Genomic DNA, 57,671 nt, shown 5'->3' on the forward strand with positions numbered 1-57,671 from the left:
GATTGCCGTTCGCTTCGTTTCCGGCGTGGTCAGTGTTACACGCTCGGCCAACGATGCGATCGTCGCCGGCGATCCCCAGCAGATCGTTGAGGTGATCGATACGTGGACGTTCTCCTGCGACACCCCGTCAACAAAGCGCAATTGGATGTTGATCGCCACGGAAGGCGAGTAACGAGTGAATGAATGCTCATCCGATGCCTGCCTGACAGCCTTGTCACTATAGATGGGCGGTCAACCCGGAGCGCTCGAGCCGCGCGGAATTTTCAGCTTTTGACAATGTGCATCCACGACTTGTGTATCACGATCAAATCGGCATGACCGGTCAGTGATCATTCTCAAGCCGCGAGCGGGTAGCACCACCAAAGATCCACTCCCTGAACCTGCTGTGGCCGTAGGCGCCGGATATGGTCAGATCCGCATGCATCGCATCGGCCACATCAGCGGACGCTGTGACGATGCCGGCTTGGCCAAGAGGAAAACGTCCACAGACACCCTGCCGCGCAACGCGGCTTCACAACGCGACAACCCCCAAAGCCGGAGGTCTACCTGCACAGTTTCAAAAAAGTCGATGATGGACGAAGTTATTGTGAGAAGTACGCCGGCCGGCGTGATCGTGAATGTCCTCCCTACTCGAACATGATCCGAGCGGTGCCTCTTTTGGCAATCAACAGTCTCCGAGCCTCCTGGATCCGCTCAGCCTGTTGTTTGGAATAGGGACCCATTGGCCGAGTCTTTTCATCGCCGCGACGGACCCTGCAGTACCAGCGGCCCCTGTCCGAAAAAATTTCGACCGAGGTCGGCGCCTCATCGGACGCTTCCCTGGCCACACCTGTAGCGAACTTGACGATCTTTGAATGATGCTGAACCGCGTCCAATCCGCTGGTGGTGCTCGGTTCCTGTTGCATTGTGGACATTGGTCGAACTCCTTTCAGTCACAGCGACGCACCGCTGCGCCATACGGGTTGCGCTCTCTATGGATCGCGGTGCCCAAGAGCGCTTGCTAACTTGCCATTTGGCGCTCCATTTCCATCTCCGCCCCTAGACTTTCGATGTCACGGAAGATCGAAGCGACAGCCAGCGTGCGCCCTTCGCGCTTGAAGCGCAGCAGGCAGTCCCTGGCACCGATGTCTCCATCGACAGCAATCTCGTCCCATTGCCCGGCATGGCCGACATAGTTGATGGGAACGTCATAGTGCTGGCTCCAGAAGAACGGCACGGCCGCGAATTTCTCGCGATGCCCGAGCATGTTCAGGGCCGCGGTTTGCCCCTGCCTCTCTGCAACCACCCAATGCTCGACCCGAATGTTCTCGCCAGTGTGATGATCCGGCCACCGCGCAATGTCGCCGGCCGCGAATATGTCCGGTGCGCTCGTCTCCAGAAAGGCATTCACGACGATGCCGCGGTCAAGAGTGAGGCCCGCCTTTTCGGCAAGCCCGGTCCGCGGCCGCACGCCGATGCCGACGACGACGAAATCCGCCGCCAACGTATCGCCGCTGCTAAGTTTCACCTTCCTGCCATCGATGCTGGTCGGCGTGTTCTCAAGATGGAAGACGACGCCCTTCTCCTCATGGAGTGCGCGGATGAAGTCACCCATTTGGGGACCGAGGACCCGTTCCATGGGTCGTTTATCCGGCGCCACGACATGAACTTCGATATTGCGCGCGCGCAGCGCTGCGGCAACTTCCAAGCCAATGAAACTGGCGCCAAGCACGATGGCGCGGCGCGCAGTCGTGGCTCGCTCGATGATCGCCTTGCAATCTGCAAACGAGCGCAGCGTGTGAACGTGTGGCTGATCCGCGCCGGGGGTGGAGAGGCGCACTGGTTCGGCCCCCGTGGCAAGTAGCATCCTATCGTAAGGAATCCTGGTTCCATCAGCCAGAATGACCTCCCGAAAACGCAGGTCGATATCGACGACCTTCATATTAAGACGCAGGTCGATACTGTTTTTTGAATAGAATTTCTCGCCGCGCAGCGGGATCCAATCCTCCGGGGCCTTCCCTGCGAGGTAGTCCTTGGAGAGATTCGGCCGGTCGACGGGCGGCGCATGGTCGTCGCTGATCATGACGATGCTGCCCTGGTACTGCTCTCGCCGCAGCATTTCGGCCGCCGCGAAACCGGCCGCGCCGCCGCCGACGATGACGATTCTCTCGGGGGCCCGGCCAGCGCTTGCGCCGCGCGGCTTCGGCGCGGTCCGTTTGAGTTTCTCGCCCACGAATATCCGCCCATCGCGCTGTTTCACCGCCCAGCAAGCGAGTGGATTGAAGGCAGGCGCTCGCAAGGCTTCGCCTGTGCGCAAATCGAAGCAAGCATGATGCCACGGGCACCGAATGGTATCCGCCACCACAAGACCGTCACCGAGCGGTCCGCTATAATGTGTGCATGTCGCGCCGATGGCGAATATCTCGGCCCCGCGGCGCACCAGCAACACCTGCTCGTCGCCACAATGGCCGACAAGCTTTCCGCCATCGGGAAGGTCGGACAGCGCGATCCCCTGGACCAGATCCGGTCCGTTTAATTTAGTATCAGCTTCAGCCATATTCGCCTCCTTGGCGATCCGGGTCAAAACCACTCGTGCGGCGAAGCGGCACACTGCTTCAGGATACCTTCTGCCTGGCTAGTGCGCCTTCAGATTCTCAGCATTATCTGCGCCAACATTCCGACTGCGTCACGCACTGGTCTGAGTGGCTTCAGACCGCAGTCTCCCGCTCTGGCGCTCATCATGCAAACGAATTTAATCGGTATTTGAGTGCAGTTTTCATGATGGCTTCCCTCCGCGATTCCACTGCGCACAAGCCTAAGCGCTGTTGGAACAATCAACCCCGCAGGCCCTTGTTTGACGGTTTTTTGCGAGCCGGTCGGCCACCCCGTCGAGACAGAATGAGACGCCCTGCCCCCGCGTCCGGCCACGATCATCTTCTCCGCCATTGATAGCCGTGCTTCCTGCGAGCGCACCTCGAACTTCGGCCAGACCGAAGCACCAAAAAAACGCGCTCAAAGGGTTGCCCATTACGGATGCGGACGCATATTGGGACGCGGGTATGGAGTGCGGTTCGCTGGGCACGAGCCACAAACACGTGATTAAGGTGACGGAACATTGCGAGACTCCGAACTGCCCCAAATCGAACTTCGCTACAGCAGCCGCAGCGACTCCGAGGCTTTTGACTAGAGCATTCGGAGGACGTAGAGAATGCGCAGTCGAGACTGGATCCGGCAACAGCGGCTTGCTGACGCCCAACGACTCAGGGAACAGATCGCCCAGCTCGAAACGGACCTAGTTGCCGAAAGAGGCGCCTCGAAGCGAAGAAGGCTCATCGAGACCGGCTTTCACATCCATTCCTGCAAGTCGCGACTTGAACGGCTGGAGCGCTGCATCGCTGCCCTGCAATCGACCCAATCAGCATTGGGAAGACCGCCTGCAATCGGCCCGTCGTCCGCCCGCGAAAAAGTAGCGTGGGCGGTCCGGGGGCAGCACGATCCTGCAGCCGAGCTTGGATGCCAGGCTTTTTGCGGCATTCGCAAGTCGCTGCCCTGCAAATAGCCGAGTTGTGCGGGCGTCATCACCACAGTGCCGTCGGCGGCCGAGGGCCAGATGAAGCGGCCGAGCTCAAGCTTCTTCGTGAACAGGCAATCACCCGTCATGCCAGATCACCTTTTGATCAAGCACCCTGCCGCCCGCGGAAAGAGAACAAGTGGCCGCTGTGCGGATGCCACTTCAAGGTCTCATGCACCATCAATGCGAGGCCGGGGAAGCCCTGGCGCATGTCCGTATGTATAACCAGTGGTCAGCGACACCTTCGCATCGCGCGGGACCGGGATCATCGTCGCTCCAGCACATCCAGGACTCTGCCGAGCGCCTCACTGTCCGATGTCACTCTCGACCCGCAGGCGGCGGGCGCCGCCAAGCTCGATCGTCACCATGCTGCCCAGGCGGCTTTGGTTCAGAAACATTCACAGTGGGGCGGAGCGGTTCGGTCTGCGACATCAGGCGTCGGCCCGCGTACGCAGCGCCTGCATGACGCTTTCCTCAAAGGCCCCAGGCACCCTGCCCCCTTCGACCAGCTGGGTCGCGTCCCAGCTACGGCTCAGGCTTCCGTCGGCCATCAGAACGGCGCGGTTGCAGAGCGTCGGGACGGCCTCCACCACATGGGTCGAGACGATGGCGGCATGCCGCCCGCTCGCGCAGAGCGCGGTGATCACACGTTTCACCTCCCAGGCGGCGCATGGATCGAGGCCGTTCAGCGTCTCGTCGAAGATCAGAAGTGGCGGCCTGCCGAGAAGGGCGGCGAGAATCGCGAACTTGGCTCGCGTGCCAAGCGAGTATTCGGCGATCGGTAGGTCGATGCAGCGTCTGAGATCCAGCCGCTCCAGAAGGTCGCCGCAGGGCAGGTCGTCCGGCGCGCAGCCGCGGATCGAAGCGACGAGATCCATATATTGGCGCCCTGAAAGCGGCGCCGGCAATTCATGCGGCTCGATAGCAAGGCCGAAGCCAGCTTTGGCGCGCTCCGGCGCGCCGGCAAGCCCGATACCATCGATCGCCACCCTACCGCCGAGCAACGGGATCTGGCCAGTGATCGCCCTGATAAGCGTCGATTTGCCGGAGCCATTGGCGCCAAGCAGGCCGATTATGTCGCCCCGGCGGAGCGAAAGATCGATGCCGCGAACGATCATGCGCCCGCGATAGCCGGCGCTGAGCTCATTGACGGCGAGGACTTCATCCATTGCGATACCTCTGTCGGGTTCGGTGCCACAGGAAGAACACCAGCGCGGCCAGGCCGATCAGCACGGTGCGGCCATATTCTAGCGTCTCGTAGCTGCTATAGGTGAGCGCGCCGGCGAAACTCAGCATGGCGACGAAGGGCGCGTTTAGGAAATAGGCCCCGAACACCGCATAGGCGCCATTCAGCACCAGCAGCCAGAGGCCGCTTGCGACCGGCACCGGCCAAGCCGACGGCTCGGCCGCAAGCGCCGCGCCGGCCGGCAACAGGAAGAAGGCGAGCGACAATTGCAGCGGCAATCGCATCAGCCGCAACCAGACGCGGGTAAAGCCGATGGGCGCCGTGCGTAGCACCGGCGACCCGAGCGGCTGGCAATGCAGGCTAAGCATGAAGACAAGAATGCCGCCGGCCAGGCCCGCGGCCGCCGCTGGCTTGGCCGTGCCGCCGGCCAGGCTTGCCGATGCGCCGACGATGGCCGCGAGCGCAGGCAGCAGGCCGGCGGTCACCAGCTTCCAAGACGGCCGTATATTGCCGCCCGGCAGCTTCCAGGCCCAACTTGACAGCCAGCGCGGACGGGCCTGGTCGAGGCCGCGCAGCCAGGGCCTTCCAATCGGCGCCGTCTCGCTTCCCGCCTCTTCGAGGAGAAGACGTGGCCGTCGCAGGCGCCAAAGCGCTGCCGCGCCGAAGCTGATGGAAAACAGGATCGCAGCGCCCAGGCCCCAGGCAAGCGCCAACTGCTTTCCAATGACGATGCAGGCGCTTCCAATCAAAACGGCAACCAGAACGCCAAGCGGCGCCGCAAGCGCGAACATTGCCTCGCCCGCTATGCGGCGGCGCTGCCCGGGGGCAAACGGCAGCGCTTTGAGGAAGGGCGCGAAGGCGCGTTGAAGGCAGAGCTCAGACACCGCGTTGCCGGCGAGCATCCCGAGCACCGCCAAGGCAAGTGGCAGGCCGAGAGTCCACAGAAGCTCGTCGTGGCGGAGTTTTGGCGCGGCCGCGCGCAGCGCGATCACGATATCGGCGACCGCATAGGCCAGCAGCCCACCGCCGCCAAACCCAATCCAGAGAAGATCGTGGCGCCGCATCGCGCGCAGGCCGGCGACCAGCTCTCGCCAGAGCAATATCAGGACAAGCCCGTCGTTCCGCATTGGACCGTCATCATGTTTTTCGATGTTGAAATAGGTCACCGCAATTGTGCCGCGAGTGCGGCGACGGCTCATCCGCCGCCGGCCGGCTTTGCATTGACGTTCTTCATGGCGGCAAGCAGATAATCCTGCACCGTTGCCTGAAGATTGGTCGTGGCGGCGCGCACCGCGGCCATCGCCTGCCTGACCGCCGCCTCGTCGAAGGGTTGCGCCTTTTCGATCGCCGTCAGGTCGGCGCGCGCCGCGCGCAGCTGCCGCAGCGCTTCGAACGTGCGCGCACGGTTGTCGCGCATGACCGTGCGGAATGTCTTGCGCACCTCTGGCGAGTAGGCGCCAGCGACCTCCGCGAGCAACCCGCGCGCAACGGCCGCCTGGCGCAGGCCATGCGCGGCATAGCCAATCAAGAAGAAGTTGAGGGCAAGCGACAGCGCGAGCACAACCAGCACGGTCGCCCATATCCAACAGCGCCTGGTCATAGCGGATTCCCCTCGCCCGGATCGGCCGCGATCGCCGAGCCTCCATCATCTGCAAGCCCGGCGCCCGCGGCGAGCGCCAGAAGTTCGGAATCCTGCGGCTGGTCCTGAAGGCGCGCCACCTGGTAGCCGGCGAGCGTCGCGGCGACGAGGACGGCTGCGGTGCAAGCGGCGAGGCCCGCCGGCGTAACAAGGAAGCGCGGCAGCCGGAACGGCCGCGCCGCGCCGCGCTGGATCCGTGCCATCACCTCGCGCGCCAGGGCGCGATCGTCTCCATCGACCAGCGCTGCCTGCCGCACCAGCCTGTGGAGCGCGCCGGCATCGCCGTCAAGCGCCATGAACGCCAGGGCAGGCCCTCTCAAGGGCGCTGGCCAGGCGTCGATATCGTCGCCGAAACGGCGCCGGTTCTTCTCGAATTCCTCGCGTGTCATGAGGACTTCCTTTCGCGACCCGGGGCCGCATCTGCCAAAAGATCCCTGAGCGTACGGCGCCCTCGCACGAGCAACTGCTCGACCGAACCCGTGCTGGTGCCCATCACGTCGGCTATGCCGCCGATGTCAATCTCGGCGACGGTCCTTAGAAGCAGCGCCATCCGCTGACGCTCCGGCAGGCGGCACAGGCCATCGCGCACGATCGCCAGTTCCTGCCTGGCCGCCGTCACGGTCTCGGCATTTGCTTCCGGCGCCGCGGGCTCCTCGCCGATGTCCTCCAGGCCGAAGAAATTGCGCAACGCACGGCGCCGGCGCTGGTCGATGCAGCGGTTGGCCGCGATCCGGTAGAGCCACGTCGAGGCACGTCCCCTGCCGGGGTCGAATCGAGGGGCCTGCTTCCAGACGGTCACGAACACCTCCTGCACCACGTCCTCGGCGTCGGCGGCGTAGCCGAGATAACGCGTGGCGAAAGACCGCAGCCCACGGCCGTGGCGTGCCATGAACTCGGCCAAAGCCGCCTGGTTGCCCGCGGCGATGTGGGCCAAAAGCTCGTCGTCGCCGCAGGATGCTTCACCCGGCACGGCGGCCGGCACCGGTTGACGAAGCATCGACGGCGAGGACGACATCCGCGACGGTCCGGTTCGGCAGAAAAGCGAATTCCGACGTCAAGTCCCTCACCAGATGTCAGCGGCGCCAGCGGCGAAAGCCGTGAACCGTGTTGCCGTTCGGGCCTGTGAAGCTGCCGACCGAGCGGCCGCGAAACGGCCCGGCCGCGGAATAGCGTTGGCCCGAAACGGTCTTGCCGTTCGGCCCCGTGGCAGAATAGCTCCTGGAGCAGCGGTCAACAACGCCGGCCTTGCAGCTGGAACCGGACGTGTAAGTGCCGCCGTTCGGTCCGGTTCGCGTCGTCGAGCCGGTATAGATGTTGCCGTCCCGGCTGACGCTGCGGCTCAACTCGCCGCCCTGAGCGGTCTTGCGTGTCCAGTCCTCCGCCGAGGCAGGGGAAGCGGCCGACCAGACCACCGTTGCGCAGAGGCTTAGCAGTGCGAATTTGGCTTTGGAAATCATGTCATTTTTCCTTTCAGATCGCGCATCGGTCAGTTGGCGTGAGCGGAGACGACGTTGCGAATGGTTGCAATCTCGTCGGCCGAGAGCCTGCCGTCGCCGTTGCGGTCGGCGAGATCGAAGAGCGGCGTGCTCGCCTGAAACTCGTTCCCGGTGACCTCGCCATCGCCATTCCTGTCCAAGCGCCGCAAACGATTGCCGAGGCGGGCCTCGGCCGCCTCGGCGCGATCCTCGATGGCTTGCCTGGCGATTTCGATCTCCTTCTCGTCGATGACGCCGTCGCCGTTGCGGTCGAGCCTTTTGAAGATGCGTTCGCGGGCGGCGAGTATTTCGGCCTTCGAGATCGCACCGTCGCCGTTGATGTCGAGGCGCTGGAGGATGCGTTGGCCGGGCATGTCCTTGGCCGTGGCGGCGCAGATCGGCGTGAGGCCTAGAAACAGGCCCGCAAGGATCGCTGAGCGTTTCATGGATGGTTCCTTTCGATTGTGACGTCGCGAGGGAGCGACTATCGGCCAATACGCAGCCCGGTCCGTGCTCCTACGCCGTCGGCCGGATTTTTTTCGTTGGCCGCCACAGCGTCAGTCCCGCGCATCGAGCTCCCGAAAAAATTCGGGGCCGGCGCGTAGGAGCCGTCGAACTCCCGCGTAAGAGATGCTGCAGGGACGGTCCGCGGCGGGCTGTCGACTACAATGGAGACCCAGATGACCAAGATCTTGACCGCCCTTGCGGGGCTGCTTCTGTGCGGCTGCAGCGCATTCGCAGCCGAACAAGGGGCCAGGGAGGCGTTCCGGCGCATCGACACCAATGGCGACCGGAAGCTCGAGTTCAGCGAAATCCAGGCCGCGCGAGCGCGGATGTTCGACCGGCTAGATGCCAACCACAATGGCGTGCTCGATCCTGGCGAGGTGCAGGCGGCAATGGAAAAGGTCAAGTCGAGACGCGACGTCCAGGCCGCACGGTTCACCGGCCTGCAGGTCGAAGCAAGCCGCATGGACCGCAACGGCGACGGCAAAATCTCGCGCGACGAATTCACGGCCGCCATCCCCGACCGGCTGCTGCAGGCGGACACCGACGGCGACAAAGCATTGTCGATCACCGAGTTGCGGGCGTTGCGGCGCCAGTGACCACACCAGACCAGAGGAGACAATCGATGAAGAGAATGATCCCTGCTTTGTGCGGCGTGATGCTCAGCACTGCGACCCTTGCCTCGCCGGCCGATGCCATGCCGCTTGCCACGCCGGCGGCCCCGGTGGCCGTGACCAGCCAGGCGACGCCGGTCTGGTACCGGCAGGGCTTCTACGTCGTCGGCGGCGCCTACTACTACAATGGCCATCGAGGCTACTGGCGGGCGCGGCCCGGCTACCGTTACTACAATGGCTACTGGTTCCCGGCCGCCGCCTTCGCGGCCGGCGTGGCGGCCGCCACGGTTGCGCCACCTCCGCCCCCCGCGGCGCGCCTGGCGGCCGCCCATGTGCGTTGGTGCTATGACCGCTACCGCTCCTACCGCGCCTGGGACAACAGCTACCAGCCCTATGGCGGTCCTCGGCAGCAATGCCGGTCGCCCTATAATTGAAACCCGGCGCCCGCCCCTCATCGGCGCCGGAAGGAGGCTCGCCGATGCACAACCGGTCCATGCCAGCCAGTGCGGTCATACCCGTGCTTTCCTACCCCGACGTCGAAGCGGCCAGCCGTTGGCTTTGCGAGGCCTTCGGATTCGAATTGCGGTTGACGATCGCCAATCACCGCGCCCAACTCGGCTTCGGCGAAGGGGCTGTCGTCGTCATCGGTAGGGGCGGACGCTTGCCGCCGGACGGCGAAGCGATCTCAGCAATGGTGCGCGTCGCCGACGTCGACGCGCATTGTCGAGCCTTGCCATCGGCCTGGGCGGGTGGCTTGAGAGCGGGGCGCTCACGCCGATCCTGGCGGACTGGTCGACGAGCAGTTTCCGCTTTGCGCCTATCATCCGTCACGCCACATGCCGCCGGCAAAAGTGCGGGCTTTTCCGGGTTTTGTTCTACGGATCGCGGCGAAGAGATGACCACGCCCTTCTCAGTCGCGTCGACCATCCGGACCATCTCAGCGCACTGGAAAAAGTGCGGTGGCAGGTCAATTTCATCGGATGGCGTCCAATCAAAGCCGGCGCGCGCGGCTATGTCTGTTGGACCGTGGACGGGATACGCCCACCCTGGGCATTGAACAGATGGAGTTGGGTCAGGTCCGGCGCCAGGAAAACAAGCTGACCTGGCGCTACACGAATCCGTTCGCGCAGCAGTGCGCTTAGCGTGTTGTCGCCGGCCTTGGCCATGACAAGGGTTTCCGCACCTGTCGGTTCGACCACTTCGACCACGGCCGGCACACCGCTGTCGGCTAGCCTGAGATGTTCGGGCCGGATGCCCCAGGCGAGAGCACTTTCCGTCTTTCCCGATAGCGGTAAAGGAAAGACCGTGCCGTCGCTGGCGGTAAACCCATCGGCTGTGGTGCTGCCTTGCAGGATGTTCATCGACGGCGAGCCGATGAACTGTGCAACGAACAGATTGGCCGGCTGGTCGTAGAGGTCGAGCGGGGCGCCGACCTGTTCGACGACACCGCCATTCATGACAACGATCTTATCGGCCATGGTCATGGCCTCGACCTGGTCGTGGGTGACGTAGACGATGGTGGTTCCCAGGCGCTGGTGCAGCGCCTTGACCTCGGACCGCATCTGCACCCGTAGCTTGGCGTCGAGGTTGGAGAGGGGCTCGTCGAACAGGAAGACTTTCGGGTCGCGCACGATGGCGCGCCCCATGGCGACGCGCTGGCGCTGGCCGCCGGAAAGCTGGCGCGGATAGCGCTCCAGCAAATCTTGCAGTCCAAGGATCGTTGCGGCGCGCACGATCTTGGCGTCGATCTCGCCCTTGTCGGTCTTCTTCAGCGTCAGCGCGAAAGCCATGTTCTCGCGGACCGTCATATGCGGGTAGAGCGCATAGTTCTGGAATACCATGGCGATATCGCGGGATTTTGGGGCGACGTCGTTGATGACCTTGCCGTCGAGCGCGATCTCGCCGGTGCTGATGTCTTCGAGGCCGGCGATCATCCTTAGCAGGGTCGACTTGCCGCAACCGGACGGACCGACCAGGATGACGAATTCACCCGACGCGATATCCACTGACACGCCGTGGATGACCCGCGCCTTGCCATAGGCCTTCTCGACACCCAATATGGTGACCGCGCTCATTGGTGTTTTCCCCTAGAAAGAAACCGTGTCGCCGCCCTTGAGCTGCAAGATCTGCCGCGCCTCGTCAGGGGTGGCCACCGAGGCGCCGAACCCCTCGATGATCTGGCGCACCTTCTTCACCTGCTCGGCGTTGGATTTTGCCAGCTGGCCCTTGCCGATCCAGAGCGAGTCCTCCAGCCCGACGCGCACATTGCCGCCCAGCGCGATGGCCTGGGTGGCGATCGGCAACTGGCTGCGCCCGGCGCCCAGCACGGACCAATGATAGTCATTGCCGAACAAGCGGTCGGCGGTGCGCTTCATATGCGCGATGTCCTCCGGATGGGTGCCGATGCCGCCCAGGATGCCAAACACGCTCTGGACGAAGAACGGCGCCTTGACCAGGCCGCGTTCGACGAAATGGGCAAGCGTATAGAGATGGCCGATGTCGTAACACTCGATCTCGAAACGCGTGCCGTTTTCCGCACAGGTGCGCAGGATATGCTCGATGTCACCAAAGGTGTTGCGAAAGATACGGTCGCGGGAGCCTTCGAGATAGGGGCGCTCCCAATCATGCTCGAAGGTCTTGAAGCGCTCAAGCATCGGATAGAGCCCGAAATTCATCGAGCCCATGTTCAGCGAGGCGACTTCCGGCGCGAAGGTGGCTGCCGGCTTGACCCGCTCCTCGACGGTCATCGTCGCAGCTCCGCCGGTGGTGATGTTGATGACGCAGTTGGAGCGCTGCTTGATCACTTTCAGGAAGGGTGCAAAGGCTTCGGTCGACTGGTCGGGCCGGCCGTTGACGGGATTACGCGCATGCAGGTGGACGATGGCTGCACCAGCCTCCGCCGCCCCGATCGCGGCGTCGGCGATCTCTTGCGCGCTCACCGGCAGATACGGCGACATCGATGGCGTATGGATCGAGCCGGTGACCGCGCAGGTGATGATGATCTTGTTCTGGTTCGCCACTTGAAAATATCCTCGTCCTTTGATCGCGCCTTATTTCACCGCACCTTGCGTGATGCCTGAGATGAACTGCTTCGACAGCACGATATAGAGCAAGGTGATCGGCAGGGCCGCCAGCGTCAGCCCGGTGAACAGCACGCCCCAATCGGTGGTGAATTCGCCGACGAAGACCGTGAGGCCCTGCGGCAGCGTCTTGAGATTGTCCGACGTGATCAGCACCAGCGGAAAGAAGAAATCGTTCCAGATCGGCACCGCATTCTGGATTGCGACGATGACCAGCGCCGGGCGCGCCAGCGGCAGCATGATCGAGCGCATGATGCGAAATTCGCTGGCACCGTCCATGCGCGCCGACTCCTCCAGTTCGCGCGGCAAGGTTCTGAGAAAGCCGGTCATGATGAACACCGCGGAGGGAATACCCATGGCAACATAGACCAGCACCAGGCCGGCATAGCTGTCGACCAGGCCAAGCGAATCCAGCTGGATGAACAATGGAATGATCGCCAGTTTCAGCGGCACGGTCATGCCGCTGAGGAAGAACATCAGCGCCAGTGCGCTCAACCTGAATTGATAGCGGGCGATGGCATAGGCGGCCATGGTGCTGAACAGAAGGATCAGTGCTACCGCGGCCATGGTGATGCCGAGGGAATTGGCGAGGTAGCGGACGAAATTGGTTTCGCTCCACACACGCTCGGCATTGGCCAGCGAAAAGTGCGCCGGCAGGGCGAAGGGCGAGCTGAAGATCTCGGCATTGGTCTTGAAGGACGACATCACCATAACGAACAGCGGATAGATCATGATGACAGCGTTGATCGCCAGCATCAGCTGGATGCCGCCGTTCTTCAACAACTCGCCGGGTTCCCGGGTGCCGACCATTGCGCTCACAGTTCGATCTCGCGACGGCGCAGATAGCGAAGCGCGATTGCGGTGACGCCGGCAACGATGATGAACATCATCACCGCCAGCGCGCTGCCCTGGCCGAAATCCTGGATGCCTGTTGTCGTCGAGCCAAAGGCCGTGCGGTAGAAATAGAGGCCGAGGACATCCGTCGCGCCGCCGGGCGAACCGGTGAGGCCGGCCATCACATAGGGGATTTCGAACCAGTTGAAGCTGCCGATGAAGGTCAGGATGGTGACGATGGTGACGCTCGGCGCAATGAGCGGCCAAATGATGCGCGTCATCAGCACATAATCGCCTGCGCCGTCGAGGCGGGCGGCCTCGATCACCTCCCTGCCCACGCGCTGCATGCCGGCGAGCAACACCAGCGTCGGGAAGCCGAGCCAGTGCCAGACATTGGCGAACAGGATGCTGCCCAGCGCGGTGTTTTCATTACCGAGCCACGGGATGGCGCCGATGCCGACAAGCGCCAGTGTCTGGTTGACCAGACCAAACAGCGGATGCAGGAACAGTTTCCACAGGAAGCCGACGATGACGGCCGACAGCACGACAGGCAGAAAGACGATGACCTGGTGGATGCGGTGGCCGGGCAACGCCTTCAGCAATGCGTAGGCAAGCAGGAAGGCGGTGCCGTTCTCGAACACCATCAGGGCCACGAAGGCGATGATGTTGTGTTTCAGCGCATTGTAGGTCCAGCCGCTATAAGGCTGTTCGAACAGCACCTTGCGGAAGTTTTCGAAGCCGATGAATCCGGTCGGCTGCAGGCCGTTGAACTCATAAAAGGCAAGGCGGAAGGCTGAGAGCAGCGGCCACAGCACGAAGAGTACCATGACCACCAGGGCCGGTGTCAGCAGGGACGCGATCCAGAGTGACCGGCGCCAGGGAAAGGCTTTTGTGGTGTGGCGCCGGCCGCTGTTCATTTCACTTGCCCTGGAAAGGTTTGTACCATTTGGCAAGGCCGTCGGTCAGGTCGGCGGCCAGTTGGTCCGGGGTGATCGAACCCGACATCATCTTGGTGATGTCGCCCTGCAGCAGCTCCGATCCCGTCGGCTTCTCGAAACGGAAGTAGACGACATTGATATGCGGCATGGCGGTCTCGTTCAACTTGGCGACGTGGGCCAGCAGCTCGTCCTTGATGACCACGCCCTTGATCGGCGAGATGTTGCCGAGCAATGCCGAGAACTTGTCGCCGAACTCCTTGGTGCCCATCCAGGTGACCAGCTTGAGCGCGGCCTCCTTGTTGGCCGACTTGGCGTTGACGGCATAACCCCCGTCGAAGAATTTGGTCACCTCAGGCACGTCGCCGGCCTTGGCCATCGGCGGGGCGACGAAGTCCATGTTGATGGCCGGGTTCTGGGTCCGGTAGCTGGCGATGTCGAAGCTGCCGCCGGCCAGCATCGCCGCTTTACCGCTGATGAACAGCTGGCCAGCGGTGTCGTAATCGATGCCTTCGAATCCAGGAGGCATGTAGTCGCGCAATTCGAGCAGCTTGCCGAGTGCCGCGACGTAGCGTGGGTCCTTGAAAGTAGTCTTGCCCGACGTCAGGTCTGTGACAAAGTCCTGGCCGAGGAACGGGTTGGTGAAGATGGCGACGAACATCTCGTTGAACCAGCTTGTGCCCATGCCGTTGGCCAGGGGATAGATGCCCTTGTCCTTCAGCGCCTTGCTGACGGTTATGAACTCGTCCCATGTGGTCGGCGGGGTCAGCCCAGCCTTGGCAAAGACGTCCTTGTTGATGAACAGGCCAAGCGTCTGCGAAGCGAAGGGCAGGGAATAGACCTTCTTGTCGGCGCGGTAGGTGCCGGCCACCAGCGCATCGGCGGGCTGGTTGGCGAGTGAAGGAACTGTGGTCAGATCCTGCGGCTCGAAATAGCCTGCTTTCACGAACTGCTCGAGCCAGCCGTAGGCGTGGGTATGGATGACGTCGCCGCCCTTGCCGGCGGCCAGCGCCGTCGAGACGATGGTCGGATAGTTCTCATCCGGGAACGACTCGAACTTCACATGGATGTCCGGGTTCTCCTTGGTGAAATCGGCGAAAAGTTCGTTGTAGGCGGCCTTGTCTTCCTGGCGCCAGGTCCAGAACGAGATGTCGGTTGCATGCGCCACGCCGGCTGCCAATCCCCATGCGAAAGAAGCGGCCGCGAGGCCCAGACCAATCCTTCTCCTGCTCATGTTTGCAATCTCCCAATCGCGCTTGATGCGCTTTTTACGACGATTATCAAATCATAGTTCTTGCCGTCTGCAAAGATAGTTTGTAAAGTTTCCTAACTAATACGAAATCGGACGCGGCAGCCCGCTTCGTCCGGCATGCGCGGTGGATATCGGTGGCTGAGAAAATCATTGCAGGCGTGGATATAGGCGGCACCAAGACGCGCATCATGGCGTGCCTGGGTGAGCGCACGATCGCCGACGAGGTGCTGGTGACGGAGAGTTGGCGTATTCGCCAGATGGAGACCGATGCCACGAGGCTCGCCGACATCGTTGCCGGGTTGTGTGGTGGCGTCTCGCCCGCCGCGCTGGCGGTCGGCGCGCATGGCTGCGATACGGGTGAACAATGCCTGCGCTTCGAGGCGCTGCTGGCGAGCAGGACCGGCGGCGCGGTGCAGGTGGTCAACGATGCCGAACTGATGGTGCCCGCCGCCGGCCATGCCGACGGCATCGGCGTCGTCGCCGGCACAGGTTCCATCGCGGTGGCGCGCACGGCCCAAGGCAAGATGCTGGCGGCGGGCGGCTGGGGCTGGATCCTCGGCGATGAGGGCAGTGCGCCGGCCTTGGTACGCGAAGCCGCCAAGGCGATCCGCCACAGCCTCGACAGGGGCGAGGATGGTGACCCGCTGATTGCCGCACTGATGCGCGAACTCAATACCGACGACCAGACCAAGCTCGGCATCCTGCTCAACGAAACGCGCGGTGCCGCGGTCTGGGGGCGCTATGCCAATGCCGTGTTCGGCGCGGCCATCGCAGGATCGGCTCTGGCCATCCGCGTTATCAGGGAAGGTGGGGCAGGACTTGCCGCGCTGGTCGAACTGTTGATCGAACGCGGCGCCGATCCTGCCCTGGTCGTGGCCGGCGGCGGTGTCATCTCGGAGCAGCCGATGTTGATGACGGCATTCGTCGAGGCCATGGCGAAAGTGTCGCCGTCGAGCCAGATTTTGCTGCTGCGCGAGCCGCCGGTGCTCGGCGGCGTCGCCCTGGCCCGGCGGCTGCTCGTCGACCAAGGGCTATCCTCACACATTGGAGCTGTTTGAATGATGAAGCGTATTGGCTATCGCCAGGCGGTGGCGCGCCAGACGGAAAGCCTCGAGATCGGCAGGCGCTCAGTCGCCGCGGCTCTCGAAGGCCTCGACCTCCAAGCCTTTGCCGGCAAGACGATCGGGCTTGCCGGCATTGGCGCCAGCTACCAGGCGGCGCTGGCCGGCGCGCTTTATCTGCGCGCCTCCGGCATAAGGGCCTTCGCATATACGCCGACAGATCTCTATGGCTGCACGGATGTGGCCGCCGATGCCTTTATCGCGTTGTCGGCCTCCGGGCAGAGCCGTGAAATTTTCGATGTCATGCACGAGGCATCCGCGTCGCCACGCCTGGCAGTCTGCCGTGGCAGCGACAATCCGCTGGCTGATTTGATCGGTGCCGTTCTTGCCACGGATTCGGGCGACGACAATGGCGCCAGCTCGACCGGCTATACCGGAACCTTGCTTGGGCTTGGCATGTTGATCGACCGGCTTGCCGGCAACAGCTTCGACTGGTCGCGTTTGCCCGGCGCGGTCACCACCCTCCTCTCCGGTGCGGAACACGTTGCCGGCCAGGCGGCACGGCTGCTGCAGGGCAGAACGTCGATCGATATCGTCGGCGCCAACGTCGGCTTCGCCAATGCCGGCGAGGCGGCGATGCTGATCCGCGAGGCGGTCCGCGTGCCGGCATCCGGATGGGATACGCTTAACTATCTGCATGGACCGATGGAATCGCAGGATGCGGCGACGGGATTGATCGCCATCGGCGATGGCCGTGAGGTGAAGATCGCGCAGGATGTCGCCGGCTTCGGCTGCTCATCGGTGCTGATCACGCGGCGTATGGATGTCGTTTCGACCGGCAGGCTGGTGGTGATTTCCATCCCGGCCCTTGGCAATAACATCGCCGATGCCATTCTGGAGATCATCGCCATCCAGCTTGTCGTCGGCGACATGCAGGACGCTGCCGGCCTGACCGACATCGTTTTCCGTTACCGGCAGACCGATACCAAGCTGAAGCCATGGTCGCCGACGGAAGTCTGACATCCTTTGCGGACATCGGGGAAATTGCCAAACCGGTCGTCAATGGGGCATTGAGGACGGGATGCGACTTTGAGTCGTGGCGGCGTATTGGCTGCACCGACCCAAGACAGGATTCCAGGGCAAAGGTCGAACGGCTGAGATGGCGGCTGCGGAAATCCCCAATCTGACCGACAGCGCCCGAGCCGTGCTGCGCGTGCTCGCCGCGCATGGGCCGGTCACGCGGCCGAAGCTCGGCGCCATGCTCGACCTGTCGAAGCCGACCATGTCGGCCGCCGTGTCGGAACTGAGCGCGCTCGGCCTCGTTGCCTCGCGCGGTCTGGAACGCGGCGCCATTGGCCGCACGGCGACGATCTACGGCATCGGCCCGGGTGCGGGCTACGCGATCGGCGTCGATGTCGGCGCCGCCCAGGTGCGGGCGATTGCCTATTCGATGGACACACAGAAGCTGGCGTCGGCAGAAGAACCGATTCCAGAAGCCAAGGCCGGCGATGCCGACGAGGTCGGCGCCATCGTCCTGTCGGTGGCGCATGCCACAATGGCCAAGGTCGGCAAGAGTTTTCGCGCGCTGCGCGCCATTGCCGTGGCGGTGCCACGCATTGTCTCCAACGATCGTTTCGACCGCCCCGGTGGGCCGGCGGCCGTGCTTGGCCTGCTGCGCCGTAGCATCGAGGTGCCGATCATCCTGGAGAACAACGTTAATTGCGCGGCCATCGGCGAAATGCATTTTGGCGCCGCGCAAGGCCACCAGACCTTCGCCTTCCTGCAGGTTGGCGTGCGGGTCGGGCTCGGCTTCATCACCGAGGGACGCTTATTTCGCGGCGCCGGGGGTGCGGCCGGCGAAATTGGCCGCATGCCGTTTCCGTGGTCAGCCAACGAAACGCCCTATCGTGAGGGGCTCGAAAATTATCTCGGCTCGCGGGCGCTGATCGAGCGCTGCCGTGTCGACTGGCCCACAGGGGACGGTCCGCCGCCGGACTCGGCGAAGGGTCTGTTCGCGCGCGCGCTTGAAGGTTCACAGCCGGCTATGATGGCCGTCGAGCGTCATGCCGCCGATATCGGCAGGCTGGCGGCCGGCTGCATCGGCATGCTTGACCCCGGCTTGATCGTGCTTGGCGGCGGCGTCGGCAGAAACCCGCTGATGACGGAAAGCGTTAGAAACGTGGCAGCGGAACTTGCATGGCCCACACGGATCGCCGTCAGTTCGCTTGAAGATGGCGGCACGGCGCTGGGGGCGGTGAAACTGGCCGTCGACTACAGCCTCGGACTGATGCTACGCGAAGGCCGGCATCCGGCTGTCGTGCTGCCGCCGTTGTCCGGGTTGCAGGCGGACGCAAGGGATACTTGATGAAAAAAGGCAGGCGCGGAGCGCCTGCCTTTCGAGATCGGATGGTCGGTGGTTTACGCAGCCGCAGCAACCTGCTGGCTGGCCACCACTGCGTCGACCTTGGCGGTCGCTTGGCGAATGCTTCGGTGACCGCCTCAGGTTCCTGGGCGACGCCTTCGAGGTGGATGACGAGGCCTTGTGGCCGTCGTCGCCAACGCAAAACTTTTGCCGGAACGGGCGAAGTGATCGACCCAGAACTTCAGCGTCGAGGAGATGTTGAAGTTGATGAAGCCGGTGGCCAGGATCACTGTTTCGGCGGCAAACAACTCGTCCAGCACGGCGTTGGAAACGCCCATCGCTTCAGCCCGGCCCAGGATGCGGGGCATCGGCCGGCGTTTAGATGCCGGTCGCGGCGTTTACAAGCGCTATCGCTACGGAACCCACTCCTTCTTCGCTCCCTTCACGCTTGGTGGCGTAGCCTCCTCTCGAGTCATGTCCAGGAGCTTATCCGTCACTTTCTGCTCCACGTCCTAGCGAGTGGATTCCAATGATCCGTCACGCGGCCTGCCGCCGGGTCGGCCCGCAAAACTACATACGGCCACGGCCCGCCTGCCAGTGTGGCTAGGCCATCGGAGGGTCGCCGCGAGCAGCGAAACGCGGCAACGCTCAGCGCACGTGCAAATTATTTGGAGGTTCTACCGCTGATGTTGCAGAACTTGTCACGGCGATGCGATGGGCACCGTACGGTGCATCTCCAAACGCGATGACGTGCTGCCCATATGCGACTTCTCCCGTTGCTTCCGTTGCCGCTAGAAACTGGATGACAATAAGATGAGGTCACTGGAGTGGCTCACGGCTGGGGATGCCCATTTCCAAGGAGGAGGAGTTGAAATGCAGATAAAATCATTGGCCGCCGCTGGTCTTCTGGTGGCTGCCGCTGCCGCCGGTGTTGTCCCGGCGTCCGCCCAGATGAAGAGCAAGCAGTTTAATATTCTGATGTTGACCGATCTTTCGTCGGTCTATTCGGAGACATCTGGTCCCGGTGACGTCGAATTTGCGAAGATGGCTGTCGACGACTTCGGCGGAAAGGTCAATGGCGTGCCGATCAACGTCATCGTCGTTGACAACAAGCTTGATCCGGCACTCTCGGTTAACAAGGCGCGCGAAATTATAGACTCGCAGGGTGTGAATCTCATAACCGACGTGTCGAGTTCCGCTGCCGCCATCGCCATAGCCAAGCTGGCCAACGAAAGGCACATTCTGACGACCTTTGTCAGCCCGGGCACCACGGCGCTAACCAATGAAGCCTGCGGCAAATACACTTGGCACTACGGGTACGATACCTCGGCCATGTCGGCGCCGGTCAAGCAAATGACCAAGGACGGCACAAAAAAGTGGTATTTTATCACGGCCGACTTTGCCTTCGGAAAGTCGCTGCTGGATTCATTCTCCAAGGCCGTCAAGGAGAATGGTGGTGAGATCGTCGGCGTGGACATGGTGCCGTTTCCGAACGATGATTTCTCGAGCTATCTTCTCAAGGCGCAGGCGGCCGGCGCCGAGGCTATCGGCATACTCGAGTCTGGGCAGGATCTGCGCAACGCGGTGAAGCAGGCTCGGGAATTCGGCTTGATGGATGCCGGCATTAAGATCGTTCCAGGGCAGTTGAACCTGTCCGATGTCAAGGCTCTCGGGCCCGACACCTGGGCCGGCGTGAACGCCGCTCTGATCTGGTATTGGGATCTAGACGACGAAGCCCGAAAATTCGCGAAACGTTTCCACGATAAGCTGAACTTCTATCCTGGTGACATACACGCGGGCAACTATTCCGCCGTTTATCAAGTACTGAAGACCGTCCAGGACATCGGCACGGATGATCCCGACAAGGTGACGGAGGCCCTCGAAGGCCGGCGTTTCAGCGACATGTTCACGAAGGACGCGCTCATGCGCAAACGCGACCACCTTGTGGTGAAGCGTACCTTCATCGGCCAGGTCAAGCCCGCGTCGGAGGTCAAGAAGGACAGCGACTTCTTCAACATCGTCGGATCGGTTCCAGGCGGCGAAGCATATTACCCGGAAGCAGAAAGCACCTGCAAGCACGATTGGTAACGGAAGAACATGTGGTCCGCCGTCGGCTTACCACCGAAGGCGGGGCGCATTCATCCGTAACGCAACCGAGGCCGGCTAATGTCCTATTATGCGATTTTGCTCTTCAACGGACTTGTGACGGGAGGCGTCCTGGCGTTGATGAGCCTGGGAATGAGCATCATCTTCGGCATGATGCGCGTGGTCAATTTCATGCATGGCGCCATGTTCATGCTGGGCGCAATCATCGCGGTGATTCTGGGGTCGCATCTCGGTGTTTCGCTTTGGCTGGGCTTTCTTATCTCGGCTGTTCTGGTCGGATTGTTCGGCGTGCTTATGGAGCGCCTGCTCATCCGCCGTCTTTATGGCCTGGATCTCGCTTACATCCTGATCCTGACCTTTGGTCTCTCGCTCATCATCGAGGACGTCGTTCGGATATTCTACGGCGTAACGTCGGCACCGTACCTTGTGCCGGACCTACTCAAGGGCGCCGTGAGCCTCGGCTTCGCCTCGTATCCGAAGTACCGTCTCTTCGTCGTCGTGGTGTCGATCGTTCTGTGCGTGGGCACGTATTTCGCGCTTGAACGGACGCGCCTGGGCGCGCTGATCAGGGCGGCGTCGGAGCGGCCCAATCTCCTCAAATGCTTCGGCGGCAACGTGCCCCTTCTTGTTTCCGGCACGTTCTTCTTCGCCTCCGCCCTGGCAGGACTGGCGGGAGCGCTTTCCGCCCCGATGCGCAACGTGTCGCCGTTCATGGGACAGGAGATGATCAATTTCGTCTTCGCCGTGGTCGTCGCGGGCGGAATGGGCTCGATCGCCGGATCGGCGATCATGGGCTTTGCGTCGGGCCTAGTCTCGGCCATCGCGGCGATCTTCTACGCGCCGGCGGCCTCCGCGGTCATATACATCCTCATGCTCGGCGTGCTTCTGGTGCGTCCCGGCGGGATTTTCCAAGGCATCGACATCTCGCATTTCGCACTGCATTACACGCCCATGACCGAGCGTGCCCGGCGTGTGTTCCTTAGTCGGCCTGCCGCTCTCATCGCCTTGGCGGCGGCCCTTGTGCTTCCCTGGCTGGTCTATCCGGTCCTTGCGACCGACATCGTTCTTTGGGGACTGTTTGCGCTCGGCTTCGATCTGCTGTTCGCGTTCGGCGGGCTGCTCTCGTTCGGACAGGCCGCCTATTGGGGCACCTCCGCCTATGTCACCGGGATCCTGATGGTCAAGTTCGGGGTTCCGATGGTGCTGTCGCTGCTTTGCGGTGTCGTCCTGAGTACGATCGTCAGCCTGCTTTTCGGCTTCGTCGTCGCAAGGAAGAAGGGGATCTATTTCTCCATGATCACCTTTGCGTTCGCGTCGATCGTCTATTTCGTCGTCAATCAGTTCCCCGACTACACGGGCGGCGAGGACGGGCTGCACGGACTTGTTCGCCCGACCCTGTTGGGTTTGGATCTCAAGAACGACCGGATCTTCTATTATTTTTGCCTGGCCGCCGCAGTGGTGGTGATCTACGCCATCCTCCGGCTTCTCAAGTCGCCTTTCGGCCTTGCGCTTCTCGGCGCCCGCGAGAACGAGCAGCGCATGACGAGTGTCGGCTACAGCGTCTACGGCTTGAGGGTGAAGGCGTATGTGTCTTCGGCCCTGGTGTGCTCGATCGGTGGTGGCCTCTATGCCCTCAACCATCAATTCGTCACGCTTGAGATGGTCGGATGGCGCGCCTCGGGCGAGCCTATCATGATGACGCTTCTCGGCGGTGCCGGCACCATCTTCGGCCCGTTTCTCGGCAGCAGCATCGTCTTGCTCATGCGCAACACGCTGTCGTCGATCACAGACAACGGCAGCCTGTTCCTCGGCCTTCTGTTCGTGGCCGTCGTGCTGCTGTTCCGGCGCGGGATACTGGGCGAACTCGTGCATCATTCGGTCGACCGCGCCGCTTCATCCGATATGGCGGAAAAACCGAAGCGCATCGTAGCAACCGGAGACGTGGCCGATGCCTGATCCTGGCGTTAGTAGCTCCGTGCGCGGGGTGGGGCCGACGGACATGCCCCTGCTCGAATTGCAATCTGTCACAATGAGCTTTGGTGGCTTCACAGCCATCAACGACATCAGCCTGACGTTCGAGAAGAAGCCGGTTTACGGGATCATCGGGCCGAACGGCGCCGGCAAGACGACCCTGTTCAATATCCTGAGCGGTTTCTATCGACCCAGGCGTGGCCGTCTGCTGTTCAACGGTGAAGACATGACGCCTTTTCGTTCCGAGCAGTTTGCCAGGCGCGGGATCGTGCGAAGTTTCCAGATTACCAGCATCTTTCCCAACTTGACGGTCATCGACAATGTCGTCCTGTCGGTGCAGCAGCGGGCGGATGGAGGCATAAAGGCATTCGCGAAGGCCGACTGGCACGACAATCACAGACCTGAAGCGAACGCCTTGCTGGATCAGGTCGGCATTCCGCCATCTCTGCGCGGGCGGCCGGCGAGTGATCTTCCCTACGGTCGCAAGCGGGCTCTGGAACTCGCGATATCACTGGCGGCACACCCGAAGATCCTTCTTCTCGACGAGCCGACTGCCGGAATGACGACCACGGACGTGTCCCGCACGACCGAGCTGATCGCTCAGCTGTCAGCCGAGCGCACGATCATCGTCGTGGAGCACAACCTTGGAGTTATCGCCGACGTCGCCGACGAAATCATCGTGCTGCAACAGGGCGCTCTCCTCGCTCGCGGGCGCTATGACGACGTGCGCAAAGACACCCGCGTGATCGAAGCCTACCTGGGAAAACGCCATTGAGCATGCTGGAGATAAGAAATTTCGATGCCTATTATGGCGAAAGCCATATATTGCAGGGCGTCGAACTGTCCGTCGAAGCGGGCGAGGTCGTTACGCTGGTGGGTCGCAACGGCGCCGGCAAGACCACTCTGCTGAAATCCATCATCGGCGATATACCGCGCCGAACGGGGAGCATCCATTTCGACGGTTCGGAAATTATCGACCTTTCACCCGAGCGAATCTGCAGGACGGGGATCGGCTTCGTGCCGGAGGACCGCGGCATATTCTCGACGTTGAACGTCTACGAGAACCTGACGATCGGTCGGCCACATGGAAGCATGGGATGGCCGCTCGAGCGGATCTACCGGCATTTTCCAATCCTCGAGGCCCGGCGCTCGCAAAAGGCGGCGTCGCTCTCCGGAGGAGAGAAGCAGATGTTGGCGATAGCGCGCCCTCTTTACATGGGCGCGTCGTTCCTGCTGCTTGACGAGCCGACAGAGGGCCTCGCCCCGGTGATCGTCGATGCGATCGGCGCGATCATCAAGGATGTCAAGTCGACCGGGCTGACAATTCTGCTCGTAGAGCAGAATCTTCAGTTCGCGGCCGAGGTCGCGGACAGGTACTACGTGATCGAGAACGGGAAAATCCTGAAGGAACTGACGAAGCTCCAGATGGCCGACGAGGAACAAAGCCTGCTCGATCATCTTGGCGTTTGACAGCTTCGTCGGATTTCCCATTGAAAAGCCGCGCCCGAATTGACCTTGGGACCAATCTTCCAAGGTCGCTGGGAGCCTTACCAGGGCAATGCCGGCGCTATGCGTTTCATGGGGCCGGAGAGAGCGAACCCATCCGGCCAACTTGCTGACTTACCGAGGCGATTGGGCCGGCACGATCGACTGGGCGATAACGTGATCTGCATCGTGGTTCGCGACGGACGCATGTCGAAATGAGCCTTCAAGACGTCTGAGCCGACTTCTAGATTGCTGGTGGCCTGCTACCTGCGGGGAACTCGCCGGCGACGAGCGTCTGGTGTCCAGCCGCAAGCGCCGTCCAGCGAGCGTCCGCGACGTGTGCAGCCAGGCGCCGTCGCGAAGAGGTTACCATGGCGAAGACACTGTATGAAAAAATCTGGGATGCACATGTCGTCAAGCCGCTGAGCGACAACAGGGCCATTCTGTTCGTCGACCGGCATCTGGTTCACGAAGGTGTCGCGACCTACGCGTTTTCAGGCCTACGTACGCACGGGCGCAAGGTGCATCGCCCCGACCTGACCATCGGCGTTGCCGACCACGTCGTCCCCACGACTCCCCGCGTCAATGGGATCGCCTATGAGGACGAGGACGCCCGCAAGATGGTGCAGGACATCGAGGCCTATTGCCGCGAGGCCGGCATCGACGTCTATTCGGTCGGCAACCGCAGCCAGGGCATCGTCCACGTGATCGGGCCGGAACTTGGCTTTGTGCTGCCTGGCGCGCTGCTTGTGTGCGGCGACAGCCACACCTCCACCCACGGCGCCTTCGGGGCACTCGCTTTCGGCATCGGCATCTCCGAAGTCGAGCATGTGCTGGCGACACAGACCATCGTGCAGCGCAAGTCCAAGTCGATGCGTGTCAACGTGAAGGGCGAGCTTCCCCGCGGCGCCACGGCGAAGGACCTGATCCTGTCGATCCTGCACACGATCGGCGTGTCGGGCGGCACCGGCCACGTCATAGAATACCAGGGCGAGGCGGTTCGGGCGCTGACCATGGAACAGCGCATGACGCTGTGCAACATGTCGATCGAGGGCGGTGCGCGCGCCGGCATGGTGGCACCCGACGAGAAGACCATTGCCTATCTGGAGGGGCGCAAATACGCCCCGAAGGGCGACATGTGGAAGCGGGCGGCGGAATGCTGGCGCTCGCTGAAATCCGATCCGGACGCGATCTTCGACACGGATGTCGAAATCGCCGGAGCCGACGTGATACCCTTCGTCACCTGGGGCACCAACCCCGGTCAATCGCTGCCGATCGTCGGCAAGGTCCCAGATCCATCGTCCTGCGATAGCGAGAGCGAGCGGGCCAGTACCCAGGGGGCGCTCGACTATATGGGCCTGCAGCCCAGGCAGGCGCTGACCGACATCCGCATCGACCACGTCTTCATCGGCTCATGCACCAACGGCCGCATCGAGGATTTGCGTGACGCGGCCGCCGTGGTGCGGGGGCGCAAGGTGGCCGATGGCACGAGCGCCTGGATCGTGCCCGGTTCGGGGTCGGTCAAGGAGCAGGCGGAGCAGGAGGGTCTCGACCGGATATTCATCGAGGCCGGTTTCGACTGGCGCGAGCCCGGCTGCTCGATGTGTCTGGCGATGAACGGCGAGCGGCTGAAGCCCGGCGAACGCTGCGCTTCGACGTCGAACCGCAATTTCGAAGGGCGACAGGGGCGCGGGGCGCGCACGCATCTCATGAGCCCAGCCATGGCCGCCGCCGCGGCGGTCACGGGCCACCTAACAGATGTGCGCGAACTGATCTGAGGCAAACATGGAACCGATCTCCGGGCACAGCGGCATCGCCGCGCCCTTTCCGATGTCCGACGTCAACACGGACCTGATCTATCCCCAGCAATTCCTGCGCAAGCCGGATCGCAACGCGATGGCACCGTTCCTGTTCCACAGCCTGCGTTACAGATCGGACGGCACACCGAATCCGGATTTCATACTCAACAAGGAACCCTACGACGAGGCGACGATCCTCATCGCCGGCCGCAATTTCGGCTCCGGCTCGTCGCGCGAGCACGCGCCCTGGGCATTGAAATCGTTCGGCATACGCTGCCTGATCTCTTCCATGTTCGCCGATATCTTCAAGGCGAACTGCATCAACAACGGCATTGTTCCCGCGACCATCAGCGAAGAGGCGTTGGCAGAATGCCTGCGCGCGGCCGCCAACCCGCAGGAAGCGCACTTCACCGTAGACCTGGAAAGGCGCGAGCTCAGGAATCGACGGCTCGGCAGAGTGCCGTTCGAGATTTCAGATTCCGACCGCGATCGGCTGCTCAAGGGCAACGATTTTATCGACGATACGCTGGCGGAACTTCCGGCGATCGAAAATCATGAGAAGGCCTCGGCGGAAGCGGTGCCATGGCTCAATCTCGGCTCTCCAGTCAAATAATCCCAAGAGCCGATCGGCGTTGCCGGCCGCGTCCCATATCCAAAAGCTGAACGGTGGTCCGGCTCAGGGCAGCAGGCGGGCGACGTCGAAAATGTCGTCGGAAATGATGTAGCCGTTACCCTGCATGCGCCCGACGATGCGCATCTTCCCGGTGTCGACATAGAATCGTTCCGGATCGATCAGCAAATCGTCTCGGATATGCATGATTTGCACGAGGCCGAGGATCAGGGACCGGTACGGGCCGAGCTCGACGATCTGCATCAGCTTGCACTCGAAGGATACCGGGCTTTCTACGATCCGTGGCGCGCCGATCGACAGCGACGGACTGGAGGTCAGCCCCGAGGCGCTGAATTCATCGATGCCTGGGCCGTATTCGGTGGCTGTGGCGTTCATCGCCTGCAACCGGTCCTCATCGACCAGGTTGACGACAAATTCACCGGTGGCACGGACGTTACGGCCGGTGTCCTTGCGGTCACCCGGCGTCCGGTCGTTGATCGAGAATCCGACCACCGGCGGCTCCTCACCGAAGACATTGAAGAAGGAGAACGGCGCGGCGTTGCGCTCGCCGGTTTCGCTGATGGTGGAAACCCAGGCGATCGGACGGGGCGTGATGGTGGAGGACAGGAGCTTGTAGCGCTCGATGGGCTTCAGCTCGGAAAAATTGAAATGCATGCCTGCTCCGGTAGGTTTCGAAATCGGCGGTCTCGGCGTCCGTTCGCCGGGTCCGCTACGCCTGTATGCATTCCTGTCGCTGTTCGCCAAGGCCCTCGATGCCCAAGGTAATAATGTCGCCGGCCTTGAGGAAGACATTGGGATTCTGGCCGAGCCCGACGCCGGGCGGCGTGCCGGTGGAGATGATGTCGCCGGGACGAAGGCTCATGAACTGTGACAGATAGAACCAGGTAGCGCACGCCGTAGACCATGGTCGCCGTCGAACCGTGCTGAAAGCGTTTGCCGTTGACCTCGAGATGCATTTTCAGGGCTTGCGGGTCGGAGATCTCGTCGGCTGTGACCAGCCATGGACCGATCGGGCCGAAAGTGTCGGCTGACATGCCCTTCGTCCACTGGCCTTGTCGTTCGGCCTGGAAGGCGCGTTCGGACAGATCGTTGACCACGCAATAGCCGGCGACATGGTCCATCGCGTTGTCTTCGGAGACATACGTCGCCATCTCGGTCTTCTCGGAACCCGCGGAATCTCGACCGGGTCACACGGCCCGATGATCGCCGACGTCGCTTTCATGAAGATGATCGGCTCAGGCGGCACCGCAGCGTCGGTTTCTTCCGCGCGGTCCAAGTAGTTCAGCCCGATGCAGATGAATTTGCCGGTGCCGGCAACACAAGGACCGACGCGCGGATTGCCGCCGACGACCGGGAGGGTTGCCATATCCAGGGTGCGCAGCGCATCGAGACCCTCGGGAAACAGCGTCCGGCCGGCAATGTCGGCGACATGACCGGAAAGATCGCGAATCCGGCCATCGCTGTCGAGAATGCCGGGCTTTTCCGCGTCCGGCTCGCCATAACGCAGCAATTTCATCGCGTGCCCCACTCCAGTTGAACGTCTGCCCGGGATTTTCGGTCTCTCAGAAAGCGTGAAATCGATATGCCCGGGCCCCGACGCGCGTGATAGGGTAATCTCAGCCGACCGCCCGCGTGCTGGCTTGAGCCTGGAAGGCCTCCACAACGGCGTCGCCCATTTCGCTGGTGGCGACCTGACGGCAGCCGGGCCGCATGATGTCGGCGGTGCGGTAGCCGGCGCCAAGCACCGAGCGGACTGCCGCCTCGATGCGCGCCGCCTCGTGTTCCAGGAAGAAGGAATAGCGAAGCATCAGCGCTGCCGAGAGAATTGCCGCAAGCGGATTGGCGATGTTGCGGCCGGCAATGTCCGGCGCGGTGCCGTGGACGGGCTCGTAGAGCCCCTTGTTGCCCGCACCCAACGAGGCCGACGGCAGCATGCCGATCGAACCGGCCAGCATCGCCGCGGCATCGGAGAGGATGTCGCCGAAGACATTGCCGGTGACGATGACGTCAAACTGCCTGGGATTGCGGATCAGCGCCATGGAAGCCGCATCGACATATAGATGTGTCAGTTCCACATCCGGATAGTTCTTGCCGACGCGGGTCATCACCTCGCGCCACAGCATCATTGTCTCCAGCACATTCGACTTGTCGACAGAGCACAGCTTTTTGCTGCGCTTCCGCGCCGCCTGAAATCCCACATGGGCGATACGTTCTATCTCGCTCTCGGTGTAGCGCATTGTATTGATGCCTTCGCGCTCGCCGGCCAAATTGACCGAGATGCCGCGCGGCTCGCCGAAATAGAGGTCTCCATTCAACTCCCGCAGGATCAACATATCGACCCCCTCGACCACTTCCGGCTTCAGTGTGGATGCGTCGAGCAATTCGGGATAGAGCAGCACCGGACGGAAATTGGCATAAAGCGACAGTGCCCGCCGGAGCCGCAACAGCCCGTTGCCAGCACCCTCGGCCGGCGGACGGTGTTCGTCGGCGGGCACACCGGTGCCGCCGAGCAGAATGGCGTCGACCTCGCGGCAGAGCTCAAGCGTTTTTTTCGGCAACGCATCACCGACCGTCTGAATGCCTTCGTCACCGATGACGCCTTCTATCATCTCGAAGGCGAGGCCCTCGCCGGCGAGTACGCGCAACACCTTGACCGCCTCGGCGGTCACCTCCTTGCCGATTCCGTCGCCGGGAAGTACCGCGATTTTCACGTCCTGTTTCTCCAGATAGATTTCACAGGAGCGCAATCCACCACGGCCCGCGCCCTGTCCGGCGTCTTATAGGTCTGCCGCTAGAATTCTCGAAGTCGTCCTTCGGAAGCCGTCCATCGCCATAGGCGAATGCGCCTCGACGGCCGCCGGCCCACCGCTCCGACGACGAAGGTGGCTGAGATGAGCGCGGCCTTACCGGCTCTCGCTGTTGGTAAGGTGGTTGAGCAGCAGGCGCACGGGCGCCGGCATGGTCTGGCTTTCCTGCACGCAAAGGTTCCACTGTCGCTCGGCCCAGGATTCGTCAAGGACGATGGCGACGGTGTTGCCGCTGGTCACGTAGCGCTCGGCGCACTTCTCGGGCACCAGGCCGATGCCCAGCCCGGCTTCGACCATGCTGAATACGGTTTCGAAACCGTTGACGCGGACCGGCATCCGCAACGAGCGGGTGAGTTCGGAGGCAGCGCGTAGCACGAGCGAGTCGAGGAAGGATCCCTTCATCGGCCCGATGAGATCGAAATCCGTGAATTCGGCAAACTTGATGATCGCGCGGTCCGCCAGCGGATGGTCCTTGTGAACGAGAGCGACAATGCGGTCGACCCGGTAGGGAATGATCTTCAAGCCTTGGTGCGGCACAACGCCGCCGAACACGCCTATGTCTGCGGCGTTCTCCGCCACTGCCTCGACGGCCTGCTGGCTGGTGCCTTCCTGCAAGTCGATGCGCACGCCGTTATGCAGGGCGAGGAACTCGCCAAGATCGCGCGGCAGGTGCTGGATGATGGTGGAAACGCTGGCATGGACGCGGACGTGGCCGCGCATGCCGCTGGCATGGTGGGACAGTTCGGATTCCATCTGGCGCAGATCGCGCATGACCACACGCGCGTGATGCAGCAGCGAATAGGCGGCTGCGGTCAGTTCCAGCCCCTTGGAATTGCGCACGAACAACGGAGTCTTCAGCCGGACCTCGAGATCGGAAATGCGCTTGCTGACTGCCGACGCAGCTATGTGTTCGCGATCGGCGGCCTTGGCTATGCTTTGCTCTTCACAAACGGCAACGAACAATTCCAATGACAATAGGTCGAAACGCACTCGTCACACAGCTCCATGCTTGGATTGCCCGACCGCTATTCACGATCCTCGCGCCAGGAAGGGACCGACGATCGCGACCGTTCAGTTGCGCGGGCTCATCGCGGATCACGACGCACGCATTCCCAATCAAGTCTTCGCGCTGCCCGCCCTGTCTCCAATAAGGTCGTATTCCGGTTTGGCAGAAAACACAAAACGAAATTGCCCGATGCGGTGAAGCCGGGATGCCACCGGAAAGGACAGGATCCATCCATACATGAACCAATATGATCTCAAAGGCCGCACCGCGATCGTCACGGGCGGTGCTCAAGGTATCGGCTTTGCCGTCGTCGAGCGTATGCTCGAGTCGGGTGCGCACGTCTCCATTTGGGACCGCGATGAGACGGTGCTGAGCGCCTGCGCTGACGAACTGGGACAGCACGACCGTGTGCACTGCCTGAAAGCCGATATCGGTGTGCTTGCCTCGGTGGAGGCGGCGGCGAAGGCGACGCTCAAGCGCTATGGCAGGGTCGATATCCTAATTAACAACGCCGCTGTCGTTGGCCCTAATATGCCGACCTGGGAGTATCCGCCGGATGCCTTCGCAGAGGTGTTCCAGGTCGGCCTCAATGGCACCTTCCACTGCTGCCGTACCATCGTGCCGCACATGATGGAGAAGAGCTACGGACGCATCGTCAATCTCAGCTCCATCGCCGGCAAGGAAGGCAATCCCAACGCGGTCGCCTATTCGTCGATGAAGGCCGGCGTGATCGCGCTGACCAAGTCGCTGGGCAAGGAGTTGGCAGACCGCAACATCGCCGTTAACTGCGTGACCCCCGCCGTCGCCAAAACACCGGGGGCGATGGCCCAGGCGCCCGAACACATTGCCTACATCCTTGGGAAGATTCCGCGCGGGCGCATGCTCGAACTGAGGGAGGCAGCGTCCATGATCTGCTGGCTGGCGACCGAGGAGAATTCATTCACCACCGGTGCGGTCTTCGACCTGTCGGGTGGACGGGCGACGTACTAGGTCGGCTATAACAGACAATCGAAGAGGAGATCCCCATGCATTCATATGTTTTCGAAAACGCGCGCGTGCTTGACGGTTCCTCGCAGGAAGGGGAGTACGACCGTCACGTGCGGGTGTCGGAAGGTCTGATCGACGAAGTTTCCGACGCGCCGATCAAGGACACAAACGCGATCAGGATCGACCTGAAGGGCAAGACGCTTATGCCCGGCCTGATCGATTGCCACGTCCACGTCTATTCGGCGGCTGAAGATCCGTCCACCAGTTCGCGTATGCCCAACGAACTGGTTGCGCTGCATGCGGCCAAGATCGTCAAGGGCATGCTGACGCGCGGCTTCACGACGATCCGCGATGTGGGAGGCGCAACGCTCGGCTTCAAACATGCGCTCGAGACTGGTCTGATCGAGGGACCGAGGCTGACCATGTGCGGCAAGGCCTTTGTCCAGTCCGGCGGCCATACCGACCCGCGCGAGCGCGGCGAACTGATCTCGGCCGAGACCTTCAACAATCAGCTCGGCAATGTGTCGAAGATCGTCGACGGTGTCGACGAATGCCGCCGCGCGGCGCGCGAGGAGATCCGCAAGGGCGGGCAGTTCATCAAGGTGATGGCCGGCGGTGGCGCGGCGCAGCTGCGGATGCCACGCTCATGGAATGCCTATTCGATGGACGAGCTTCGCGCCTTCCAGGAGGAGGCGGACAATGCCAAGACCTATGTTTGCGTGCACGCCCACTCCGACGAATCGATAGCACGCGCGTTGGCTTGCGGGATCAAATCGATAGAGCACTGTACGCTGATCACCCCCGAGACGGCCGCGATCATGGCCGAGAAGGGAGCCTATTCGACACCTACGATCAGCGCGTACGAGGCGCAGATCATCGAAGCAGAAAGGCTGGGACTTGACGCGGGTGCCGTCGAGCGCCTGAAGTGGGTGCGCGATCGTGGACCGGAATCGCTGGAGATTATGCACAAGGCCGGCGTGAAGATCTGCCACGGCTCGGACCATCTCGGCTTCCTGCACCCGTACCAGAACCTGGAATTCAATATCCGCGCAGAGGCGCTGCCGGCCATCGAGGTAATACGCTCGACCACCCTTAACGCGGCTGAATTGTGCCTGATGCCCGGCAAGGTCGGCACCATTGCCGCGGGTGCTTATGCTGACATGATCGTAATCGACGGCGATCCGCTTAAGGACATCTCGCTGCTCGGCGACGAAGGCAAATCTTTCCAGGCAGTCATGAAGGGTGGGGTTTTCTATAAGAACGAACTTCCCAACTAGGAGTGGATGGATTTGGCAAGATGGAGGCTGTGGTTGGAGTGACGGGCGCAAATGCCGCTGCGTCTTTCGCATCGTGGGGCGACGCGGACGTGCGGCGTGCGCTCTGCGGAGCGGCGTCGGGATTGATGACCGGCTTCAAGGACAGGGGGCCAGGGAGCTGGGCCGGGAGACCGCCAAACACTCCTACCACCGGAAGCTTCTGTGGCGGTGGCGCGCAAGCTGGCGTGATCATGCTTGCGATCTGAAGCGACAGCACGCTCTACGTCGACGAGCGGTGTGGCGGCAGTCGAAGCGCATGGCGTCAGCAGTTGATGGACGCCATCTGAGCTAAGGAGATCAGCCTCGGAGGATGAGGACCGACGCACACCAGGAACGATGGGAACGAACATGCCCGCAGCCCGTCTCCTCCGGGCAGTACTGTCACCAAATAACAATGCCTCGATCGCTTCGTAGCGCCATCGCGGTGCCGCCGCACTATATTGCGCAGAGCCGCCGTTCAACACTCAAGGGGTGCGCCATCCTATTCAGTTGGTTCCGAAGAAAGGCGGGAAAGGAGACCGCGAACGGAGAAACGCAGACCTTCCGGCGCGAAGACGAGGTCAGGAGGTTCTCCAAACAAGTTAGTCAATGCGGCGCGCATATACCGTGTCCCATATCCCACCCTCGAGGGTTCGATCACCGGCGGCCCCCCCGATTCGGTCCACCTCAGAATCAGCGTCGGTTGCGAGTTCGAGGCGATCTTCCATTCCAATCGGATTCTGCCTTCGGGCTGAGATAAGCCGCCATATTTGATGGCGTTAGTCGCGAGTTCATGAAGGCTGAGAGCAAGGGTTGTGCCCGCCTCCCGCGAAAGCAGCAGCTCAGGTCCTTCAACGATGATGCTGCTTTGTCCCTCGGATCTGTAGGGCGCGAGGATTGAGTTCGCGACGTCCATCAAAGGCACCGTCTCGCCGCCCGCAGCAAAGACTGCGGAATGAACATTCGAGAGGGCTCTCAATCGTCCTTTGAAGTCTTCTGCGAGGCCGTCTGCCGAGATTGCGCCGCGTCGCGTCATATCAAAGATCGACACCACGGTTGCCAGGATGTTTTTTACCCGATGATTGAGCTCGTGACGCAGCTCCGTCTCTCGCTCGAGATAATCGCGCACGTCGCGCTGGCGAGCTCTGGTAAGGAGTGCGGACTGGATGCCGCTTATCAGTTCCAGCGCCGCCACTGGCCGTTGATAGAATATCTGGCGTGAACGTGGCCAGGCTGCACTCAGGGCCGCCTGGATGCCCGACTGGCCCGCGCGTCGGTCCAGCAGGACTATGATGGGAATCTCCGACCAGTTGGGCTGGCCTTGAAGAAACCTGGCGATAGTGGCGATAGCCTCCGGATTAAGTGCTTCATGCGTAACGACAAGCACCCCGGGAGATTCGGTCAGCAGCTTCCCTAAATCTGCGGTGTTGGCCGCTTGAGCCCGAATGCCGCGCTCTTGCAGCAGAGAGGCCGTATAGGAGGCGTCCTTGCGGTAGGGTGCTAAAATGAGCACCCAATCGAGTGTTCCCAAGCCGTTATGCTCGACGTCGCTCACGTCTCAGGCAAAGGATTGTAGGCAACGACCGAAACACCGGAACTCGCGATGAAGAGTTCTCGGACATCGAGGTCGTGGGGACCATGGCGCTTTTTGACGACCGTGATGTTGCGTCTCAGCCTGCCTTCATGCTCGGCCATGCGAAGGAGAAGCACCGTGTCGCCCAGAAAGCTGACATCCACGTCGATCCCGACATTCTGTCCGAGCAATCCATGCTGAGCGACAATGAGCATGGTCAGTACGTCCGCGCGCGCGAGATGCTTGAGGAGAGACTGGATGTCGAGCACCGCTTTTTCGCGGTGGGGAAGCGAATTCAGATAGCCGGTGAAGCTGTCGATCACCACAACGCGCGTTTTGTTGCGGCTGACCACCCGCTGCACGATCTGGCCGAACTCGCCCGGAGAGATCTCGTTCGGGCTGAAATCATGGATGATGAGCTGGCCGTCCTCATAAAATTGCCGCAAATCCATCCCCAAGCCCTCGGACCGGCGAAAGAAGGTCTCCAGCCGTTCCTCAAACAGAAAGAGGGCAACGCTCTCGCCTCGCTGGAGAGCAGCTGTCGCGTAAAGTGACGACATCGTTGACTTGCCAGTTCCTGACTGGCCGATCACGAGCGTGATCGTTCCTGATTCCTGACCGCCCCCGAACATCTCGTCGAGGGCGTCGACCCCGGATTTGATCAGTTGTGGCTTGGCAACTTCGGTGACCGAACCGGGCACAATCCTCGGGAACACGACGATGCCTTCGCCCTCGCGAATGGCCATGTCATGATAACCGTCGGCAAACGGCACCCCCCGCATCTTGCTGACTTCGATACGCCGACGCACGGCGCCATAGTCCTCGAGCGATTTATCCAACCGGATGACGCCGTGCGCGATCCCCTCGATCTCCTCGCCGTTGTGGTCGCCCCCACTGGTTTGCGTATCAAGCAGAACCGCCACGATTCCCCGTCTGGCGAGGAAAGCCTTGAAGCCGATCAGTTCGCGGCGAAACCTTGGCGTGTCGCCGGTGATCAGCCGGATTTCAAGAAGAGAGTCGTAAACCAGCCGATGGGGTTTATGTTCTTCGATCGCGCGTTCGATCGCCTTGCGCGTTTCGTCCAGTCGAAGATCGGACGTCTGAAAAATACTCTGATCGGCAGCGCCACTGAGGGTGTCGGAAGCTGACAGTTCCTCGACGCGAATTCCGTCGAGCGTCCAACCGTGTGAAGAAGCGATCGCCTGGAGCTCGGCGGCGGTTTGCGAAAGGCTGACATAAATGCAGCGTTCACTGGCCGCCACCCCGGCGCGCAGAAATTGCAAAGCCGCCGTGGTCTTGCCTGCGCCTGGATCGCCCTGCACGATGTAAAAATTTGAAGCTGGCAGTCCGCCACAAAGGATTTCGTCCAAACCAGCAATGCCGGAAGTTACAACGGGCTGCTTCTTTCGCTCGGTCATGTCCGCCTCGTGCCACCAGGTTGGAAATCCTCAGCCCATCGTCGGGCATCCAAATGCGTTCGAACGATGACACCGGGCAGACTGTTGGCTGCTTGGCTGAAGCGTCTTGGGTTCTCCTAATTCTGTTCTGTAAGCTGCGCGCTCGCGGTAGGCAAGAAGTAGTCAGCTCCAACTCAGCTACGCCGGGCGCTAAGCCGACGGCCGCAAGCGGGAATTCCGGTCGACTGGTCGTTGCCGCCGGTTCGCTTTTTCTTGACTTTGTCGGGAACTAAAAATCGCGCGATGGCATTTTAGATAGTTAAGCCAAGTAGATGGACGGGGGAATGACTCAGCGCAACGCCGACACCGGGAACGAAGATCGTTATCGCGTTCTCGTCGAAGCCGTCACCGATTACGCAATCTATATGCTGGACCCATCCGGAATCGTGAACAGCTGGAACGCAGGCGCCGAGCGGTTCAAAGGCTATTCGTCCAACCAGATCATCGGTCAGCATTTCTCTCGCTTTTATACGGAGGAGGATCGGGAAAGCGGACTGCCCGCCCGGGCTCTGGAAATATCAGCCCGCGAGGGCAAGTTTGAGAGCGAAGGTTGGCGGGTTCGCCGCGACGGGAGTCGTTTCTGGGCTCATGTCGTCATCGATCCAATCCGCGACCCTAGCGGCCAATTGACCGGCTTTGCCAAAGTCACCCGCGATCTTACCGAGCGGAAGAAGGCAGAGGATGAACTCCGCAAAAACCAGGAGCAGTTTCAACGTCTGGTTCAGGGCGTGACGGACTACGCGATCTATATGCTCGACCCTGAAGGAATAGTCGCAAGCTGGAACTCGGGCGCAGAGGGCATCAAGGGTTACTCCGCAGATGAGATAATCGGCAAGCACTTTTCGCAATTTTATACGCCGGAAGATCGCGAGCGTGGTGGTCCGCAAACAGCGCTGGAGACCGCTGCACGCGAAGGACGCGTTGAGAGGGAAGGCTGGCGGGTGCGCAAGGACGGCACCCGCTTCTGGTCCCACGTGGTCATCGACGCAATTCGGGACGAAGACGGGACGCTTTTGGGTTTTGCGAAGATCACCCGTGACATCACCGAACGGAAGAAGGCGCAAGAAGCATTGGATCAGGCGCGTGAAGCCCTTTTTCATTCGCAAAAGATGGATGCGATCGGCAAGCTGACGGGCGGCGTCGCGCACGACTTCAACAATCTGCTGATGGCCGTCCTGGGCAGCCTCGAGTTGCTTCGCAAGCGGCTACCCGACGATCCTCAGCTGTCGCGCCTTCTCGATAATGCCGTGCTCGGCGCCCAACGGGGCGCGTCGTTGACGCAGCGCATGTTGGCTTTTGCCCGGCGGCAGCAACTCGATCCGAAACCTATCGATCTTGTTAGACTGATAATGGGAATGCAGGAGTTGTTGGAGCGGTCGCTAGGTTCCCGGGCTATTATAGAGACGAAGTTTCCGCTTTCACTCAACCGGGTCATGGCCGATGAGAGCCAGATTGAACTCGCACTGCTTAATCTGTGCGTCAACGCCAGGGACGCCATGGCGGACGGTGGGACGATCTTAATCTCCGCCAGGGAAGAACACATCAACAAAAGCCAAAAAGCTGGTTTGGCACGAGGCCACTATGTCTGCCTTTCGGTAGCCGACGGCGGCGAGGGAATGGACGAAGAAACGCTTGCTCGCGCGACGGAGCCGTTTTTCACCACCAAAGGCGTTGGCAAGGGGACAGGCCTTGGTCTGTCGATGGTGCATGGCATGATGGAACAGATAGGCGGATGCCTGGTCCTTCAGAGTCGCAAGGGAGAAGGGACGACGGCGGAACTGTGGCTGCCGGTGGCGACAGCGGCGTCAGACCTTGCGCGCGAGCAGATCGTCCTCAGCGAGGAAACTATTGAGGCGACACCCCTACGAATTCTGGCGGTGGATGACGATGCCCTGGTGCTCTTGAACACCGCTGCGATGCTCGAGGAACTCGGGCATACCGTTGCGGAGGCGCATTCAGCGGCCGCAGCGCTTGACCTGCTAAAAGAGCAGCCGTTTGATCTCGTCATTACCGACCACGCAATGCCGAAGATGACAGGCCTACAGCTATTCGATGCAATCAAGGAAAAGTGGCCCGATATTCCTGTCATTATAGCGACCGGCTACGCTGAACTGCCGGGCGCTCGGGAGATGAAGATTCTCAACAAGCCGTTTACAGAACACGATCTGGCAAGCGCGATAGCATCGAGTGGCAGCGCCGTTAAGCCAGCCGCCGCATCGTCCAATAGCTAATACGAGCCAGTCCAATCGGGAACACCATCTGGCCGCGCCGGAAGCTTGAAGGTGACAACCGGCTTCCCAGCCTCCTTCTTCGCCCAATAGCCGCGGGGCGGATCGGGCACTTTAAGCCGGTCACAGATCTTGGCCAAGCCATTGCCGGTGACGCCTAGAGGGTGGTGAAGGCCCGCAGGCGGCAACCCACTTTGGCCTCGAAACGATGCAAAGTCATAAGACAAGCGGTTCAGCGTTGGACTGAATCGGAAGGGATTCCGTCGGGAGCGATTTTGTGATCAATCTGCGCTCAAAGGCTTTCAAAGGCGATGACGGCCCCTCCCCCCGCAAAGAAGTCATTGGCCCCAGATATCGCGCTGGTGCGCGACGGCCTGTTCATGACCTAACACGGAGGTTCGTGGCATGAGACCCAGAGCTCGGTCTCACAAGTTTTTGCCGTAAAATCAAACGGTTATGGGGAAAGCCGATGGTACCGTTGGCTGGGATCGAACCAGCGACCTCCGGATCCACAATCCGGCGCTCTAACCATCTGAGCTACAACGGCACGTCTGACCTGAGTAGCAGGACCGAGGTGGAAGGTTCCCTCGGCGATCCGCTCTGTCGTTCGGCGATGCGTCCATACGGGCTAATGGATCTTAATTCAAGAGCTTTGCGAGGCAAAGGTCGGTTCCTCGCAGCGGCGCGCTTTCGGCAGGCAAAGAAAAAGGCCGGCGGGAGGAGGTGCCGGCCTTTTCCTGTTACGAGCCAGCGGGAGGAGGTGCTGGCTGGTCACCCCGGAGGCGGAGGGAGGAGGTTCCGCCGACCGGGTATTCGTTGATGGCTGCCATCATACACACGATCATTTCAAAGAAAATGCGACCTTTTGTTACATCTTCCGATCATGCGCGAATATTAGGCAGCCTTGACGTCTTTCATCGCTTTCTCAAAAACGGTCTTGATCGGCTTGGAGACGTCCTCTGCCGCCTTGGAGGCGACAGTCTGGAATTCCTTGGCCTGCTCGACGGTCATTTCGACGCGCTTGCGCAGGAAGGCGGTCTGCAGCTCGACGACTTCCGACAGCGACTTGGCGCCGATCAGGGCCTCGAGATGCGAAAAGCCGGCTTCGGCATTGGCGCGCAGCGCGGCAATGGTCTTGAGCGACAGGTCGCTGGAAACGGTTTTGGCGGACTCATAGGTGGACTCCAGGGCCTTCTGGGTCTCCTCGGCGCCAGTCTTGAGCTTGGCGTAGGCCTCCTTCGACTGCTCGACGCCCTTCTCGGCGAAAGCGCGGATCTGGTCGGTGGCCTTGGAAGCGTCAAAGCTCGGAAATTCAACGTTTTCGATGGTCTCGGCAGTCTTGGTCCTGGACATTTTCCATCCTTTTCAGCGGTAGCGGCTTTGACGGAAAGCCGTCTCGTTCATGTATGATGGCAATATAAAGGCAATTTTTGTGCATTGCAATATCTTTGTTGCACTGCACCATAGAATCCGTCTCGGCCGTTAACCAAGAGCCGAAATTCAGGCCTATGCACGTTCTGGCTTGTGGACCTTCGCGCCGACGGCTTTTATTAACAAAGCGTTAACTGCAAAAATGCCCGCTGCATGAGGATTTCGCCAGCGCATGCCGTCCGAATATTCCTTTCTCGACGTTGCCGTGCTCGACGCGGTCCGCCAGCGCTTCGCCGCCGGCGACGCGATCGCGATCCTGTCGGCGAATCTGGAGCAGGTGATCTGGGCCAATGGACCGGGTGCCGCGTTGTTCGGCTATCCCGACATCGAAAGCATCATCGGCGCCGAGGCACGGCTGCCGCTGATCGCCCGCCGCCAGATCATGGCAACCAGTGGATTTCCCGATATCGGCAGCGACCGAAGCATCACGGTCAGGCTGGCGAGCGGCATGACCAGCCGCGCCATCGGCTTCCTTGCAAGCGCAGTGACGCTGCCCGACGGCGAGAACGCCATCATGCTGGCGGTGCCGGCGGCCCAGACCGGCTCGCGCAGTGCAGCCGAAATCGCCGGCAGGGCCATCAGCGGCTTCACGGAAGATGGCCATTTCATCGCCTTCATCGACGCCAGCGGCAATGTCGAAGCGGCATCGGAGAGCTTTTCGCAGCTCGGCATCGAGCCCGCGACGCTGGCCGCGCTGGTGGCCGACGTCGCGAATGAGGGCGACCGCATCGTCAAGCGGCTTGTTCCGGGCGGCGGCACATCCTATCCGGCGGGTCTCGCCCGACTGACGCCTGAGCGGCATTTGCTGGTGGTGATCGACGAGGACAGGCTCGACGACGGTGCGCTGGCGGAGGGGACTCCAGCGGCCGAGCGTTCCGAAGGACGTGACCGCTCCCAGGCCGTCGCCAAGGATATCCCGGAACCGGAGGCACAAGCCGCAGCCGAAGCGGCCGTGCAGGAACCGGCGGCGGCAGAACCCGGACATCCGGGGGCAAACGGTACGCGGGCACAGCACGACCATTGGTATTTCAATGCCGGCGAGGACCGGAGGCATGCGCGCGGCCCAGCCGCGCCGGACGCTGAAGCTGCACCTTCGCCAGCTGCCGCAGAAGGTCCAGCCGAGAACGCGAAGCACGATGTCCAGCCTCTACCTGCCCCGGCAGCCCCGGCCGCCAGGGTCGTGGATCGCACGGCGGCGCCGATGCGTTTCGTCTGGCGCACCGACGCCGAGGGCAGGTTCAGCGCGCTGTCGCCGGAATTCGCCGACGTCGTCGGCAAGCCGGCAGCGGACGTCATCGGCCGGCGCTTCAGGGACGTCGCGGCGGCCTTCGGGCTCGATGCGTCCGGCGAGATCGCCGGTCTCCTGGAGCGGCGCGACACGTGGTCCGGCCGTTCCGTGCTGTGGCCGGTCGTCGGCACGGACCTGAAGATCCCTGTCGACCTGGCGGCGTTGCCGGTCTATGGCCGCAGCCGTGCCTTCGAGGGCTTCCGCGGTTTCGGCGTCGCCCGCGCCGGCGACGCCGTCGTCGATCCGGAAGCGATCGGCATGGCGCTGGTGCCCAACGGCGAGGTGCCTCCGGCGCCAGACCCAGTCGAACCCGCACCTGAGGCGCCGAAGGCCGAGGAGCTGAAGCCATCGGATCCGTTCCGGGGCGAGGTGCCGGCGCTGACCATCGTGCCGAAGCCTGAACGGCGCTTTGCCGACAAGGTGATCCGCCTGGCCGAACATCGCCAGCCGGCCAACGACAAGGGTCTGTCGACCCTGGAACGCAGCGCCTTCCGCGAGATTGGTGAGCGGCTGAAGAAAGAAAGCAGCCCGGCCGAGCCGGAGGTCGAAAGGCCGGGTCCGGACAATGCCGGGCAACCGGAGGCGGCAACGCCGGCGGCGCCGATCGAGGAACCAGCGGACGCCCGCAAAAACCTTGCGCCAAAGGATGAAGCCGCACCGGCCGAGCCCTCCGAAACCGATGTCGATGCCGAGGACGCAGAGGATCTCGCCCGGCTTGATGGCGAACGGCCGGACAAAACGGCTGATGAGGAGCCCGCCGACAGGGTAGCCGGAGTGACGGGTTCGCTGCTCGACTATGCCGAGCGGAGCGGGGAACCAGCGCCGATCGCGGACAACAATGACGAGACCCCGATTAATGACGAGACCCCGGTTTCCGAACCGGCGGCGGCGCAGACGGAACGGGAGAGCGAAGAGCCCCTCGCCGGCGCGAATGATGACATTGCCGACGACGAGAGCATGACATCAGCCGATTTTCGCGATGCCGAGGACAGCGAGGACTGGGTCGAGGACGAGGAAGCGTGCGCATCCGATGAGCAGGCCGCAACCGCCGAGGGGGCCGCCGGCACCAGCGACGCGGTGGAGGCTCCGGTCGAGCGGCCACGCCTCAAAGTGCCTCCGCTCAAGCTCGAAGGGTTCGTGCCGTCGGCCTTTGCAGTCGGAGACGAGAGCAAGGCTCCCGACACCTCGCTCCTGAGTAAGCTGCCCGTGCCGCTGCTCATCCATTCCGGGGATGAACTTCATTACGCCAACGACGAATTTCTCGTCCTGACAGGCTATGAAACGCTCGATGAACTGGCGGACGCCGGCGGGCTGGGCACGCTGTTTGCCGATCCTTATGGCGATGACGGCGTCGCCGAGGGCACCGACCGGGCGTTGCGGCTGAAGACGCATGGCGGGCAGGAATTTCCAATCGAGGCTATCCTGCGCTCGGTTCCGTGGCGCGACGGCAAGGCGCTGATGCTGGTGGTGCGACGTTCAGGCGACGATGAGGCACCGGCGGCACTGCATGCGGCCGGCGACGAGCAGACGCAGCCCGATATTTCCGAGCTCAAGGCGCGCATCGCCGAGATGCGCACCATCATCGACACCGCCACCGACGGCGTCGTGCTGATCGGCCGTGACGGCGCGATCCGCTCGATAAGCCGTCCAGCCGAGGCGTTGTTCGGCTTCGACAGCGACGACGTGACCGGCAAGCCGTTCGCCTCGCTGTTTGCTATCGAAAGCCAGCGCGCGGCGCGCGATTATCTCGATGGCCTGTCCGAGCCGGGCGTTGCGAGCGTCCTGAACGACGGCCGCGAAGTCATCGGCCGCGAGGCGCAGGGCCGCTTCATTCCCCTGTTCATGACCATCGGCCGGCTGCCCAACGACAGCGGCTTTTGCGCGGTGGTGCGCGACATCACACAGTGGAAGCGGGCCGAAGAGGACCTGACCCAGGCGCGTGCGGTGGCCGAGCGCGCCTCCTCGCAAAAGACGGATTTCCTCGCCCGCATCAGTCACGAGATCCGTACGCCGCTCAATGCCATCATCGGCTTTTCCGAACTGATGGTGGACGAGAAATTCGGGCCAGTGGCCAATGACCGCTACCGCGATTACCTGCGCGATATCAACCGATCGGGCAATCATGTGCTCGATCTCGTCAACGACCTTCTCGACATCTCCAAGATCGAGGCGGGCCAGCAGGAAATGGCCTATGAAGCGGTGTCGCTCAACGACACGCTGGCCGAGACGGTGGCTATGATGCAGCCGCAGGCCAACCGCGAGCGCGTCATCATCCGCTCCAGCTTCGCGTCGCGGCTGCCGGAAGTGGTGGCGGACCTGCGCAGCGTGCGCCAGATCGCCCTCAACATCCTGTCGAACGCCATCCGCTACACCCAGGCCGGCGGCCAGGTAATCGTCTCGACCGCCTATGAGACCTCAGGCGATGTCGTCATGCGCGTGCGCGACACCGGCATCGGCATGAGCCAAGCCGAGATCGAGCAGGCGTTGAAGCCGTTCAAACAGATCAATGCATTGAAACGGGGGCGCGGCGACGGCACCGGTCTCGGCCTGCCGTTGACCAAGGCGATGGTTGAAGCGAACCGCGCCCGCTTTATCATCACCTCGACGCCTGGCGAAGGAACCCTGGTCGAGATCGCCTTCCCGTCGACGCGCGTGCTTGCGGAATAGGCAAGCTCCCGTCCGTCCAGCCGCCTGAAAAAGAAAAGGCGCCCAACAGGACGCCTTGAAAGATGGGATTTGCTGTCACAACGGGGGCTTGAGCGAATTCAGATCCTCCGGGGGCTGAGGAACGGGATTTCTCCCTCAAGTTACGTGCGACTATCGACGCCGGGCCTTAACAAGTCCTTACCGGGTCCCGAAAAAATTTACGAATGTGTACCACTCGTGAAATCTAGGTAAATTCGCGCGGCGGATTTGATTAACCATGCCGGGCGGGGCGGTCACTCGGCCAATTGCGGCAGGTTTCTGAACAGCTCAAGCGCCTCGGGATTGGCGAGCGCTTCCTTGTTCTTGATGGCGCGGCCATGCACGACATCGCGCACCGCAAGCTCGGTGATCTTGCCCGATTTGGTGCGCGGAATGTCTGACACGGCGACGATCCTGGCCGGCACGTGGCGCGGGCTGGCGCCGGCGCGGATTTTCGCCCGGATGCGCTTCTCCAGATCCTCGTCGAGCTGAACGCCGGAGGCCAGCCGCACGAACAGCACCACGCGCACGTCATTGTCGAAATCCTGGCCGATACAGAGCGCCTCCAGGATTTCCGGCATCTGCTCGACCTGATTGTAGATCTCCGCCGTGCCGATGCGCACCCCACCCGGATTGAGCGTCGCGTCGGAGCGGCCGTGGATGATCATGCCGCCATGAGCGGTCCACTCGGCGAAGTCGCCATGGCACCAGACATTGTCGAAGCGCTCGAAATAGGCGGCCCGGTATTTCTTGCCCTCGGGATCGTTCCAGAAGCCGATCGGCATTGCCGGGAACGCCTTGGTGCAGACCAGTTCGCCTTTCTCCTGCCTGACCGGCTTGCCGTCGTCGTCCCAGACGTCGACGGCAAGACCGAGGCCTGGTCCCTGGATCTCCCCGGTCCATACCGGTTCAATCGGTACGCCGAGGACGAAGCAGGAAACGATGTCGGTGCCGCCGGAGACCGATGCCAGATGCACGTCCTTCTTGATGCCGTCGTAGACGAAGCGGAAATCCTCGGGCGAGAGCGGCGAACCGGTCGAGGAGATGGCGCGCACGGTGGACAGGTCATGGCTGCGGATCGGCTTGAGGCCGGCCTTGCGCACCGAATCGATGAACTTCGCCGAGGTGCCGAAGAAGGTCATCTTCTCGGCGTCGGCGAAATCGAACAGCGCATTGCCGTTGGGGTAGAAGGGCGAGCCGTCATAGAGCAGCAGCGTCGCGCCCGAAGCGAGGCCCGACACCAGCCAGTTCCACATCATCCAGCCGCAGGTGGTGAAGTAGAAGAAGCGGTCGCCGTCGAGCAGGCCTGCGTGCAGGCGATGTTCCTTGAGGTGCTGGATCAGCGTTCCGCCGGCCGAATGGACGATGCATTTGGGGATACCGGTCGTGCCGGACGAGAACAGGACGTAGAGCGGATGCGAAAACGGCAGCCGCTCGAAGGTGACCTGCCTGACGGCGAAGGGCGACAGCGCCTCTTCCATCGCCACGGCCTTGTCGATCGTATCGGCGACATCGGCCGAGGTGCCGAGATAGTCGACGACCACCACCTTGCGGACAGTGACCAGTTTTGCGGCCACCGCGCGGACCTTGTCGGCGACCTCGATGGCCTTGCCGTTGTACCAATAGCCGTCGGGCGCGATGAAGACGACGGGTTCGATCTGCCCGAACCGGTCGAGCACCCCCTGTTCGCCGAAATCGGGGGAGCAGGACGACCACACCGCGCCGATAGAGGCGGTCGCGAGCATGGCGGCGACCGTTTCCGGCATGTTGGGCATCATCGCAGCGATACGGTCGCCCTTCTTGACCTTGAGCGACAAGAAGAGCTGCTGGAAGCGCGAGGTGAGCGCATGCAATTCGTTCCAGGACAGCCGGCGCTCGACCTTGTCCTCGCCGCGAAACACGATCGCTTCTCCGACTCCGGTCCTCCTCAGGAGGTTCTCGGCGAAATTCAGCGTCGCGTCGGGAAAGAAGGCCGCTCCCGGCATCTTCTCGCCATCGACAAGCACGCGCTCGCCCCCGGCGCTGCCCTTGTCGCCGACGATGCCGCAAAAATCCCAGACCAGGCTCCAGAACGCCTCGCGGTCCGCCACCGACCAGCGGTGAAGGTCGGCATAGGAGGTCAGGGGCATGCCGCTCTTTGCCGCGGCGGCTTTCATGAAGGCGGTCAGCGGCGCAGCGTCAATCTGGTCCTGCGCCGGGGTCCAGAGCGGTACTTCGGCAGCCATGATGGGTCCTCCCAGGATCGCCACCGCTTATGCATATTGCGCCGCAGCAGAGCAAGATTTTGTTCGGCCGAGGCGTCCAGATGTGCGCAAATGCCATCGCCGGGCCATAAAGACTTGAAATGCCTCGACCCTAAGTCGTAGTGACGACTGGAAGTCGTGGTGACGACCGGGTTTACACCCGCCGGGCGATTTTTGTCGGAACGAAAGCATACGGGGCGATATGCCATCATCTTTGATCCGACGCGGAACATGGGCGATCGGCGCTGCCGTGATCGTCATCGCGCTGGTGATCGCCGCCCTGCCGCTAATCGCTTCGACGCGTATCGTGCGCGATCGCATCGCTTGGGAATTGAGTGCCTGGAGCGGTTTCCGGGTCGCCATCGAAGGCTCGCCGCGCATCGAGGTCTGGCCGAACTTCCGGGCGATCCTGACGGATGTGACGCTTTCGAAGTGGACCGACGTCGACGCACCGCCGGTCGTCGAGGCCGAACGGGTCGAGGTCGACCTCTCGGCCATGGCGGCGCTGCGCGGCGACGTGGTGTTTTCCACGGCGCGGCTGGTGCGGCCGACGATCAGGGTCCAGCGCACGGCGAGCGGCCTGTTCCTGCCCACCGCTCCGACCGGCGGCCGCATCGCACGCGCCATCGACGTGGCGCGCGGCGTGGTCGGTGCGGACCCCGCCAAGCCCGATCTTGACAAGCTGCCGGCCGAGACTTTCGGCACGGTGGAGTTCAGGGACGGCCGCATGGTGGCGTCCGTCAACGGCAAAGACGAAGAGGTGCTGAGCAGCCTGAGCGGCCAGGCGACATGGGCGGCTATGAACAGCAATGCGACGCTCTCGGCGACCGGCATCTGGCGCGGCGAAAGCGTCGCCGTGGACGCCGCATCGCCGAAGCCGCTGGTGTTGTTTGCCGGCGGCATGGCGCCGCTCACCTTGTCGTTCAAGGCCGCGCCCGCCACCTTCTCTTTCGACGGGACGGCCAGCATGTCCGAAAACGCCTATTTCGATGGCCAGGCCAAGTTTTCAGCGCCCTCGCTGCGGCGTGTGCTTGAATGGTCGCAGGCCGATATCGCGCCGGGCGCCGCGATCGGCTCCGTCAGCATTTCGAGCAAGGTGACGGCGACGGCCGCGCGCGTCAAATTCGAAAACACCGCGCTTGCCCTCGACAACAATCCGGGAATGGGTGCGCTGGATCTGTCGTTTGGCGACGCACAGCCGGTGATCTCCGGCACGCTCGCCTTCGACACGCTCGATCTGAGGTCGTTCCTGTCCGCCTTCACGCCGCTCGGACCGGCAAGCGGGGCAGGTCCAAACGAAGTCGACACGAATTTCGCCGACCGGATCAATCTCGACCTCAGGCTGTCGGCGGCGCACGCCACGGCCGGCTCCATCCAGCTTGCCGACGTCGCCGCCACGGCGCAGGTCAAGGATGGTCTGTCCGTTTTCGACATTTCCGATGCCTCGGCCTTCGGCGGCAACATCCAGAGCAGCCTTCGCTTCGACCGCAAGCCCGAGGGCAGCCAGGTCGAGATTCGGCTGCTGGCTTCCGATATCGATGGCGGCGCTTTCGGCACGGCGGCCGGGATGACCCGGCTGGTGCCGGTCGGCACGGGGACCGTGTCCGTCATCCTCAAAGGCCCGGGCAGGACCTGGGACTCGATCTTTGAAACCGCCGACGGCTCGGTTTCGGCGACCTTCGGGCCAGGCGCGCTCAGCAAGTTCAACCTGCCCGCCTTTCTCAAGCATACCGAACAGGGCGGCTTCTTCGCGCTCGATGACGTCTCGGACGGAACACTGCCGATCGATGGCGCCGAACTGAAGGCTACCATCTCAAAAGGCGTGGCGAGGCTGGACAAGGCCGAAGCCAATTCGGCCAAATACAAGATCTGGCTTTCCGGCATCGCCTCCTATGCCGGACGCGGGCTGGCGCTGTCCGGCGGCGTGATTCAGCCGGACCAGGCGGTCGCGCAGGCAAATGGCCAGCAAGGTCCCAACCAGTCGTCCTTCTTCGTCGGCGGGACATGGAGCACACCGTTCATTTCGCCGATCAACCGCGGCGTTTCGGGCGAATAAGCAGCCTTCCGGCCTCTTTGTTCGAGCATGATCTCTGGACAAACGGGACCGTTTGTCCGCTAAAATCGGTTCCCACTTTTCGGGATCATGCTCAGCCTATTCGGGCATGATCTCGCCCGAAAACCGGTGCCCACTCTTTGGGATCGTGCTCAGCCGCGTTGGGCGGCCTGTTCGTCGCGCTGGCGCTGGACCTCGCGACGCTTGTTGGCAAGCGAAGCGACGATGACGCCGAGCGCGACGACCGCGATCAGAATGGTGCAGGCGGCGTTGATCTCCGGCGTCACGCCGAGACGAACCTGGCTGTAGATCTTCATCGGCAGCGTGGTCGCACCCGGCCCCGAGGTGAAGCTGGCGATGACCAGGTCGTCGAGCGAGAGCGTGAAGGCAAGCATCCACCCCGACACGATCGCGGGCAGGATGACGGGCAGCGTGATCTGGAAGAATGTCTTGACCGGCGGCGCGCCGAGATCCATCGCCGCTTCCTCCAGCGAGCGGTCGAAGGATACGAGGCGCGACTGCACGACGACGGCGACGAAGCACATCGTCAAGGTGGTGTGTGCGAGTGTGACGGTGAGAAAGCCCCGGTCGAGGCCGACAGCGACGAAGAGCAGCAACAGCGACAGGCCGGTGATGACTTCGGGCATGACCAAAGGCGCGAACACCATGCCGGAGAACAGCACCCTGCCCCGGAAACGCGTGTAGCGTGTCAGCGTCAGCGCCGCCAGCGTGCCGAGCACGGTCGCCGCCGTGGCCGAAATGACGCCGACGCGCGCCGTCACCCAGGTGGCGTCCATGAGGCCCTGATTGTGGAACAGCGACACGTACCATTTGGTCGAAAAGCCGCCCCAGACGGTGACCAGCTTGGATTCGTTGAAGGAGAACACGATGAGCAGCACGATCGGCAGATAGAGGAAGGCGAAACCGAGCACGATCGAGGTGATGTTGAAGCGGCTCCAGCTGCTGTTCATTTGTCCTGCTCCTGCGCCTTCGCCTGAGCCTGCTGGAAGATCATGATCGGAACCGTCAGCAGCAGCAGCAGGATGACGGCGACGGCGGAAGAGACCGGCCAGTCGCGATTGGCGAAGAACTCGTTCCACAATGTCTTGCCGATCATCAGCGTCTGCGACCCGCCAAGCAGATCGGGGATGACGAATTCGCCGACCGCCGGAATGAACACCAGCAGGCAGCCGGCGATGACGCCGGGCAATGACAGCGGGAACGTGATCTTCCAGAATGCACTGGTCGGCGGACAACCGAGGTCCTTGGCGGCCTCGATCAGCGAATAATCCATTTTTTCCAGCGACGAATAGAGCGGCAGCACCATGAACGGCAGGTAGGAGTAGACGATGCCGATGAAAATCGCCGTATAGGTGTTGAGGATAACCAGAGGCTGGTTGATCAGGTGCAGCGACAGGAGCAACTGATTAAGCAGCCCCTCGGGCTTCAGGATGCCGATCCAGGCATAGACCCGGATCAGGAACGAGGTCCAGAACGGCAGGATGACCAGCATCAGCAAGGTCGGGCGGATCGTCGCCGGCGCGCGGGCCATGCCGTAGGCTATGGGATAGCCGACGACCAGCGTCAGCACGGTCGAGATCGCCGCGATGATCAGGCTGGTGACATAGGCGTTGAAATAGAGCGCGTCCTGCGTCAGCCAGGCATAGTTATCGAAGTTGAGATCGCGAAAGCCCGCGAAGAAGCCGGAGACGCCATCGCTGAAATCAAGCACCGGCGTATAGGGCGGCATGGCGATCGCCGTCTGCGACAACGAGATCTTGAAGACGATGATGAAGGGGACGAGGAAGAAGAACAGCAGCCAGAGATAGGGAATGAAGATGACGAGACGGTTGACGAAGCCGGCGCCCAGCCGCGCCAGCAACGGTTTGGCCGCGGCCGGTAGGGGGGCGTCGGTGGCGGCGATGTCGGACATGTCAGCCCCCTACCGCGTCAGCACGACGCCGGCATCCGGCCGAAAAGAGACCCAGGCGCGGTCGTTCCAGGTCAGCGGGTCCTCGGTGATGCGCGCCGCGTTCAAGGCGCTTGCCCGCACGAGCTGCCCGTCGTCCAGCCGGACGTGGTAGACGGTCATGTCGCCGAGATAGGCGATGTCGTAGACCTCGCCCTCCAGCGCATTGACGCCGTCGGCCGGCTTCTTGGACGACACCTTGATCTTCTCCGGCCTGATCGCGAAGACGATATCGGCGCCCGCGGCGGCGGCGTTGCCGGCATTCTCGACGAGGATCTGGGCGCCGGTCGCTCCCGTGATGCGCGCCGTCTTGTCCGTCCGTTCGGCAACCTTGCCCTCGAACATGTTCACGTTGCCGACGAAATGCGCGACGAAGCGCGACGCCGGGGCCTCGTAGACTTCCGCCGGAGTCGCGACCTGCATAACCTCGCCCTTGTCCATGATGGCGATGCGGTCGGCCATGGTCATGGCCTCTTCCTGGTCGTGGGTGACGACGACGAAGGTGAGGCCGAGTTCCTGCTGAAGATCCATCAGTTCGAACTGCGTCTCCTCGCGCAGCTTCTTGTCTAGCGCGCCGAGCGGTTCGTCGAGCAGCAGCACCTTCGGCCGCTTGGCGACCGAGCGGGCGAGCGCGACACGCTGGCGCTGGCCGCCGGAGAGCTGGTGCGGCTTGCGCTTGGCGAATTGCTCGAGCTTGACCAGCTTGAGCATCTCGGCGACGCGCTTTTCGACGTCTGGCTTGGCCATGCCTTCCTGCTTGAGGCCGAAGGCGATGTTGTTCTCCACCGTCATATGCGGGAACAGGGCATAGGACTGGAACATCATGTTGACCGGCCGGCGATAAGGCGGGATGCCGCGCAGATCCTGGCCGTCGAGCAGGATGCGGCCTGATGTCGGCTCCTCGAAGCCGGCGAGCATCCTGAGCAGCGTCGATTTTCCGCAACCGGAGGCGCCGAGCAGGGCGAAGAACTCGCGCTCGAATATGGTCAGCGAGAGGTTGTTGACGGCGGTGAAGTCGCCGAACTTCTTGGAGACATTATCGAACTGGATGTATGGCTTGGCGTTCGGATCGTTCCAAGGCGCGAAATCCCTGCGGATGCTGCCAAGCGATTTCATGTGCCCACTCCGTCCTGCTGCTTTGCCCCATCGAAAAGAAGGAGACCCGGCAGGGTGACTGCCGGGCCTCCTTGGACTGACTACTGACCGGTGACGATTTTGGTCCAGGTGCGCGTGATGACGCGCTGGGTCTTGGGATCGTAGGGCGAGATCGTAAAGAGCTTCTGCAAGGTCGCGGCGTCCGGGTAGACAGCGGGATCGTCCAGAAGCGCCTTGTCGACAAATTGCTGGGAAGCCTTGTTGCCGTTGGCATAGAGGACGGCGTTCGACGATTTGGCGATCACCTCCGGCTTCATCATATAGTTCAGGAACTCATGCGCCTCGGCGACATGCGGCGCATCGGCAGGGATTGCCATCTGGTCGAACCACATTTCGGCGCCTTCCTTCGGCACGGCGTAGCCGATCTCGACGCCCTGCTTGGCCTCCTCGGCGCGGTTGCGCGCCTGGAACACGTCGCCCGACCAGCCAACCGCCAGGCAGATGTCGCCATTGGCCAGCGCGTTGATGTATTCGGAGGAATGGAACTTCCTGATGTAGGGCCTGATCTTCATCATCAATTCCTCGGCCTTGGCAAAATCGTCCGGCGACGTGCTCTCAGGATCGATGCCGAGATATTTGAAGGCGGTCGGGAAGATGTCGGTCGGCGAATCCAGGACATAGACGCCGCAATCCTTCAGCTTGGCCAGCTTTTCCGGATTGAAGAACACGTCCCAGCTGTCGATCTTGTCGGTGCCGAGCGCTGCCTGCACTTTTTTGACGTTGTAGCCGAGGCCGACCGTGCCCCACATGTAATTGATCGAGTATTCATTGCCGGGATCGTATTTCGCGGTCCGTTCCGAAACCGTGTCCCACATGTTGGAGAGGTTCGGCAGTTTCGACTTGTCGAGCTTCTGGAACACGCCGGCCTGGATCTGGCGGGCAAGGAAATTGCCGCTCGGCACGACGACGTCATAGCCGCTGCCGCCGGCAAGCAATTTGGTTTCCAGGATCTCATTGGAATCGAACGTGTCGTAGACCACCTTGATGCCGGTCTGCTTGGTGAAATCATCGATGACGGCGGGGTCGATATAGTCCGACCAGTTGAAGACATTGACGACGCGGTCCTCGGCGTGGCCGCCGAGCGTAAAGAGAGCCAGAAATGCCGAAGTCGCCGAAAGCCAGAGCGCTTTGCGGATCATGCTATTCTCCTTTGGTGAGTGTTCCATCGCCGGCGCGTCGCGGTATCCGCGCGGCCGGGCATTTGCTTCAGACTATTGAGCTTTCCAGGAGGCGACAAGCGCCAATCGCCGCGCCGCCGGCTGTCGCAAGCGATGCTCGCGCGCCACTGTCCTGGGCTGGAAGGAGTCGCCGCATCGTCAGAAGCTTTCGCCGCCGCGCAAACAGAAATACTGGAATGTGATCCGGTCTCGATCGGGTCGCCGGGGAGACTTGGCAAGATAAGCCTGTCTTGTTGTTGCCGTGGTCCCAGCCTGCCCGCGCGGCAGCGAACTTGTCAATGGCAAAGCTAGGGCGCCGCATCAATTCGGCGACGGCACGCCGGTGACCCCTGCCCGTACCGGCCGCGTCTGTCGCTTGAACTCCAGTCCGATATGGACGAGCAGCGCCGTGACCACCACGGCGCCGCCGACGATGGTGCGGCCCGACGGCACCTCGGAATGGATCAGCCACACCCATATCGGCCCGAGGATCGGTTCAAAGGTGCCCAGCAGCGCGGCGACGGCGGCCGGGATCAGCCGCGCGCCGGTGGCGAAGAAGGCGAGGCCGAGGCCGAGATTGACCACGCCGAATACGAAGAGAAAACCCATATCGCTGCCCGATACGGCGAAGGCCGAAGCCTGCGAGGCGGCAAAGCCCGCCGCCAGGATCGTGCCGAGGCAGGTCGCCGGCGTCATGCGCACGCTGGAGAAGCGCCGTGTGATGACGGTGGCGATCGAGAACATGACGGCGATCAGCAGCGCCAGCCCGTCGCCTATGGGCGAAACGGCGCCATCGAGCGATTCCGACACCATGATGGCGACACCGGCGATGACGGCGGCAATCGCCAGCCAGGTCGCGACCGCCACTCTTTCGCGAAAGAGCGCCCAGGCAAACAGCGCCGCAAGCAGCGGCACGCCGGCCTGCATCAACAGGATGTTGGCGACGGTGGTGTAGGCAAGCGCCACGACGAAAGAGGTCGACGCGGTGGCGAAGCAGAAGCCCACGGCAAGGCCGGGCAAGCCCATGCCGCGAAACGACCTCAGCATGCCGCGCCAGCCGTCACGCCAGACCATGAAGCAGAGAAGGAAGGCCGCCGCCCATACGGAACGCCAGAACACCACCGTCCAGCTGTCGCCGGCGGTGATGAAGCGGGCAATCGTGCCACCGAAACTCCACATCAATGCCGACAGGAACACGAGCAGGAAGCCGATGCGCTCCTCCCGCTGCGGGACGGTCGATGAACGAGCGATCGGCGATGATGCGGTGTCGGTCATGGGTACGACTGTCGAGGTTTTGAGAACGGCACAATGCGCAAGGGACGACAAAAACGTACCTTATTCGCGTAACGCAAAGGCGCGGGCCCGGCGTGATCCAGAGACCGCCGGCGATTGTGGCAAGTCCGCCATGGGAAGCGTCATTGGAAATCGAAGGCGCTCAGGCCCGTCACCATCTCGTCGAGGCCAAGCGGGCGCGTCACGGGCGGCTCGGCGCGCGTCAGGCAGCCGACGCGCTCGCAAAGCCGGCAGGCGGGCCCGACCGGCGTCGCCGCTACCGCGCCCGCTTTTCCGGCCGCCGGGCCGGGAAGTGCCGCACCGTAGACGATGTCGTCGCGAAAGCCGATGTCGCACCCCAGCAGCAGCGCGGTGCGGCGCGGCCGCTCGGAGAACGCGCCTTGGGGTCCTTCCAGCGTGCGGGCGATGCAGAGGAACTCGGCGCCGTCGGGCATTTCCACCGCTTCCACGAAAATCTGGCCGGGCTGGCTGAAGGCGACGTGCACGGGAAGCTTGGGACAGCCGCCACCGAAGCGGCTTTGCGGAAAGCCCAGGCTGCCGGCTTTGCGGAAGCGATTGCCGGCATTGTCGATCTCCAGCATGAAGAACGGCACGGCCGACGCGCCTTGCCGCTGGAGCGTGGTCAGCCGGTTGGCCGCCTGCTCGAAGGAAACGCCGAAGCGCGAGCGCAGCACGTCGATATCGTAGCGGGCACGAACGGCCGCCGCGTGGAAAGTCTGGTAAGGCATCATCAGCGCATGCGCCGCGTAGCGCCCGAGTTCGAACCGGGCGAGGCGGCGGGCCTCGTCTGTGGACAGTTTCAGCGCCTGGATCTCGCCGGCTATCGCGACGGTCATGCGGATCAGGCATGCCTCCATCGCCATTTCGCGCAACTGGTCGAACGGCGACAGGCGCTCGGACAGGAACAGGCGCTGCGAATGGCGATCGTAACGGCGGCGCCAGTTCGGCATGGTGGCGACCGGCAGCACCTTGACGACGATGCCATATTCGCGCTTCAGCCAGGCCTTCAGTGCAGCAGACAAATCGTCGCCGGGATCGAGCACCGAAGTGAACGCTTCCGCCTCTTCCTCGATATGCGCAAAATGGTTCGGCCGACGCTCGAAAGTCTCATGCACCTCGTCGATCGGCAGGCGGGCGCTGGAAAGCGCCGTCGCCCGCCCCTCGCGCGCAAGAAGCTCGTTGAGATCGGAGAGGCGCTCGGCCTGCTCGCGATAGGCACGGAACAGTTTTATCACGGCCGCGGAGGCATTGGGCGCGGCTTCGGCAAGCTCGATCAATTCCTGGTCTCCCGGCAGTTCGCCAGCCAGCAGCGGATCGGCAAACACTTCCCTCAAGGCAGCGACAGAGCCGCCCGCTTCGCCCTGCAGCTCATGCGGATCGACCTTGTAGACGGACGCCAGCTTCAGGATCAACTGCACCGTCAGCGGCCGCTGGTTGCGCTCGATCAGGTTGAGATAGGATGGCGAGATGCCGAGGCCTTCGGCCATCGCCGTCTGGGTCAGGCCCTTGGCGTTTCGGATACGGCGGATACGCGGCCCGGCAAATATCTTCTGGTCGGCCATGGAACTCCTTGACAGGAATTTACATTGCAGTCGCCGCTACGCTCCAGGCCGGCTTTTACGATAATTACAAATTTACCTCGGCCATCTGTCAAACACAATACAGATTTTCCCTTATTCCGGGCCTGATTTTTCGATTTCCATGGCTCTTTTCGCCCCGCACTGTAAATTCAGTCACATCCGAACGCGGCGAGGAATGCCGCCGAGCCACAGAGAAACAATCCTCCGGAGTAGAGCATGACTGATTTTTACAACCTCGTCCCCTCGGCCCCTGAGGGCCGCTTCGACGGCATCGAACGTCCCTATTCGCCGGAGGATGTGACGCGACTGCGCGGCTCGGTGCAGATCCGCCAGAGTCTGGCGGAAATGGGCGCCAACCGGCTGTGGAAGCTCATCCACGAGGAGGACTTCGTCAACGCGCTCGGCGCCATGTCCGGCAACCAGGCGATGCAGCAGGTGCGCGCCGGGCTGAAAGCGATCTACCTGTCTGGCTGGCAGGTCGCCGCCGACGCCAACACCGCCTCGGCCATGTATCCGGACCAGTCGCTCTACCCGGCCAATGCGGCGCCCGAACTCGTCAAGCGCATCAACCGCACCTTGCAGCGCGCCGACCAGATCGAGACCTCCGAAGGCAAGGGGCTTTCGGTCGATACCTGGTTCGCACCTGTTGTCGCCGATGCCGAAGCCGGTTTCGGTGGGCCGCTCAACGCTTTCGAGATCATGAAGGCGTTCATCGAGGCAGGTGCCGCTGGCGTCCATTACGAGGATCAATTGGCATCGGAAAAGAAGTGCGGCCATCTCGGCGGCAAGGTGCTGATCCCGACCGCGGCTCACATCCGCAATCTTAACGCCGCACGCCTGGCAGCCGACGTGATGGGCACGCCCACCCTGGTCGTGGCGCGCACGGACGCCGAAGCGGCAAAGCTGCTCACCTCCGACATCGACGAGCGCGACCAGCCTTTCGTCGACTACGACGCCGGCCGGACGGTGGAGGGCTTCTACCAGGTGAGGAACGGTATCGAGCCCTGCATCGCGCGCGCCGTCGCCTACGCTCCCCACGCCGACCTGATCTGGTGCGAAACCTCGAAGCCCGACCTGTCACAGGCGAGGAGATTCGCCGAGGGCGTGCACAGGCATCACCCCGGCAAGCTGCTGGCCTATAATTGCTCGCCTTCGTTCAACTGGAAGAAGAACCTCGACGACGCCACGATCGCCAGGTTCCAGAAAGAGCTCGGCGCCATGGGCTACAAGTTCCAGTTCATCACGCTGGCCGGTTTCCACCAGCTCAATTACGGCATGTTCGAGCTCGCCCGCGGCTACAAGGAGCGGCAGATGGCAGCCTATTCGGAGTTGCAGGAAGCCGAGTTCGCGGCGGAGGCCAACGGCTACACCGCGACCAAGCACCAGCGCGAGGTCGGCACCGGGTATTTCGATGCCGTGTCGATGGCGATCACCGGCGGACGGTCATCGACCACGGCCATGCATGAATCGACCGAGCACGCCCAGTTCAAACCGGCTGCTGAATAGCAGACCAGGGATCTCGGCAAACCCCCAAGGGCATACAGCAAGGAGAAGACCAATGGCATCGATAAGCCGCGTCAAGGAACGGGCCGAAGAGCAGTCGACCACGATGAGCATCGACCAGCAAGCGACGATCCGCATGCTGGCCAACGATCTGCACCGGCTCAACCAGTCGGTGATGAAGGCGGTGGAAGCCGGCGTCTCGGTCGAGCTGGTGCGCTCGGCACGACACCATGGCGGCGACGGCAATTGGGGGGACCTGCTGATCCCGGTCATCGTCACGCAGCAAAGCCATGGCTGATCGAAGATCGCGCAGGGCCGCCTCTCACCTGCGCCGCGTATGCGCAGGTGAATTTTATTTTCATGCAACCAAGGAATGGACAGAGCAGTACAGTACTGTTGCTTGAATTGACTGCTGCGGGATTGCTTTCCCCCAACTTTTTATTTCGGCTTGACAGGGAGCGCGATCTCACGCCAATTGTCGCCTGATTTCAACTCTGCATTGAAATGGGACGAGTTTTTTGGCTGACTTGGGTGCCCAGTGAAGCGTGACGACGAAAGCGCGAAACATCCTAATCTGGTGACCCGGGATTCAGCCACGGAGACGATCCGTCAGACCTCGCAGGTGCTCGTTGTCGGCAAGTCCCCGATCAATCGGGTGGTGATTTCCAAGATCGTCGAGCGGTCCGGGCTCAAGCCGATCTCGGAATCACCCGACATGGCGGCGAAGACCTTGCGCTTGCTGGCCCTGGCCGTGATTGTCCTGGACGGCGGCGCCGATAACAGGGACTGCGACACTCTGATGCCCGGCATCGAGATGTTGCGGCGGGCTTCGGGTAAATCGCTCCCTGCCGTGGTCCTGCTTTCGACCAAGAACGGCACGCCGGAGAGCCTTGACCTTTCAAACGTCGTCGACGCGGTAGTGGCCAAGCCGATTACGCCCGAGCGATTGCAGCCGGTGATTGATCGGCTGGTTAACCGCTGAAGGCGGCAAGCAAGTCTATCTGGCGAGGCTTTCGATCAGTTCGGGCAGTCGTCCGAGATCGGAGATCTGCCGGAAGCGCGCTTCGGCAATGGGCGCTTCGACATGTTCAAGCACCCAGGTCAATTCGTGCGGGACATGAACGCCCCAGCTGCCGGCCTCGATGGCCGGCACCACATCGGACTTCAGCGAATTTCCGACCATCATGCTCCTGGCCGGGCCGTCGCCATGGCGACTGAAAACGCGCGCATAGGTAGCCGCGTTCTTGTCGCTGACGATCTCGATCGCGTCGAACAGATCGCCGAGGCCGGACCCGGCCAGCTTGCGTTCCTGATCGAACAAATCACCCTTGGTGATCAGCACGAGGCGATAGGCGCCGGCGAGCCGTTCCACGGTCTCGCGCGCATGCGGCAAGACCTCGATCGGGTGGCTCAACATCTCGCGGCCGGCGCCGAGGATCTCCGATATGACCGAGGCCGGGACGCGAGCTTGCGTGAC

General features: G+C 62.3%; 49 protein-coding genes, 1 tRNA gene and 2 pseudogenes (1 of these 52 running past the window's edge). 20 read left to right on the forward strand and 32 right to left on the reverse strand.

The features are described 5' to 3' along the window. Nucleotide 1: 1 nt before the first annotated feature. Nucleotides 2-172, forward strand: a complete 171-nt coding sequence (locus LB532_RS30450) for a TIM44-like domain-containing protein (RefSeq protein ID WP_224557530.1) — start codon at nucleotides 2-4, stop codon at nucleotides 170-172. 828 nt (nucleotides 173-1,000) lie between these two features. Here the strand turns inward: LB532_RS30450 and LB532_RS28240 are convergent. The 10 genes from LB532_RS28240 to LB532_RS28280 all read right to left on the reverse strand — a co-directional run bounded on the left by LB532_RS28240 (nucleotide 1,001) and on the right by LB532_RS28280 (nucleotide 8,296). Continuing rightward, nucleotides 1,001-2,536, reverse strand: coding sequence for an FAD-dependent oxidoreductase (locus LB532_RS28240; RefSeq protein ID WP_140643289.1), 1,536 nt, complete (start codon nucleotides 2,534-2,536; stop codon nucleotides 1,001-1,003). A 788-nt stretch (nucleotides 2,537-3,324) separates the two neighbouring features. Beyond that, the gene (locus LB532_RS30455; protein WP_348641710.1) at nucleotides 3,325-3,639 is read right to left on the reverse strand and encodes a hypothetical protein; all 315 of its coding nucleotides are present in this window, start codon (nucleotides 3,637-3,639) and stop codon (nucleotides 3,325-3,327) included. Between the two features lie 17 nt (nucleotides 3,640-3,656). Then, entirely contained in the window at nucleotides 3,657-3,761 is a 105-nt protein-coding gene (gene tnpB, locus LB532_RS30460; protein ID WP_348641711.1) for an IS66 family insertion sequence element accessory protein TnpB, read from the reverse strand. A 220-nt stretch (nucleotides 3,762-3,981) separates the two neighbouring features. Further along, a complete protein-coding gene (locus LB532_RS28250; RefSeq protein WP_140643089.1) occupies nucleotides 3,982-4,719 on the reverse strand; it encodes an ATP-binding cassette domain-containing protein in 738 nt (245 codons plus the stop codon). Continuing rightward, a complete protein-coding gene (locus LB532_RS28255; RefSeq protein ID WP_224557518.1) occupies nucleotides 4,712-5,935 on the reverse strand; it encodes a hypothetical protein in 1,224 nt (407 codons plus the stop codon). Before LB532_RS28255 ends, LB532_RS28250 begins: the two co-directional genes overlap by 8 nt. Continuing rightward, the gene (locus tag LB532_RS28260; protein WP_140643091.1) at nucleotides 5,932-6,336 is read right to left on the reverse strand and encodes a periplasmic heavy metal sensor; all 405 of its coding nucleotides are present in this window, start codon (nucleotides 6,334-6,336) and stop codon (nucleotides 5,932-5,934) included. Before LB532_RS28260 ends, LB532_RS28255 begins: the two co-directional genes overlap by 4 nt. Continuing rightward, nucleotides 6,333-6,764 carry a hypothetical protein gene (locus LB532_RS28265; protein WP_140643093.1) on the reverse strand — a complete coding sequence of 144 codons (432 nt, stop codon included), beginning with the start codon at nucleotides 6,762-6,764 and terminating at the stop codon, nucleotides 6,333-6,335. The genes LB532_RS28260 and LB532_RS28265 overlap by 4 nt, the downstream gene beginning before the upstream one ends. Further along, nucleotides 6,761-7,390, reverse strand: coding sequence for an RNA polymerase sigma factor (locus tag LB532_RS28270; RefSeq protein ID WP_224557521.1), 630 nt, complete (start codon nucleotides 7,388-7,390; stop codon nucleotides 6,761-6,763). Before LB532_RS28270 ends, LB532_RS28265 begins: the two co-directional genes overlap by 4 nt. Nucleotides 7,391-7,448: 58 nt before the next feature. Beyond that, nucleotides 7,449-7,832 (reverse strand): hypothetical protein, encoded by a 384-nt coding sequence (locus tag LB532_RS28275; protein ID WP_140643095.1) that lies wholly within the window; start codon nucleotides 7,830-7,832, stop codon nucleotides 7,449-7,451. Between the two features lie 29 nt (nucleotides 7,833-7,861). Beyond that, the gene (locus tag LB532_RS28280; RefSeq protein WP_140643097.1) at nucleotides 7,862-8,296 is read right to left on the reverse strand and encodes an EF-hand domain-containing protein; all 435 of its coding nucleotides are present in this window, start codon (nucleotides 8,294-8,296) and stop codon (nucleotides 7,862-7,864) included. Between the two features lie 234 nt (nucleotides 8,297-8,530). Between LB532_RS28280 and LB532_RS28285 the strand changes: the two genes are divergently transcribed. Together LB532_RS28285 and LB532_RS28290 are read left to right on the forward strand one after the other, a co-directional pair. Then, nucleotides 8,531-8,953, forward strand: a complete 423-nt coding sequence (locus tag LB532_RS28285) for an EF-hand domain-containing protein (RefSeq protein ID WP_140643099.1) — start codon at nucleotides 8,531-8,533, stop codon at nucleotides 8,951-8,953. A gap of 26 nt (nucleotides 8,954-8,979) precedes the next feature. Beyond that, on the forward strand, nucleotides 8,980-9,402 hold the full coding sequence (locus tag LB532_RS28290) for a BA14K family protein (protein WP_140643100.1): 423 nt from the start codon (nucleotides 8,980-8,982) through the stop codon (nucleotides 9,400-9,402). A 576-nt stretch (nucleotides 9,403-9,978) separates the two neighbouring features. Here the strand turns inward: LB532_RS28290 and LB532_RS28295 are convergent. From LB532_RS28295 to LB532_RS28315, 5 genes are read right to left on the reverse strand one after another with little or no spacing between them, the layout of a single operon-like run. Next, entirely contained in the window at nucleotides 9,979-11,043 is a 1,065-nt protein-coding gene (locus LB532_RS28295; RefSeq protein WP_140643102.1) for an ABC transporter ATP-binding protein, read from the reverse strand. 12 nt (nucleotides 11,044-11,055) lie between these two features. Further along, on the reverse strand, nucleotides 11,056-11,988 hold the full coding sequence (locus tag LB532_RS28300) for a 3-keto-5-aminohexanoate cleavage protein (protein WP_140643104.1): 933 nt from the start codon (nucleotides 11,986-11,988) through the stop codon (nucleotides 11,056-11,058). A 30-nt stretch (nucleotides 11,989-12,018) separates the two neighbouring features. Then, nucleotides 12,019-12,858, reverse strand: coding sequence for a carbohydrate ABC transporter permease (locus tag LB532_RS28305; RefSeq protein WP_224557531.1), 840 nt, complete (start codon nucleotides 12,856-12,858; stop codon nucleotides 12,019-12,021). Nucleotides 12,859-12,863: 5 nt separating this feature from the next. Then, nucleotides 12,864-13,799: a carbohydrate ABC transporter permease gene (locus LB532_RS28310; protein ID WP_140643108.1), complete on the reverse strand. Its 936-nt coding sequence runs from the start codon at nucleotides 13,797-13,799 to the stop codon at nucleotides 12,864-12,866. Nucleotide 13,800: 1 nt separating this feature from the next. Continuing rightward, nucleotides 13,801-15,051, reverse strand: a complete 1,251-nt coding sequence (locus LB532_RS28315) for an extracellular solute-binding protein (RefSeq protein WP_140643110.1) — start codon at nucleotides 15,049-15,051, stop codon at nucleotides 13,801-13,803. 152 nt (nucleotides 15,052-15,203) lie between these two features. On the opposite strand from LB532_RS28315, the gene LB532_RS28320 reads away from it, so the two are divergent. The 3 genes from LB532_RS28320 (at nucleotide 15,204) to LB532_RS28330 (ending at nucleotide 18,495) form a co-directional block, all read left to right on the forward strand. Continuing rightward, a complete protein-coding gene (locus LB532_RS28320; protein ID WP_224557523.1) occupies nucleotides 15,204-16,127 on the forward strand; it encodes a BadF/BadG/BcrA/BcrD ATPase family protein in 924 nt (307 codons plus the stop codon). Beyond that, nucleotides 16,128-17,150, forward strand: a complete 1,023-nt coding sequence (locus tag LB532_RS28325) for an SIS domain-containing protein (RefSeq protein ID WP_140643112.1) — start codon at nucleotides 16,128-16,130, stop codon at nucleotides 17,148-17,150. Between the two features lie 139 nt (nucleotides 17,151-17,289). Continuing rightward, a complete protein-coding gene (locus LB532_RS28330; protein ID WP_140643114.1) occupies nucleotides 17,290-18,495 on the forward strand; it encodes an ROK family transcriptional regulator in 1,206 nt (401 codons plus the stop codon). Nucleotides 18,496-18,548: 53 nt separating this feature from the next. On the opposite strand, the pseudogene LB532_RS30290 reads toward LB532_RS28330, so the two are convergent. Then, a pseudogene (locus tag LB532_RS30290) lies at nucleotides 18,549-18,842 on the reverse strand (NAD(P)H-dependent oxidoreductase); the annotation flags it as partial. A gap of 523 nt (nucleotides 18,843-19,365) precedes the next feature. Between LB532_RS30290 and LB532_RS28340 the strand changes: the two are divergent. The 6 genes from LB532_RS28340 to leuD all read left to right on the forward strand — a co-directional run bounded on the left by LB532_RS28340 (nucleotide 19,366) and on the right by leuD (nucleotide 26,466). Further along, entirely contained in the window at nucleotides 19,366-20,580 is a 1,215-nt protein-coding gene (locus LB532_RS28340) for an ABC transporter substrate-binding protein (RefSeq protein ID WP_181169521.1), read from the forward strand. 78 nt (nucleotides 20,581-20,658) lie between these two features. Further along, nucleotides 20,659-22,554, forward strand: coding sequence for an ABC transporter permease (locus LB532_RS28345; RefSeq protein ID WP_140643119.1), 1,896 nt, complete (start codon nucleotides 20,659-20,661; stop codon nucleotides 22,552-22,554). Then, nucleotides 22,547-23,344 carry an ABC transporter ATP-binding protein gene (locus LB532_RS28350; protein WP_140643121.1) on the forward strand — a complete coding sequence of 266 codons (798 nt, stop codon included), beginning with the start codon at nucleotides 22,547-22,549 and terminating at the stop codon, nucleotides 23,342-23,344. Before LB532_RS28345 ends, LB532_RS28350 begins: the two co-directional genes overlap by 8 nt. A 2-nt stretch (nucleotides 23,345-23,346) precedes the next feature. Further along, entirely contained in the window at nucleotides 23,347-24,039 is a 693-nt protein-coding gene (locus tag LB532_RS28355; protein ID WP_140643123.1) for an ABC transporter ATP-binding protein, read from the forward strand. Nucleotides 24,040-24,425: 386 nt separating this feature from the next. Next, nucleotides 24,426-25,832, forward strand: coding sequence for a 3-isopropylmalate dehydratase large subunit (leuC, locus tag LB532_RS28360; protein ID WP_140643125.1), 1,407 nt, complete (start codon nucleotides 24,426-24,428; stop codon nucleotides 25,830-25,832). Nucleotides 25,833-25,839: 7 nt separating this feature from the next. Beyond that, a complete protein-coding gene (gene leuD, locus LB532_RS28365; protein WP_140643127.1) occupies nucleotides 25,840-26,466 on the forward strand; it encodes a 3-isopropylmalate dehydratase small subunit in 627 nt (208 codons plus the stop codon). A 63-nt stretch (nucleotides 26,467-26,529) separates the two neighbouring features. Here the strand turns inward: leuD and LB532_RS28370 are convergent, their stop codons facing one another. The 4 genes and pseudogenes from LB532_RS28370 to LB532_RS28385 form a co-directional block, all read right to left on the reverse strand. Beyond that, a complete protein-coding gene (locus tag LB532_RS28370) occupies nucleotides 26,530-27,138 on the reverse strand; it encodes a flavin reductase family protein (protein ID WP_140643128.1) in 609 nt (202 codons plus the stop codon). Between the two features lie 55 nt (nucleotides 27,139-27,193). Further along, nucleotides 27,194-28,000, reverse strand: a pseudogene (locus LB532_RS28375) (fumarylacetoacetate hydrolase family protein). 100 nt (nucleotides 28,001-28,100) lie between these two features. Continuing rightward, a complete protein-coding gene (leuB, locus tag LB532_RS28380) occupies nucleotides 28,101-29,195 on the reverse strand; it encodes a 3-isopropylmalate dehydrogenase (protein ID WP_140643130.1) in 1,095 nt (364 codons plus the stop codon). Nucleotides 29,196-29,387: 192 nt separating this feature from the next. After that, complete coding sequence (locus LB532_RS28385) at nucleotides 29,388-30,281, reverse strand: LysR family transcriptional regulator (RefSeq protein WP_140643131.1); 894 nt, start codon at nucleotides 30,279-30,281, stop codon at nucleotides 29,388-29,390. Nucleotides 30,282-30,534: 253 nt separating this feature from the next. Between LB532_RS28385 and LB532_RS28390 the strand changes: the two genes are divergently transcribed. Together LB532_RS28390 and LB532_RS28395 are read left to right on the forward strand one after the other, a co-directional pair. Continuing rightward, entirely contained in the window at nucleotides 30,535-31,287 is a 753-nt protein-coding gene (locus LB532_RS28390) for an SDR family NAD(P)-dependent oxidoreductase (protein ID WP_140643133.1), read from the forward strand. 35 nt (nucleotides 31,288-31,322) lie between these two features. Next, entirely contained in the window at nucleotides 31,323-32,561 is a 1,239-nt protein-coding gene (locus LB532_RS28395; RefSeq protein ID WP_140643135.1) for a metal-dependent hydrolase family protein, read from the forward strand. Nucleotides 32,562-33,081: 520 nt separating this feature from the next. On the opposite strand, the gene LB532_RS28400 is transcribed toward LB532_RS28395, so the two are convergent. Next, nucleotides 33,082-34,134: a sensor histidine kinase gene (locus tag LB532_RS28400; protein WP_140643137.1), complete on the reverse strand. Its 1,053-nt coding sequence runs from the start codon at nucleotides 34,132-34,134 to the stop codon at nucleotides 33,082-33,084. Then, nucleotides 34,131-35,570 (reverse strand): ATPase domain-containing protein, encoded by a 1,440-nt coding sequence (locus LB532_RS28405; RefSeq protein ID WP_140643138.1) that lies wholly within the window; start codon nucleotides 35,568-35,570, stop codon nucleotides 34,131-34,133. Before LB532_RS28405 ends, LB532_RS28400 begins: the two co-directional genes overlap by 4 nt. Before the next feature lie 323 nt (nucleotides 35,571-35,893). Between LB532_RS28405 and LB532_RS28410 the strand changes: the two genes are divergently transcribed. After that, the gene (locus tag LB532_RS28410; RefSeq protein ID WP_181169523.1) at nucleotides 35,894-37,840 is read left to right on the forward strand and encodes a PAS domain-containing sensor histidine kinase; all 1,947 of its coding nucleotides are present in this window, start codon (nucleotides 35,894-35,896) and stop codon (nucleotides 37,838-37,840) included. Nucleotides 37,841-38,307: 467 nt separating this feature from the next. Here LB532_RS28410 and LB532_RS28415 read toward each other — a convergent pair. Both LB532_RS28415 and LB532_RS28420 read right to left on the reverse strand, forming a co-directional pair. After that, a tRNA-His gene (locus LB532_RS28415) sits at nucleotides 38,308-38,384 on the reverse strand. 347 nt (nucleotides 38,385-38,731) lie between these two features. Then, on the reverse strand, nucleotides 38,732-39,190 hold the full coding sequence (locus tag LB532_RS28420; protein ID WP_140643141.1) for a phasin: 459 nt from the start codon (nucleotides 39,188-39,190) through the stop codon (nucleotides 38,732-38,734). Between the two features lie 250 nt (nucleotides 39,191-39,440). Between LB532_RS28420 and LB532_RS28425 the strand changes: the two genes are divergently transcribed. Next, nucleotides 39,441-43,223 carry a histidine kinase dimerization/phospho-acceptor domain-containing protein gene (locus LB532_RS28425; protein WP_140643143.1) on the forward strand — a complete coding sequence of 1,261 codons (3,783 nt, stop codon included), beginning with the start codon at nucleotides 39,441-39,443 and terminating at the stop codon, nucleotides 43,221-43,223. Nucleotides 43,224-43,495: 272 nt separating this feature from the next. On the opposite strand, the gene LB532_RS28430 is transcribed toward LB532_RS28425, so the two are convergent. Beyond that, entirely contained in the window at nucleotides 43,496-45,466 is a 1,971-nt protein-coding gene (locus LB532_RS28430; RefSeq protein ID WP_140643145.1) for an acetoacetate--CoA ligase, read from the reverse strand. 220 nt (nucleotides 45,467-45,686) lie between these two features. Here LB532_RS28430 and LB532_RS28435 point away from each other — a divergent pair, with 220 nt between their 5' ends. Next, nucleotides 45,687-47,540, forward strand: coding sequence for an AsmA-like C-terminal region-containing protein (locus LB532_RS28435; RefSeq protein ID WP_140643147.1), 1,854 nt, complete (start codon nucleotides 45,687-45,689; stop codon nucleotides 47,538-47,540). Nucleotides 47,541-47,689: 149 nt separating this feature from the next. Here the strand turns inward: LB532_RS28435 and LB532_RS28440 are convergent, their stop codons facing one another. From LB532_RS28440 to LB532_RS28465, 6 genes are all read right to left on the reverse strand, one after another. Then, complete coding sequence (locus tag LB532_RS28440; RefSeq protein WP_140643149.1) at nucleotides 47,690-48,508, reverse strand: ABC transporter permease; 819 nt, start codon at nucleotides 48,506-48,508, stop codon at nucleotides 47,690-47,692. Next, entirely contained in the window at nucleotides 48,505-49,470 is a 966-nt protein-coding gene (locus LB532_RS28445) for an ABC transporter permease subunit (protein WP_140643151.1), read from the reverse strand. Before LB532_RS28445 ends, LB532_RS28440 begins: the two co-directional genes overlap by 4 nt. 9 nt (nucleotides 49,471-49,479) lie before the next feature. Next, nucleotides 49,480-50,622 (reverse strand): ABC transporter ATP-binding protein, encoded by a 1,143-nt coding sequence (locus LB532_RS28450; RefSeq protein ID WP_140552857.1) that lies wholly within the window; start codon nucleotides 50,620-50,622, stop codon nucleotides 49,480-49,482. Nucleotides 50,623-50,702: 80 nt separating this feature from the next. Next, nucleotides 50,703-51,800 (reverse strand): polyamine ABC transporter substrate-binding protein, encoded by a 1,098-nt coding sequence (locus LB532_RS28455; protein WP_140643153.1) that lies wholly within the window; start codon nucleotides 51,798-51,800, stop codon nucleotides 50,703-50,705. 339 nt (nucleotides 51,801-52,139) lie between these two features. After that, nucleotides 52,140-53,093 carry a DMT family transporter gene (locus LB532_RS28460; protein WP_140643155.1) on the reverse strand — a complete coding sequence of 318 codons (954 nt, stop codon included), beginning with the start codon at nucleotides 53,091-53,093 and terminating at the stop codon, nucleotides 52,140-52,142. Between the two features lie 140 nt (nucleotides 53,094-53,233). Beyond that, complete coding sequence (locus LB532_RS28465; RefSeq protein ID WP_140643157.1) at nucleotides 53,234-54,673, reverse strand: short-chain fatty acyl-CoA regulator family protein; 1,440 nt, start codon at nucleotides 54,671-54,673, stop codon at nucleotides 53,234-53,236. Nucleotides 54,674-54,907: 234 nt separating this feature from the next. Here LB532_RS28465 and aceA point away from each other — a divergent pair, with 234 nt between their 5' ends. The 3 genes from aceA to LB532_RS28480 all read left to right on the forward strand — a co-directional run bounded on the left by aceA (nucleotide 54,908) and on the right by LB532_RS28480 (nucleotide 57,176). Continuing rightward, nucleotides 54,908-56,197 (forward strand): isocitrate lyase, encoded by a 1,290-nt coding sequence (gene aceA / locus LB532_RS28470; RefSeq protein ID WP_140643159.1) that lies wholly within the window; start codon nucleotides 54,908-54,910, stop codon nucleotides 56,195-56,197. Between the two features lie 52 nt (nucleotides 56,198-56,249). After that, on the forward strand, nucleotides 56,250-56,492 hold the full coding sequence (locus LB532_RS28475; protein WP_140498529.1) for a hypothetical protein: 243 nt from the start codon (nucleotides 56,250-56,252) through the stop codon (nucleotides 56,490-56,492). Between the two features lie 240 nt (nucleotides 56,493-56,732). Next, nucleotides 56,733-57,176, forward strand: coding sequence for a response regulator (locus LB532_RS28480; protein WP_140643161.1), 444 nt, complete (start codon nucleotides 56,733-56,735; stop codon nucleotides 57,174-57,176). Nucleotides 57,177-57,191: 15 nt separating this feature from the next. Here the strand turns inward: LB532_RS28480 and LB532_RS28485 are convergent, their stop codons facing one another. Next, on the reverse strand, nucleotides 57,192-57,671 hold the 3' portion of the coding sequence (locus LB532_RS28485; protein WP_140643163.1) for an HAD family hydrolase. Its footprint extends 231 nt past the window's final position; only the last 480 of its 711 coding nucleotides appear in the window; its start codon lies beyond the right edge, outside the window; its stop codon occupies nucleotides 57,192-57,194.

The organism is Mesorhizobium sp. ESP-6-2, assembly GCF_020164675.1.
Lineage (GTDB): Bacteria > Pseudomonadota > Alphaproteobacteria > Rhizobiales > Rhizobiaceae > Mesorhizobium.

Excerpts from the sequence above, each read along its gene's own strand:
- LB532_RS28330 (WP_140643114.1), top strand. The coding sequence starts at position 17,290 with ATGGCGGCTGCGGAAATCCCCAATCTGACCGACAGCGCCCGAGCCGTG.
- aceA (WP_140643159.1), top strand. The coding sequence starts at position 54,908 with ATGACTGATTTTTACAACCTCGTCCCCTCGGCCCCTGAGGGCCGCTTC.
- LB532_RS28270 (WP_224557521.1), bottom strand. The coding sequence starts at position 7,390 with ATGTCGTCCTCGCCGTCGATGCTTCGTCAACCGGTGCCGGCCGCCGTG.
- LB532_RS28395 (WP_140643135.1), top strand. The coding sequence starts at position 31,323 with ATGCATTCATATGTTTTCGAAAACGCGCGCGTGCTTGACGGTTCCTCG.
- LB532_RS28405 (WP_140643138.1), bottom strand. The coding sequence starts at position 35,570 with ATGACCGAGCGAAAGAAGCAGCCCGTTGTAACTTCCGGCATTGCTGGT.
- LB532_RS28265 (WP_140643093.1), bottom strand. The coding sequence starts at position 6,764 with ATGACACGCGAGGAATTCGAGAAGAACCGGCGCCGTTTCGGCGACGAT.
- LB532_RS28280 (WP_140643097.1), bottom strand. The coding sequence starts at position 8,296 with ATGAAACGCTCAGCGATCCTTGCGGGCCTGTTTCTAGGCCTCACGCCG.
- LB532_RS28430 (WP_140643145.1), bottom strand. The coding sequence starts at position 45,466 with ATGGCTGCCGAAGTACCGCTCTGGACCCCGGCGCAGGACCAGATTGAC.
- LB532_RS28435 (WP_140643147.1), top strand. The coding sequence starts at position 45,687 with ATGCCATCATCTTTGATCCGACGCGGAACATGGGCGATCGGCGCTGCC.
- tnpB (WP_348641711.1), bottom strand. The coding sequence starts at position 3,761 with ATGCGCCAGGGCTTCCCCGGCCTCGCATTGATGGTGCATGAGACCTTG.
- LB532_RS28255 (WP_224557518.1), bottom strand. The coding sequence starts at position 5,935 with ATGAGCCGTCGCCGCACTCGCGGCACAATTGCGGTGACCTATTTCAAC.
- LB532_RS28475 (WP_140498529.1), top strand. The coding sequence starts at position 56,250 with ATGGCATCGATAAGCCGCGTCAAGGAACGGGCCGAAGAGCAGTCGACC.
- LB532_RS28290 (WP_140643100.1), top strand. The coding sequence starts at position 8,980 with ATGAAGAGAATGATCCCTGCTTTGTGCGGCGTGATGCTCAGCACTGCG.
- LB532_RS28340 (WP_181169521.1), top strand. The coding sequence starts at position 19,366 with ATGCAGATAAAATCATTGGCCGCCGCTGGTCTTCTGGTGGCTGCCGCT.
- LB532_RS28345 (WP_140643119.1), top strand. The coding sequence starts at position 20,659 with ATGTCCTATTATGCGATTTTGCTCTTCAACGGACTTGTGACGGGAGGC.
- leuD (WP_140643127.1), top strand. The coding sequence starts at position 25,840 with ATGGAACCGATCTCCGGGCACAGCGGCATCGCCGCGCCCTTTCCGATG.
- LB532_RS28295 (WP_140643102.1), bottom strand. The coding sequence starts at position 11,043 with ATGAGCGCGGTCACCATATTGGGTGTCGAGAAGGCCTATGGCAAGGCG.
- LB532_RS28445 (WP_140643151.1), bottom strand. The coding sequence starts at position 49,470 with ATGTCCGACATCGCCGCCACCGACGCCCCCCTACCGGCCGCGGCCAAA.
- LB532_RS28325 (WP_140643112.1), top strand. The coding sequence starts at position 16,128 with ATGATGAAGCGTATTGGCTATCGCCAGGCGGTGGCGCGCCAGACGGAA.
- LB532_RS28460 (WP_140643155.1), bottom strand. The coding sequence starts at position 53,093 with ATGACCGACACCGCATCATCGCCGATCGCTCGTTCATCGACCGTCCCG.
- LB532_RS28305 (WP_224557531.1), bottom strand. The coding sequence starts at position 12,858 with ATGGTCGGCACCCGGGAACCCGGCGAGTTGTTGAAGAACGGCGGCATC.
- LB532_RS28410 (WP_181169523.1), top strand. The coding sequence starts at position 35,894 with ATGACTCAGCGCAACGCCGACACCGGGAACGAAGATCGTTATCGCGTT.
- LB532_RS28440 (WP_140643149.1), bottom strand. The coding sequence starts at position 48,508 with ATGAACAGCAGCTGGAGCCGCTTCAACATCACCTCGATCGTGCTCGGT.
- LB532_RS28240 (WP_140643289.1), bottom strand. The coding sequence starts at position 2,536 with ATGGCTGAAGCTGATACTAAATTAAACGGACCGGATCTGGTCCAGGGG.
- leuC (WP_140643125.1), top strand. The coding sequence starts at position 24,426 with ATGGCGAAGACACTGTATGAAAAAATCTGGGATGCACATGTCGTCAAG.
- LB532_RS28370 (WP_140643128.1), bottom strand. The coding sequence starts at position 27,138 with ATGCATTTCAATTTTTCCGAGCTGAAGCCCATCGAGCGCTACAAGCTC.
- LB532_RS28310 (WP_140643108.1), bottom strand. The coding sequence starts at position 13,799 with ATGAACAGCGGCCGGCGCCACACCACAAAAGCCTTTCCCTGGCGCCGG.
- LB532_RS28450 (WP_140552857.1), bottom strand. The coding sequence starts at position 50,622 with ATGAAATCGCTTGGCAGCATCCGCAGGGATTTCGCGCCTTGGAACGAT.
- LB532_RS28390 (WP_140643133.1), top strand. The coding sequence starts at position 30,535 with ATGAACCAATATGATCTCAAAGGCCGCACCGCGATCGTCACGGGCGGT.
- LB532_RS28420 (WP_140643141.1), bottom strand. The coding sequence starts at position 39,190 with ATGTCCAGGACCAAGACTGCCGAGACCATCGAAAACGTTGAATTTCCG.
- LB532_RS28250 (WP_140643089.1), bottom strand. The coding sequence starts at position 4,719 with ATGGATGAAGTCCTCGCCGTCAATGAGCTCAGCGCCGGCTATCGCGGG.
- LB532_RS28455 (WP_140643153.1), bottom strand. The coding sequence starts at position 51,800 with ATGATCCGCAAAGCGCTCTGGCTTTCGGCGACTTCGGCATTTCTGGCT.
- LB532_RS28465 (WP_140643157.1), bottom strand. The coding sequence starts at position 54,673 with ATGGCCGACCAGAAGATATTTGCCGGGCCGCGTATCCGCCGTATCCGA.
- LB532_RS28275 (WP_140643095.1), bottom strand. The coding sequence starts at position 7,832 with ATGATTTCCAAAGCCAAATTCGCACTGCTAAGCCTCTGCGCAACGGTG.
- LB532_RS28350 (WP_140643121.1), top strand. The coding sequence starts at position 22,547 with ATGCCTGATCCTGGCGTTAGTAGCTCCGTGCGCGGGGTGGGGCCGACG.
- LB532_RS30455 (WP_348641710.1), bottom strand. The coding sequence starts at position 3,639 with ATGACGGGTGATTGCCTGTTCACGAAGAAGCTTGAGCTCGGCCGCTTC.
- LB532_RS28315 (WP_140643110.1), bottom strand. The coding sequence starts at position 15,051 with ATGAGCAGGAGAAGGATTGGTCTGGGCCTCGCGGCCGCTTCTTTCGCA.
- LB532_RS28425 (WP_140643143.1), top strand. The coding sequence starts at position 39,441 with ATGCCGTCCGAATATTCCTTTCTCGACGTTGCCGTGCTCGACGCGGTC.
- LB532_RS28285 (WP_140643099.1), top strand. The coding sequence starts at position 8,531 with ATGACCAAGATCTTGACCGCCCTTGCGGGGCTGCTTCTGTGCGGCTGC.
- LB532_RS28260 (WP_140643091.1), bottom strand. The coding sequence starts at position 6,336 with ATGACCAGGCGCTGTTGGATATGGGCGACCGTGCTGGTTGTGCTCGCG.
- LB532_RS28355 (WP_140643123.1), top strand. The coding sequence starts at position 23,347 with ATGCTGGAGATAAGAAATTTCGATGCCTATTATGGCGAAAGCCATATA.